The following is a 57,671-nucleotide window of genomic DNA, read 5'->3' as shown; positions in this document are numbered from 1 at the left end:
CGTCACGGTGATTACGATGGCAGCGATGGCTGTTAGCCTGTTCAAAGGACTGACTTCCATTCAGCCGCAGTACAGTGATCTGCTGAGTGGCCTTGCCGCGAGCAGGATGCAGTTTTTTTGGAAGCTGAGACTGCCTCATGCCCTGCCTTCCCTCTTTGCCGGTCTGAAGATCAACATGTCGACCAGTATTATCGGGGCCATTGTGGGTGAATTTTTCATCGCCTCCCAAGGGCTGGGGTACTTGCTCTCGGATCAGATTCGACTGGCGAACATGCCTTTGGCCTGGTCCTGCATTGTCATCGCAGCCGCGCTCGGCATTGTGTTGTATGAAGCAGTTGTCCTGGCAGAAAAACGACTCATTCCGTGGAATCGTGCACGCACAGATCACTAACATACATCAGGGTATCAACCATCCATAGATCGTAATACCTGATAGAGGTTGTTCAAAAAGTCCACGGTACTGAAAAGCAGACTTTTTGAACACGGACTGATGCTTGATAAATCGTATATAAACAGGGGGTTGTTCTGTACATGTACAAAACGTTGAAGCCGGGTTTGCTGGTATTGGTCCTGTTGGTTGTTACGATGTTGGGCGCATGTTCTACGAAGTCCGAGCCGGCGGCTGAGCCTGTTGCTGCGAGTTCAGGAGGGGCGGGCGAAGCAGATCAACCCTTAACCAAAGTGAAAATTCAACTGAAATGGGTGCCGCAGGCGCAATTTGCCGGGATTTATGCAGCGAAGGAGAAAGGTTTTTTTGCAGATGAAGGCATTGATGCCGAGATTATTCCAGGTGGGCCGGATATCGTGATTGAGCAGCAGGTAGTCAATGGTGCGGCCGATGTGGGGATCACGGGTGTAGACAGTTTGCTGGTCAGCCGGGATAACGGTCTGCCGCTTGTCTCGCTTGCCCAGATCTCACAGAAGAGCAGTTATCGCTTGATTGCCAAGAAGTCCCTAGGTATTACTGATCCCGCTGAGATGAAAGGTAAGAAGGTCAGTACCTGGTTTGGCAGTCAGCAGTTTCAGGTGCTCGCGTTCATGGAGAAGAATGGCCTGGATCCGAAGAAGGATATTGAACTGGTGAAGCAGGGGTTCACGATGGATCAGTTTTTCAACGATCAGGTAGATGTGGCGACGGCAACGATCTATAACGAATATCACGTGGTGCTGGAAAGTGGAATGAAAGAATCCGATCTGGATGTGTTCAACATTGAAGATGCCGGTGTTGGCATGCTGGAGGACACTCTGATTGCCAAAAAGGATTGGGTAGACAGCAACCGTGAGCTTGCGGTCAAAGTGACCCGTGCCATTTTGAAAGGCTGGAACTACGCCATTGATCAACAGGATGAGACGGTGGATATCGTGATGAGTAATGTGACGGATGGCAGTACGACTCGTGAGCATCAGGTCACGATGCTGGAAGAGATTGCGAAGCTGATTCGCCCGGAAGGATTTACGGAGCAGCAGGTCGGTAGCTTTGTGGATGAGTCATTTACCCGGACTGCGGATATTGCACTGAATTATGGTTTGATCAAAAAAGCGGCCAACCTGGATGAAGCGCTGGAGAAAAGCATCTATGAAGAAGCGGTGAAATAAGCGTGGACGAACATTTACACGAGAACGAAGAGTGCAGAACCAATCTGAGGAAGCGAAGCGTGCGCCTTTATCCCCGGATTTTTCCTTAAGGAAAAATGAATCTAGAAAATCTGGGGATAACAGCGATCGGAAGATGGTACTGCAATCGGAGTGGGCATGTGTAAAGCATATTGGATCAGCTTATAGAAGGAGGATGACGAATGAGTTCTGTAGATCAGCAGCCTCAGCCGCTTGGCAGTACGAAGGAAGAATGGCTGGAGAAGGATCGCAAATACGTATGGCATCACATCTCGCCTCATAACGATCATCCGATGATTGCAGTGAGTGGGGAGGGCAGTTGGATCACCGATCAGGATGGTACGCGTTATCTGGATGCGATGTCTGGACTGTGGTGTGTGAATGTGGGGCACGGCCGTGAGGAGATTGCGCGGAATGCCTACGAACAGATGAAAGCACTCGCTTATGTACCGATGACGCAGAGTCACGAACCGGCAATTTTGCTGGCGGAGAAGCTGAATGAATGGCTTGAGGGGGAGTATCGAATATTCTTCTCCAACTCAGGTTCAGATGCGAATGAGGTGGCTTTCAAAATAGCCCGTCAGTATCACCATCAGAATGGTGAACCTACTCGTCACAAATTCATCTCCCGTCACCGTGCCTATCACGGTAACTCCATGGGCGCGCTGGGCGCCACTGGGCAAGCTGCCCGCAAGATCAAATACGAGCCACTCGGCGTAGGTTTCTCTCATGTTCCACCACCGTATTGTTACCGCTGTCCGTTTGGACGAAAAAAGGATGGATGCGGACTCGAATGTGCAACCATCTATGAAGAGGTGATTCGTTGGGAAGGTCCTGAGACGGTTGCCGCAGTAATTATGGAGCCGGTGATCACAGGGGGCGGCATGATTGTACCCCCACCGGATTATATGCGTACCGTGCAAGAGATCTGTCAGCGCTATGGCGTGCTGCTCATTGTAGATGAGGTAATCTGCGGTTTTGGCCGATCTGGGCAGAAGTTTGGTCATCAGAACTATGGCGTACAGCCAGATATTGTGACGATGGCAAAAGGCATGACCAGTGCGTATTCGCCGCTATCAGCAACGGCGGTGCGAGCCGATCTGTACGACACGTTCCGGGAACCCGGACCGGATGCCCACTTTCGCCATGTGAATACATTTGGCGGGAATCCGGTATCCTGCCGGGTGGCACTGGCGAATCTGGAGATTCTGGAACGAGAGAATCTGGTCAGCCGGGCGGAAGAACTGGGATACCTGCTTCGTGAGAAGCTGGAACCTTTGCTGGAGCTGTCCATTGTGGGGGATATCCGTTCATTCGGATTCGCCTTTGGCATTGAATTGATTGAAGCAGATGGTTCTCCTGCGGAGGCGGATAAAGTAATGAAGGTACTCGCCAGCTGTAAAAGGGACGGCATTCTGATTGGCAAGAACGGCGATACCGTGCCGGGGTTTGCAAACATTTTGACGATCTCCCCACCTTTTGTCACCACCGAGGATGAGTTGGATCTGATCGCTGGAAGTTTGCTCGTTGCACTCCGTAGTCTGGACGCAGGTTAGTTGCCATACACAGGTACGACAGACGTTTACGGTTTAGCAAACGAGCTGGAAATTTTCATATCATTACGCGATAAATAAGCGCAAGGAGGCGAGGGAGGATGCAGACCACAACAGGCAAAGTCATTAATCAGCTTCGGCTGAATGAGCGAATTGAGCAGTTGTCACAGATTGGCCGAATCGCGGAGACGGGTGTCTGCCGACTTGCCCTGACCCCGGAAGATATGGATGGCATCATACAGGTTCGTCTCTGGATGGAAAAGGCCGGTCTGACGACTCGACTTGATGCCTTCGGCAATCTGATTGGTCGTCTCGAAGGTGCGGATCAGGCGCTGCCGATCCTCATGATTGGTTCCCATATCGACTCTCAGCCTTACGGCGGTCGATATGATGGAGCAATTGGTGTGCTCGGTGCACTCGAAGCGGTCCAATGCCTGATCGAAAATGGCATTCAGCCCCGTATGCCGATTGAGGTGATTGCCTTTTGCGATGAAGAGGGTTCCCGTTTTAACAAAGGCCTGTTTGGCTCACGTGGCATAACCGGTAACTTGGAAGAGGGTGAACTGGAGCGGCAGGATAAAAACGGAGTGACCCGCCGGGAGGCGCTGGAAGCCTTCGGCTGTTCTCCTTCGGATTTTGAAGAAGCGATCTATCCGCCAGGTTCAATAGGCAGTTATCTGGAGCTGCACATTGAGCAGGGGCCGGTGCTGGAAGCGATGAATGCACCAGTAGGTCTGGTGACGGGCATCTCGGGTCCGTTGTGGCTTACGGTGACGATGAAAGGCATGGCGGGTCATGCCGGCTCCGTTCCGATGGGGATGAGGCATGATGCTTTGGTAGGCAGCGCCAAAGTCATTGCGGCTTTTGACGATATGGTGAGAGAAGACCCGGAAGCTCCAACCGTAGGTACGGTGGGTAGTCTGAGGGTGTTTCCAGACTCGCGTAACATCATCCCGGAGGAAGTCAGCTTCACCGTTGATTTGCGAGATATGGAGATGGAGCGCAGGAACCAGCTTGAAGCCCGATTGATGAACATTTTGGATGATGTGAGTTTCCGATATGGTCTAACCTACTCGCTGACAGAGGATACGAATAGTGAGCCGCGGTATTGTGCAGAGCCAATCAAGTCGGTGATTCGTTCATCTGCGGAAGAGATCGGGGTTACTTTGCCAGAACTGATGAGTGGTCCGTTCCATGATGCATTGGCCCTTTCGCTTGTGTGTGATTATGGCATGATCTTTGTCCGCAGCAAAGACGGCATCAGTCATCATCCCAGCGAATATTCCTCCCCGGAGGATATTGGACTCGGAACGGAAGTATTGTATCGCACCATTCGGAGGATGTGCAGTGGAATGAACCAACCAATCATTTTACCCGAGGAGGCGTTGTGACGTTATGGGCAAAATCAGCATCGGATTAATCCAGGCTTCTCATGAGATTGAAGGTTCGGCTCCCGTTGAAGTGCACAAAGAAGCTGCGGTTCAGAAGCACATTGCGCTGGTCCGTGAAGCTGCTGCAAGAGGCGCCAAGATCATCGGGTTGCAGGAAGTATTCTATGGCCCGTACTTTTGCACAGAGCAGAATCCCAAATGGTATGCATCCGCTGAACCGGTGCCGGAAGGGCCAACGACCAGACGTTTTCAGGAACTGGCGAAGGAGCTTGCGGTGGTGATTATTTTACCTGTGTATGAGGTGGAGGGCATTGCTTCGTATTACAATACGGCAGCCGTCATTGATGCGGATGGTTCATATCTGGGCAAATATCGCAAACATCATATTCCGCATGTGGAGGCGGGTGAGGGCACAAATGGGTTCTGGGAAAAGTATTATTTCAAACCAGGTAACCTCGGGTTTCCGGTATTTGATACGGCCTACGCCAGAGTCGGCGTGTACATCTGTTATGATCGTCATTTTCCGGAAGGGGCACGATTGCTTGGACTGGCGGGGGCTGAAATAGTGTTCAATCCGTCCGCTACGGTTGCGGGTACATCGGAATATCTGTGGAAACTGGAACAGCCTGCTCACGCGGTAGCTAACGGCTATTATGTTGCAGCTATTAACCGGGTTGGCGTGGAAGCGCCGTGGAATATGGGTGAATTTTATGGACAGTCGTACTTGGTGGACCCGCGAGGCAGAATGGTAGCGATCGGCAGCAGAGATCAGGATGAGGTTGTTATTGGCGAGATGGATACGGAGATGATTCGTGAGGTGCGTAATGTGTGGCAGTTCTACCGCGATCGCAGGCCGGAAACGTACGAACATCTGGTTAGTCTGTAAAAGTAGCTGGAAGCTGCGCGGATCAAACTTCAGGAGGTGCATGACATTGATGAACAGCTCAGGAACAACGTTATCCGATTATGGATGGGAGAGTCGGTTTGCCGAGATGAAACCCGCCATGACAGGCAAGGAAGCGATGGAGGAATCAAACCGCTGTCTGTACTGTTACGATGCACCTTGTATCAAAGCCTGTCCAACCGACATCAACATTCCTTCTTTTATTAGCAAAATATCAACAGGGCACCTGAAAGGTTCGGCCCGCACCATCATGGATGCGAATCCGGTTGGAGCCAGCTGCGCACGTGTCTGTCCCACAGGGGAATTGTGTGAAGGTGCATGTGTGCTAAACGAATCGTCAAAGCCGATTCGGATTGGTGACTTGCAGCGTTATGCCACCGACTGGGCGCGGGCGAAGAATGAGACGTTATTCCAGGCAGCCCCTGCTAATGGGAGAACCGTTGCTGTTGTGGGAGCGGGGCCAGCCGGACTGTCGGCGGCACGTGAACTGGGGCGTGCAGGTTACGAGGTGACGATCTACGAGGCCAAACCCAAAGGCGGCGGGCTGAATACGTACGGCATCGTATCCTTCCGTTTGCCCGAATCGGTTGCGCTATGGGAAGTGGAGCAGGTGGAGGCGCTTGGTGTACAGATCCGTTATGGGGTGCGCATTGGTGTAGATATGCCCGCTACGCAGTTGCTTGAGCAGCATGAAGCGGTCATTCTGGCCTGTGGCATGGGTGCTGTACCTATGCTGGGCATTGAAGGGGAGACATTGGAAGGTGTCTACGATGCGATTGAACTGGTGGAGTCTACCAAGCAGGGTGTTCCACCCGCGCTGAATGGTCTGAAGGTCGCCGTTATTGGCGCGGGTAATACGGCGGTAGATGCAGCAACCTGTTCGGTACGTCTTGGTGCCGAGCGGGTGCAGATGTTATATCGGCGTGGGGAAAGCCAGATGACGGCGTATGCGTTTGAATATACTTTTGCCAAGCAGGAGGGTGTGGAGTTCCGCTGGTTTACCATGCCGCAGCGTATCATTGGAGACGAGAACGGTCGGGTTCAGGCTGTGGAATGCGTGAAAATGGAGTTGATTACTCCGCCTGGTGGTGGGCGTGCGTTGCCCGTGCCTGTGGAGGGATCGGAGTTCATGATTGAATGTGATACGGTCATCCGGGCGATTGGACAGCATCGTTTATTACCATTAATCGAAACATTTGGGCTTCGTCACCACTGGGGTGTCGTTGAGATCGAGCCGCATACGTACCGTACCTCACACCCTCAGATCTATGCGGCAGGAGATGTTATTTTTGGTCAGGGCCAGGGTGAGGCGATGGTTGTCTCGGCTGCACAGCAAGGTAAGCTGGCTGCCGCCGCAGTCATGAAGGCATTGCCTGGACAGGTGGAAGAGACTGCGTGAGCAGCGAGGAAGACAAGGGGAAGTGGAGAGTACAAGGAAAGCGTGGAAGGAGAGGCGTAAGGGACTGCTAGAGTGTTGAAGGTGTAGATCCGAGCGAGAGGTCTGGTGTGGTGTCCCTGACACGCTAACGAACCCTACACACCTTATAGTGGCAATTATGGAGGATTGGAAAATCTAACGAATCTCACACGTCTTATTTTGATAAAAATCGTTGAAATGAAGCCGAAATGAGCTGATACAGCAAAATAAGGCTGCTACGATTCGTAAGATTTTGAATTCACCGCATAGGGACGGAATAAGAGGTCTACGGTTCGTTAGAATTTAGGTGTTATCCAGAAACACCATTACTACGCAGAGATCCTGAGCATGACCAAATATTCCAGTGTAACTATATAAGTTGAACTAATCATTTACACGATAACGGAGAGGACAGAAAAAACCTGAAAAAGCAAAGCGTTCGCCTTTATCCCCGGATTTTCCCTTTCGGAAAAGGGAATCAAAAAAATCTGGGGATAACAGCGATTGGAAGGTTATTCTGTCATCGTAGTGTCAGTGTAAATAATCTTTAGTTCAACTTATATAGTAAGTTCAAACAACACCAAGGAGGGATCGTTATGGCTGACTTATCCATTAATCTGGCAGGTATTCGATCACCCAATCCATTCTGGCTGGCTTCTGCACCACCGACCAATACGGGGTATCAGGTTCAGCGTGCGTTCGAGGCGGGCTGGGGTGGCGCGGTGTGGAAGACGCTGGGTGAGCCAATTATCAATACATCCTCCCGTTTCGCTGCGGTCCATTTTGGTGGGCAACGGGTGGCGGGGTTTAACAATATAGAATTGATATCGGACCGTCCGCTGGAAGTAAATCTGCGGGAGATTGCCGAGACCAAGAAACGATTCCCGGATCGCGCGGTTGTCGCTTCACTGATGGTGGAACCTACGCGGGAGAAGTGGCATGAGATTGTGAAAAAGGTGGAAGCCGTCGGCGTCGATGGCCTAGAGCTGAACTTTGGCTGCCCGCATGGCATGGCCGAACGAGGTATGGGAGCTGCCTCTGGTCAGCAGCCGGACCTGGTTGAACTCCAGACGATGTGGGTGAAGGAAGTGGCGACTACACCGGTGATTGTGAAGCTCACGCCAAATATCACGGATATTACGGCGACAGCCCGGGCAGCTGTACGAGGTGGCGCGGATGCGATCTCCCTGATCAATACGATTAACTCCCTGGCAGGTGTGGATCTGGATTCGTGGAACACCGTGCCCCATGTGAGCGGCAAAGGAGCGCATGGTGGATACTGTGGCCCAGCGGTGAAGCCAATTGCACTGAATATGGTTGCCGAGTGTGCGCGTAATCCGGAGGTGGGTGTGCCGATCTCGGGTATTGGTGGAATCTCGGACTGGCGGGATACCGCAGAGTTTCTGCTCATGGGTGCTACAGGGGTTCAGATATGTACCGCAGCGATGCATCATGGATTCCGTATTGTGGAGGACATGATTGATGGGCTGAACGATTATTTGGACGAAAAGGGTCTGAGCAGCGTTGCAGAACTGGTAGGTCAGACGGTTCCGCGTTACTCGGATTGGGGCAATCTCGATCTGAACTACAAAGTGGTCGCCCGCATCAACCGCGATGTCTGCATCAATTGCAACAAATGCCATATTGCTTGTGAGGACACCTCGCATCAGTGTATTGATATGTTGACCGACCCGTCCGGCTCCTATCTGGAAGTGGTCGAAGAGGACTGTGTTGGCTGTAATCTGTGTTCGATTGTTTGCCCGGTGGATGGGGCGATTGATATGGTTGAACTTGTGCCAGAGCAGGAACCTGTAACCTGGAATGAACGTCAGTCTGCGATTGCGATGCTGCAATCCGTTAGAGATCAGTCAACCAAGGAGGCGATATCATGAGTACCCGCAAATTGATTCGTAATGGTGTGTTGGTCACAGCGTCGGATACCTTTGAAGCAGATATTTTGATCGAAAAGGGTAAAATCACACAGATTGGCATCGGACTGGTGCCAGACGAACGAATGGAGGTTGTAGATGCAGCGGGCTGTTACGTCATTCCGGGCGGGATCGACCCGCATACGCATCTGGATATGCCCTTCGGTGGGACGGTAACGGCGGATGATTTTGCGACGGGAACGGTAGCAGCAGCCTTTGGCGGTACAACCGCGATCATTGATTTCTGTCTGACACAAAAAGGCCGTCCATTAATCGAATCCCTCCAGGAGTGGCATGCCAAAGCCGAGGGTAAAGCCGCCATCGACTACGGTTTCCATCTCATGATTGGCGAGATGAATGATCAGGTGCTGGAAGAGCTGCCGCAGATCATTGAAGAAGAGGGTGTGTCATCCTTCAAGGTGTTCATGGCGTATAAAAACCAGTTTCAGGCGGATGACGGGATTCTCTTCCAGACGTTGCAAAAGGCAAAAGAGTACGGCGCACTCGTCATGGTTCATGCCGAGAACGGGGATGTCATTGACCTGCTGGTTCGACAGGCGCTCGCCGAAGGGCGCACGGAACCAATTCATCATGCCTTAACACGCCCATCCATGCTGGAGGGAGAAGCGACAGGCCGGGCGGCCCGTCTGGCTGCACTTGCGGATTCACAGTTGTATGTGGTGCACGTGACCTGTGCGGAAGCAGTGGAGCAGATCGCGCGTATGCGTGAAATGGGATACCGAATCTGGGGGGAGACCTGTCCTCAGTATTTGACGTTGGATCAGTCGATCATGGATCAGCCGGACTTTGAGGGTGCAAAGTATGTTTGGTCACCACCACTCCGGGAAGTAGCGCATCAGGAAGTACTGTGGAATGCATTGAAAAGTGGTCAGCTGCAGACGATTGGCTCCGATCATTGCTCGTTTAATTTCAAAGGGCAGAAGGACTTGGGCAAGGATGATTTTAGCAAAATTCCGAACGGAGGGCCGGTCATCGAAGATCGCCTAAGCATTCTGTATTCGGAAGGTGTAGTCAAGGGGCGGATCACGCTCAATCAGTGGGTCGATCTATGTTCGACAAGAGCGAGCAAGTTATTTGGATTATTCCCGCAGAAAGGGACTCTGGCTGTAGGGACAGATGCGGATATCGTTATTTTTGACCCATCAGTAAACAGGGTGATCTCGGCAGATACGCATCATATGAACGTGGATTACAGTGCATTTGAAGGTATGCAGGTACAGGGATGTCCGATGACGGTGTTGTGCCGCGGGGAGTATGTCATTCGAGATCGGCAGTATGCCGGAACAGCAGGGGCAGGCCAATATGTGAAGCGCAACAAGTATGATGCAGGCGCACCTATACCGATGAAACAGCCTGTGACGGCAGTGAATGGAGGGAGAAGCTGATGTCGGATCATGATGTGTTTGAGGCCGAGAGGATCGCCATAGAGCGAATGGTTGCACAGGGTTATCGGATCTATGCGGTACGGGAACATCTGGAGGGTGCTCACGTCATATGGGGGCACCCGGATCTTCCCGAAGAGAAACAAGAGCAATACGTGGGCACGGCGTCTGGACGGAAGTGGTTCAGTCACATCCTGATTCGCCAGCTTCAGGAACAACGGGGAGCGTAGACCATGCTGAAGCTTTTCATGCGATCGGGCCGTGTACGTACTCATAGGCATAGAGTGCAAGTTCGATCGCTACCCGCTTCTCTGGGAGGATATAGTCTTCTCCCAAAAGGACTTCGATTTTGTCCAACCGGTGATACAGCGTCTGTCTGACGATATATAGAGCGGTGGCCGTCTCTTGCTTGGAGCAGCACAGGACCAAATATTGCTTGAGGGTCCGCAGCAACTGACCTCCTTTCTCGACATCGTAACGAATGAGCGGCCCCAGGTATTCTTCGATAAAATCATCTAGATTACCACTCTGCTTCATACTGGCAATGATGCGATAACAATGAAGATTACTGTAAAAGGGCTGCTGCATCTCGCCGATGTCCTTCTGGATTCGCAGTGTCTCCTTCGCGGATTCCAGACTATCCTTGAGACGGGAGAGGTCTGTGCAGTTATGACCGATACCGATCAGGCCTGAGAAGAGGCAGTGGGTCTGTTCCTGTTCGTGCTGCTGCAGCTGTTCGATGCAGCGCCAGAGACTGCTTTTGCGCTGAGATCCAGGTAGTGGGTCGAGAATGATAAGAATGATCTGGTGATTTAGAACGGTGCTGTAGAGGGTGAAATTCTCCCGAGCGAACACGGAACGGGCTACGATGTTACGTTGGATCAATAATTTCTGAAGTCTGAGGCTGTCTGTGTATGCAGGGTTACTGTCGAATAAGATAATCGTGGCTTTGCTCGTTGCGAGAAGGGGATTAACGGTGGATACATATTCATGGATTTCCTTCGTGGAGTGATGTCCGTTAAGCCAGTCAATGACCCACATATCTTCTTTGTAGCGACGTTTCTCTTCCATGTATTTGGTTCGCATCCAGTCCTGGGCAATCGCGGCCGCGCAACGTTCCAGTGCCTGAATGATGAATTCATCTGAGGGTTTGATCGGTATATTTGAATCGTGATCCGGCAGTTTTTGGTGCATGAGTACAAGATCCGCAAAGGTGTAGTCTAACGCCCGAACAGGCATGCTGAACGCATGTAATGTGTTATCCGACAGCCGCATTAAATTCGGAATATCCTCTCCCGCCAAATGTCCCCGCTGCAAAAACCAATCCTGCCGACGAGTCTCCAGCTGCTCTGGAGGGCAGTAGGGAGCGGCACTTGCTTCCCCTTCAAGTGGATATAACGCCACGGCACATCCGGTTGTTCGTGACAATAATCGAAGCAGAGGTTGTACACCATCTCCATTCAGAAGAAGTTGGTTAAATGAGGTGGTGAGACTATCGAGTTCGGCAATCATCCGCTGATGACTGCGAATCAGGGTGAAATGCAGATCTTGCGTAATATCAATATAACGGACTTGTTCGTGGAACCAGATCAACGGGAAATCCGCTGCGACTGCAATTTCCTTCATGGCACCAAGCTGCGACTTGGTGTGATTCCCCAGTTCCATGCAGAGACCGGCAGCCCCACGTGCAATTAACTGACGCAGAAAAGACAGACCTTGCTGCTCACCTTCCTGCCAGCCAATGCCTGTCGTCAGCACCAATTCCCCGCCATTGAGCAAGTCCCCTACTTCAGGAACCTCCATGATATGAACCCAGCGAACATACCGCTCCAGTGCGCGTTCACTAGCAAGGACTTCTGCCTTGCGAAACACGGGACGTTTTAACATGTCTCTGACTTGAATATGAAGCGTTGTCTCCCCCACACAACCACCATCCTTCCCCAATCACATGTGATCTATCTGGAGTCTGGAATCCGTCAACTTGCATAATTAATCCATATTATAAGTCGATTTACAGACGATGAGCTGAAATCTGACGTTCATTTGTTTCAAATGACAATCGAGACTATTCTTTTTGTGATTTTGATTAAAATGAAGGGTTTCTATGTCAGTCTATGTGACGTAATTTCGACTCAAATAAAAAAGCCCCTTAGCATCACATCGGAATTCAATCATTCCAATATGCGCTAAGGGGCGAGAAGCTAATATTATAGTCTACATTTAAGTTGTACTCGAACCGTTACATGAGTACAATCAACGACTTCTTAATCTTCGATTCTTTTCTTTTTAAATTTCATCAGGAACTCATACACAATCGGTACGATAACCAGCGTGAGCAGCGTGGAGCTGATCAGACCGCCGATTACAGTGATTCCGAGTCCTTTGGAGATGATACCCGCACTCTCTTCGAGACCCGTTACCAGCGGCAACAGGGCACCAATGGTCGCGAGAGCGGTCATCAGGATTGGACGCAGACGAGTTGCACCGGCTTCCAGCAAGGCTTCACGGGTAGGCATACCCTCTTTTTCCTTGTGAATAACACGGTCGATCAACACGATAGCGTTGGTGACCACGATACCGATGAGCATCAGTCCACCCATCATGGCGGAGACGTCGAGCGTACCACCAGCGATGAACAGACCTACCATAATACCAATGACCGTAAATGGCAGGGAGAACAGGATTGCGAATGGTGCCAATCCGCCGCCGAATGTAACAACGAGCACGAAGTATACAATGGCGATGGCCGCCAGCATGGCGAGACCCAGTTGAGTAAAGGTATCATTAATCTGTTCGGTTGTACCGCCGAACTTCACTTCAACGCCATCAGGCAGATCCAGCTTGTCGATCTCAGCCTGTAGGTTACTCGAAGCTTTCGTTACATCCGAAGCCAGGATGTTGGCTGTGACTTGTACAACAACTTTACCATCAATTTGCATGATGGAGTTCGGGGACGTACCTTCTTCCACTTTGGCAACATCTTTGATTGGTACTTCGATGCCAAGCGGTGAAGTGACGGTTTCATCCTCAATCTCTTTAATGCTACTGAATGTTTTGTTGTCTGTCTCTACATATACTTTGTACGTTTTGTTATCGATATCGACTTCCGTAAGCACAGGACGTTCCCGTGCCGGGCTCAGCGTCATCGCCAGTTGACCTGCAGTCAGGCCCAGGGAACTCAATTTCTCCTGATCCGCCACGAGCGTATACTGCCCGTAGGTGTCAGCAAGTGTTGTATCTGCTTTTTCAAAATTATCCTTATCCGCTTCAACCAGTTTCAGAATTTCATCCGATACAGGTTTAAGTTGCTCTACATTATCGCCATAGATGGAGAGGCTCAGGCCGCTACCACCCAGACCGCCGGACATGTCGAGCTCATTCCAGGTACCTACGGTAACTTCTTTCTTCAGACCTTCTACAAGCTGTTCTTTCACTTGAGTAAAGTCTTTCGTATCTTCGTTATATTCGATATAGAATAGAGCCGAGTTTCCGCCACCGCCACCCATACTGCTCAGTGGGTTCGTGCCGCCGATGGAATATTGCATTTTCTCCAGACCTGGTTGTTCCAGCAACCACTTCTCGGCAACAAGTGCTTCTTTTTCGACATCTTCACGCAAAGCTCCGGTTTGTGGGCTGTACGTAATAGTCACGTATTTATCCTGTTGTTCTGGCAAGAAGCTTGCACCGATGAACGGGTACAGGAACAAACTGCCGACCAGCAGGATCACTGCAATACTGACTGTGATGAGTTTGTGTGAAAGGGTCCAGTTCAGCAGGCGTTTGTAACCTTCCGCCATTTTGCCTGGTTTTTCTTCGTGATTCTGTTTGTTCTTCAACCCTCCACGGAACAGGGTGTGCGCAAGCATCGGCACAATGGTAATGGCAACGATCAGGGATGCCAGCAAAGCGAATACCATGGTCAGTGCAAATGGCGTGAATAACTCACCGACCATACCGCTTACCAATGCCAGTGGCAGGAATACAGCAATCGTTACGATGGTGGAAGAAAGAATTGGAATGAACATCTCGCGCGTTGCTTCACGAACCAGTTCACGGCCTTTCAGTTTCTCACCTTTGAGTGTTAATCTGCGGTAGATGTTCTCGATAACAACGATGGAGTCATCGACAACCCGTCCGATGGCAACTGTCATCGCACCCAGCGTCATCATGTTCAAAGTAATATCCATCATATTGAGAGCAGTCAATGCCATGAGCAAGGAGAGCGGGATCGAGATAATGGAGATAATGGTTGAACGAATATTACGCAGGAAGAGCAGGATGATCAGGATGGCAAACAAGGCGCCAAAAACGGCTTTGCCCAACATCGTGTTCACCGAGTCCTGAATCGGCTTACCTTGGTCAAGCAATACAGTCAAATCAGCATTTTTGAACTGCGATTGCAACTCTTCCGCTTTATCTTTGACTGCGTTAACGACATCAACCGTGTTGGCATCGTTGGATTTTACAATGGAAATACCAATCGATTCCTTGCCGTCTGTCCGGGAAATGGATTCCGCTTGACCGATGACTTCGATCTTGGCAATTTCACTTAATTTCACTGTCGGGATACCAGCTGCGTTGGCAGCACCTGAAGGGCTACCCACACTGGCATTACCACCAGCGGCTTGGTCCGTTCCTTGTGAAGCACTTGGAGCGGTACCTTGACCTGCTTCACCAGTTGGTGCTCCAGAGCCTTGTGGGGATGCGTTTGAACCATTGCCTGTGGAAGCACCGGCACCGCCGGGTACAACTGGAATGGCAAGGTTTTTCAGATCATCGATGTCGATGATGTTTCCATCTACAACAACGGCTTTCTGGGATTTATCCAGTTCAAACAGTCCAAGGGGCACACGAATGGATGAACCTTGAACGATGCCGTTTACCGTATCTTCCGTTAGGCCCAGCTCGGCCATTGTGGCTTGGTCAAACTTCAATTGAACTTCTTTCACATATTGACCGGACACCTGAACCTGAGCTACACCGTCAATGTCTTCGAGTGCAGGCTGAATATCCGATTCAACCAGTCGTGTCAATTGTTCCAGGTCACCGCCGTCCTTGTCGGACAGGCTCAGAGATACAACCGGGAAAGAGTTAATGCTGAACTTGGAAATGGTCGGCTTCTGCACACTGTCAGGCAGTTGAACTTCATTCAGTGCCTCACGAACGGTTGCAGTTGCGTTGGTCAGATCTGTTCCATAATCAAATTCGAGTGTGATCGATGCTGCGTTCTCCATGGAAGTGGAAGTAACTGTCTTCACGCCATCTACATTACGTAGTTTTACTTCCAGCGGCTTCGTGACATCTTCAACAATTCCCTCCGGTGCAGCCCCCGGATCAATGGCAGTGACATTCAGAAACGGTACGTTGATGTTCGGGATTGTCTCTTGTTTCATCGTCAATCCGCTGTACAAACCTGCGAAAGAGATGATAATCGTCAGAATCCAAATCGCAAACTTGTTGTTCAGTGAAAAATTAATAATACCTTTCATACGATGGTTTCTTCTCCTCTCTGTTTCTCCTGTTTATGTGTGTGACGAGTCAGCCTGGATGAACCGGCTATACATGGCATCCAGAATATGCTGAAGCTCGGAGTGCAAAGGTTTAATGGCAGTTACGTTCTCCAGATTGTGCATCATACCCAGAATAATGGCACGCCGCGGCGTGAATTCCATCATCTCCTGCCGGAGAATGGCAATGGTCTCAAGTACATCATTCTTCGGTTGCCCAGCAGGCAATTCGGAGGCAGCAATATCCTGCATTTGCTTGATAATATGAATAGGATGCCGCATCACCGTGGAATCCGGATGGGGTTCGGTAATCCAGGCAGGCCAGTCCTCCAAAGGAATCAAAGGCAAAGGTCGCTGCTTAAGGAATCCGTGCGCTGCATAGTCCATCATTTGCAGTAAATTTGTTGCCATTTTGGTAACAGTAAGGGACGGCATCTCTGTAAACCAGATCTTGACGTAGGAAAGGAATAGCCCCTGTGTCAGCAAAATAAGGTCAATCGTATAAGGTTCAATCTCCGATCCGTACTGCTCCTCCAGCTTATCCTTAAACCAATGTAAGGTACGGACTTCCAGATCTCTTTGCAGCGGATGGCATTGTTCCTTGCGTTGCTGTTCATCATCCATCATCATGCTGCGCATCTGTACTCGCAAAAATTCCTTGAGCTCGGCAACATGGATGAGCAGTGTCTCGATCTGCTTGTGCAGACGTTCACGCGAGGTAAGGCTGGTTTCATGCTCAATCTGTGTCATCTCGTCCATGAGCGTGTACATGCAGTACTCCAGAGTACTGGCTTCTAATTCCTCTTTGGATTTGAACATGATGTAGAGACTGCCCTTGGACATCCCGCATAATTCTGCAATCTCTTGCATGGATGTTGCAGCACTGCCTTTGGATGAGAATAACTTGAGTGCTGTAGTAATGATGAGCTTTTTCTTCTCATTCATCTCATGTATAGGGTTCATTAACGATACATTCACCTCATCAGGGAACTTGTGAGTTCTTGAATTGACTTTAAGGTCAAAATAAGTATAAACGATCTGGTTAAAGGAATTCAAATGGGAGTAAATTGGAAAATGTATATGGGGAAAAGTGGCTGATCAAAGGGAAGGAGAGACGGCAAGTAACAAGGTGCAGCCTGTATGTACGATAGGGATAAGGTATCAAGAACGTTTAAGTTAGTTTCCTCCAGTGAAGGCGTACAAGGCGAGTATAATAATGGCGACTAGAGCGATGAGATAGAAAATGGCCATGCCGATCAGAAGGGTATACCCTGTATAAGAGCCCATGCGTGCCAATAACTTTTTCATGATTACGACATCCTTTCTTACGTGGCAGAGTATAGAGAGGTTTCCTATTTATATCATATCCCAAAAAGACGACTTCCTGATCGAAGTCGTCTAATTTATATTGCTGAATATATTAAATTTATAATGGAAGCTAAGAATTACACGATAACAGCGATCGGAAAGTGGTACTGCAATCGGAGTTTAAAGTGTATCTTCAGTTGTTCCATTATGTGATCAGTTTCAGACCAACGGCTGCCACCAAAATCATCGCGATAAACAGGATACGCTTCGCTTCTTTCCGTTCACCGAACAGGAACATGCCTGTTAACGTACTGCCGACCGTTCCGATCCCCGTCCACACGGCATACGCTGTGCCCATGGGAATGGACGTCATGGCATAGGACAACAGCGAGAAGCTGAACACAAACGACACCAGCATAAGTACGATGTATGGCCATCCTTTCTTGGTGGAAGCACCATTAATACCGATTACGCCGAAAATTTCACATATCCCTGCACCTACAATTGCCATCCAAGCCATTATACTGCACCTCCTTTGGCTTCTTGCTGATCCGTAACCAGCTTCAGTCCGATTACGCCGCAGAGCAGCAGCCCGATGAGCAATACTTTGGCCAAGCGGAACGGCTCACCGAACAGTACCATTTCCGTAAGGACGGTACCCGCCGTACCAATTCCCGTAAAGACGGCATACACCGTACCCACAGGCAGCCTTTTGGAAGCGGCAATGATCAGTCCAAAGCTGATCACGATGGCAATCCCTGTTAAAGTCCACTCCCAGGCATTCGAGGCATGTTTCAGCCCGCTTACCCAGACAATCTCAATAATTCCACCGATAAATACATATAACCAGTTGCGGTTCATGTTGTTAAATCTCCTTCCGGCACAACGCTGTGTGCCTCTTCGTTCAAATGATGAATGCCATGCCAAAAGACAGGCCAGGCTGCTTCCAACCGTCTCTTGTACCGACGGGAACTTCCATAGATAATCTCCACGGTAATACCGTCGAGGAACGTCATAAATGCAATGGCGGCTTGTTCCGCGGGTAGGGGCGGTATATCTTCATTACGCATTGCCCTTTGCAGCAGACGAGTCAGAGCACGTTCCATGCCATCGATAAACGGATACACCTGATCCATCACTTCGCTATACAGAGAAAGTGGTGGGTAAAAACAATTGCGCAACATCAAACGAGCCGAAGCATGGGCATTGTATTCTTGTTCGAACCAGATCAACAAGCCTTTCAGCCTCTGCTCCAATGGCAGATCCGCATGATCACGGAAATATTCCAGTGTGTGCCGTTTTACCTCGTGAAATGCAAAGGCCAGAGTGTGCAAAAACAAGTCATCCTTGCAGCTGAAATGTGCATATATGGACGGTTTTTTAATCCCGACTTCATCAGCAATAGCTCTCAGAGAAGCCCCCTCATAGCCATCTCTCGCAAAATGGAACAGGGCAGCATCCCGAATGGATTGTGCAGTCATTCAATCACCTTCCTAACGGTCGTTAGGTAATTATATTTTCACACTTCACATTGCCTGTCAAGATGAAAATATCCGCCTGCACAGTAGAGTACAGGCGGATATAACAGGTATGAATGTGGTTTTTGATCAAAAGGTCGTAAGACCCAGAATCAGTTGCAGCTTATATAGGATACCTTTCAAAAACGTAGTCTTCTCCTGAAACTCATCTAGGTTTAGCGTAAACTCCGCATCATCATTATTCCAAATACGCTCGAAATAATTCGCGATATCAAGCGTGAACTTATTGTCTGGAGGAGCAGCAATCCATAAATCATTCTCCAAATTGTAGTCATTCATGTTTCGGGGTGTGAAATTAGTTGAACCCCCGAGGACAATATGATCTCCGGTTGCTTTGGCAAGATAGATCATCTTGGTATGGTATTGCTCCTTGGTGGTGTTATACCAGCGGATCTGAATTTTACCGTCGGATTTATCATGCAATTCAGCAGCGACAGGACGGTTTGGAATGCCGATCTTTTCCTGACCAAAGGCATTTTCATTTGGATCCAGTACAAGCCGGATCTCGGTTCCTCGTTTTGCGGATTCCAGCAGGGCTTCCAATACTTTCGGAGAGGCCACATAGAACATGCCCATCCATAAGGTGTCACCTTTGCCAGCCTGATTGATCTCATGGAGTACAGCGTCATTCACTTTGCCTTCAGTTAAATAACGGATTCGCAAATCTCCCGTGTTTGAATCCGTGGAAGGAGCTGTGTAGGCAGGAACCTGGCCTCCGCCTGAGATGTCGAGAACAGCTTGCTCTGACTGAAGAATATCGCCAATGATTGGACCTGTTACTTCAAATGCAATATTTGAGTGGTAGGCACTCGCATCATGAATATTGCCAGAAGAGACAATCGCCTTCTTCTCACTAACAACAACTTTGCGATGATTGGCTTTCACATTGAGCAGCTTGAGATAAGAACGTACAGTTACATCTGGACCATCCGTCGCCATCAGGTTTTTGATCCAGCCATCTCCGGATTGGCCGAACCATTGGAAGAAGGTCCGCCAGACCGCAGAGTATACTGGAGTTGAATCACGCAAAGGGTCCACATCCGTGATGACCACATGAATGCCTGCTTGTTTCATTTGTTCCAGTAAAGGATTGGGTGCTGAGTTATAGTTGGTATTTACTTCATCTGTAATGAACCAGATATCCATATCAGGATGCTGATTTTTTTTGGCGACCAGAGCCTCGGTGAATTCAGTACTCACGGGAGGAAAGTTCTGTCCCTTGTGCTGATAATTATTGAACAGGAACATATCCACCAGGACAAACTGCTCTGCTTCCTCCACAATTTGCATCATGCGCTGGAAAATCTGCTGTTCGTGCTCCATCTGTCCGTCGGAGGAAGGATAAGTGAGGTCGTGCAGGAAATCGACTTGATCCACACGATACTCCGGACTTTCGTAGGAAATGCCCGCTGGTAATGGTTTGTAGGTTTGATAGAGCATGACGGCGATGAGCCATAGGACCAATAGGACGATTCCTGTTTGTATGTATGGAAATTTGCCGCGTGAAGACTTGCGGTCTGATGTATGGCGGCGTAATGAGACCAACGGTGGACTCCCCCTTCTGTACTTGCTGACTTCTATTACCACACGGATGATAACGTTGACGCAGGAGAACCCGCTAGCATAACGAATGTAGCGGTAAAATGCATATGGCAAAATTGGCAGGATGCAATCGACAGGTGTCTGAGCGTTGTGTATAATGAGTGTATTATTTTTGTAGAATGTTGGGGTTTTCATATGCCTGACAAGGACGGGGAACCAATGATATAACCTGTGAAATCTGGACATTTAGGAAAGAAAGTGGGTAATAAGGTGTATTCCATCAAACAAGTCGCTGCCATGCTCGGTATCCCGACGGTGACGCTCCGGGCTTGGGAGAATCGGTATAGTGCGGTCACCCCTGAGCGGACGGAATCGGGTTATCGAATGTATACCGAAGAGAATGTTGCGGATCTGCGCTGGTTGAAAGAACAGGTTGAGCTACATCAGACCAATATTTCGGAAGCGGTACGGATGCTGAAAGTAAACAAATTAAATCCGCCCGAAGCTATACCCACGCCGATCATGGCTCCGGTGCCTACGATGGAAGAAGCCTACGCACGCATGGCAGATCAGATCTATGATTCGCTCTACAACTTTCAGGGTGAACGTGCCAATGGTTTGATTGATTTTGGTTTCACCATGTATGGGTATGACTCGATGTTCTATCATGTGTTGGTGCCCATTCTGGTTCGGGTTGGAGATGCATGGGAGCAAGGCAGGGCTTCGGTGGCTCAGGAACACTTCATGACACAGCTGATATCACAGCGGTTTTATCAGTTTTTCCATCTGTTCCCGATCTATCCGCATCTGCCCAAAGTTCTGGCGTTGTGTCCGGAAGGGGAGCATCATCAGGTCGGGTTGCTGCTGTTCTCTCTCTTTATGCGCAAAAATGGAGCGGAAGTACTATATCTCGGTGCCAACACGCCAGAGGAAGGCATCTTCCCGATTATCCGGGAGCAGAAGATCAAGTTGGTCTGCCTGTCGATCACAAGTCCAGGACTTCTTGAAAAATGTGATCAACTTATAGAGCGAATTAAAAACGAGTTTCCACATATTCGCTTTGTACTTGGAGGTAAAGGCTATGAGCGTGCAGAGCATGCGCGTTATCCGCAATGGATTATGCCGGAGAGTTCTGCGGACTGGCAGTCATGGATGGAGCGTGAATATCTCTCCGATCGATCACCTGGTGCGCGGTTCGGACAGGCCAATAATTAAACATAATCTCAAATGATATGAATAGGTTAGTGTATAAAGGACATCCTTTGACGAAAGTGATCAAAGGGTGTTTTTTGTGTTTATAAATGGATTACCAGCTATTTTGACCAACGGGTCATTTTTTGGTTTACAAGGTCGTATAATATTTGTATTATATTTGTATAATGTTTTTGCTAGTTACCGCTTAAAGTGTTCTTGGGAGGTTTAATAATAGGTTAGGGGCTAGAGAACTATAGGAATTCCCTACATAGAAAGGTGAGTGGCATGATACCGAATCAACAACGCAAACGTGCAGCTGTCATTGGCGCAGGACCGGGTGGACTTGCAGCAGCGATGTTATTGTCCGGTCAGGGGTACGAGGTAGATGTGTATGAGAAACAGCCAGTCATCGGGGGGCGTTCTGCCAGATTGGAACTGGGTGAATATCGATTCGACCGCGGTGCTACATTTTTGATGATGCCACAGCTGATCGAAGAGATGTTCGATGTGGTGGGACGCAAATTATCCGATTATGTGGATATGAAAGAGCTAACCCCACTGTACGCACTGAACTTTGGTGACAAGGTGTTCACGCCTTCTCGTAATCGGGAAGATACAGCTGCACAGATTAAGGAATTGTTTCCGGGCAATGAGGACAATTACCTTCGGTTCATGCAAGAAGAAGAAGTGAAGTTTGGCAAAGTCATGCCTCTGCTCCGTCGTCCTTTTGGCAAGTTGACTGACTATCTGCGCAAGGATGCGGTAACAGCTCTACCTAAGCTTGATGTCCACAATACAGTCTATGGAATCTTGTCCCGCTATTTTACAGACGAGCGTCTGCGCTGGGCATTTACATTTCAATCCAAATATCTTGGAATGTCTGCCTGGGATTGTCCGGGCACATTTACCATACTATCGTTTATTGAGCATCACTACGGATTGTTCCACCCCATTGGCGGCGTGAATCGGATCTTCCAAGCCATGGCCGATGTCGTGGAAGAACACGGAGGACGCATACATACTTCCACCCCGGTGAAACAGGTCATCGTTCGCAACGGTCGTGCAGAAGGTGTGTTGCTTGAGAACGGTGAACGCATCGAAGCAGACCATGTGGTTGTGAACGCCGACTTTGCACATGCGGTGAACCATCTGTTTGAACCAGGCGTGCTTAAGAAATATACCCCGGAGAAAATGAAACGCAAAAAGTATTCCTGCTCTACAGCAATGCTGTATCTGGGCGTGGATGGTGATGTGGACCTGCCGCATCACTCGATCTATTTTCCCGAGGACTACCGGTTAAACGTCGACGAGATTACAAAGCACAAAATGCTGTCTGCCGATCCATCTCTATATATTCATAACCCTTCCAGACTTGATTCGACGCTGGCACCGGAAGGGAAATCTGCTTTATATGTTCTTATGCCTACGCCTAACCTTACCGCAGATATTGATTGGGAGGCAGAACGGGAGAATGTGCAGGAGGCCATGATGAAACGCATGGAAGGCATTCCTGAGTTGGCAGACATACGCAGCCGTATTGAAGAATGTATGCTGTTCACTCCACTCGATTGGGAGACTGAACTGGATGTGTATCGGGGAGCAACGTTTAATATGGCACATAATTTGGGTCAGATGATGTATCTGCGTCCCCATAACCAGTTTGAAGAGTTGAAAAGTGTATGGCTGGTAGGCGGCGGAACACATCCGGGCAGCGGGTTGCCCACGATCTTCGAATCGGCACGGATCAGTGTCAGACTGATTCAGGAAGAGGACGCACGCACACGTTCCAAGCCATCCTCGTACGTGAAGACGGCAGAAGCCGGAGGGCATTCATGAAGCGGGCCGCTATTGTAGGGGCAGGGATTGGTGGACTTACTTCTGCACTGTTATTGAACCGTCAGGGATGGGATGTCACCGTGTATGAACGGGGTTCTCGCGTTGGCGGACGCATTGGATATGAGCAGGAAGGTGAGTATCGGATCGATCAGGGGCCGACGATTGTGCTGCTGCCGGAGATGTTGCTTGGCATCATGGAGGAGGCAGGCGTAGATCGTTCGAAGATTGAGTTACTTCGCTGTGATCCGTTATACAGAGTGCATTACCACAGTGGTCGTGTCATGACCAAGATGACCTCACGTGAAGAGCAGACGGCGGAGATTGAGCGTTTGTTCCCGGGAGAGAGCCGGGGATTCACACGATTCATGCAAGATATGGACACGTTGTTCCCGGCAGGCCGGGCAGCGTTTCTGGAAAGGGCTTTTCCGCGCAAAAGGGATTTCTTCACCCCTTCGCTCATGTCACTCATGGGCAGATTGCGTGCCCACAAAAGTGTCCGGAAAGCGGTAGGCGATTATTTTGAGCACGAGGAATTGCTCGATGCATACTCTCTGCAAAGCTTATACATTGGTGGATCACCGTTTGGGACGCCAGGTATCTATTCCCTTTTACCTTACGCAGAGCATGAATATGGCATCTGGATGGTCAAAGGTGGATATGCAGCATTGCCGGCCATTCTGGAACAGGAACTGATATCACGTGGTGGACGTGTCGTGCTGAATTCGGAAGTGACTGGACTCAAGATTAAAAATGGTGTGTGTGAAGGTATAGAAACGGCAGCAGGCGCAGAAAATGTGGATGCAGTGATCTACAATGGCGATTTCCCCCATCTATCAGGTTTGCTTGGACAATCACCAGAGGTAGCACGTAAAAGAAAACCGTATCGTCCCTCTTCCGGATGTGTATTGCTCTATGTGGGCGTGGACAAAACCTGGGAAGATGCAACGACGCACCAGTTCTTCCTGCCACCGAGTCTTGAAGGCAGTCTGCAGGAAGTGTTCAATCAGCGACGTATTCCGGCAAAGTCCTCATTTTACGTATTTAATCCGGTCGCATTGGATGAAACTGCAGCACCTCAAGGACAGAGTGTATTATATTTCCTCATTCCCGTACCAGATGCCGAAGGTGTCGACTGGGATCAGGAGAGCGAAGCATTGGCAGAACGGGTACTGGAAGAAGCGGAGCAACGTGGATTCCCGGGACTTCGTGCAGCGATTAAGTGGAAAAAGGTGCGTACACCCGCTGACGCAGAGCGAGACGGGCTCTATGGGGGCGGTAGCTTTGGTATAGCACCTGTATTGTTCCAGTCCGGTGTATACCGACCGCAACCAAAACCATTTCCCAATATACAGGGATTATATGCCGCAGGAGCATCTGTACATCCAGGTGGCGGAGTGCCGATTGTAATGCAGAGTGCACGGATGGCCGCCAATCAACTCATGAAGGAGATGGGAACATGAATGAAGCGATTTTGAGCAGGTGTGAAGAGTTGATGCAAAAGGGTTCTTCCTCTTTTTATCAGGCCTTTAGAGGGCTGCCTAGTCCACGTCGGGAAGCGGTATATGTCATTTATGCCTTCTGCCGCATGATTGATGACAGTGTAGACGAGCCGGAACATTCGCCCTATACGATTCATGAAATCCATGATTTGTTTGATCAGTTGGACGACGCGGAAGGACATTTTATCTGGCCAGCACTGAGATGGTTGTTCAGCAGTTTCCCTCATCTGGATAAGGGACCATTCTTCCGTCAGATGGAAGGGCAGCTCACGGATCTTAAAGTGACACATTATACAACGATGCAGGAACTGGAGCATTATTGTTATCTGGTGGCCGGAACCGTAGGCGAGATGTTGTTGCCTGTATTGCGGGATGATAATGGCGCAGAAGTAGCCGTGAACGGGATTGCTTTGGGTAAAGGGATGCAGATCGTTAATATTATTCGGGATGTTGGTGAAGATCGGGCCAGAGTGCGCCGGTATGTTCCGCTGGAGATCATGGAGAAGCATGGTTACACCGAGCAGGACTTTGAAGACGGAGTCGTGGACGAACGTTTTATTGCCATTGTTCATGAACTAAAAGCTGCAGCATTGAACTGGTTCCGTATTGGCATGGATCGTCTGGATACGTACCCAACGGAAAGTGCATTTTCCATCGAGCTGGCAGCAGCCTTTTACTCCACCATTCTACACGCCGTTGAACGCAACGACTATGACGTATATACCAAGCGGGCATATGTTAGCGATGAATTGAAACTGGAGATGCTGGGTGCGATTGTGAAACGTTACCCGATGCTGGCCTATCAAGCCTCCCGAACGGCGGTATCCTGATGATCCAGTGGCTTTACTGGGCGTGGTATGTCATTGGAGCAACCTTGATGCTAACGATCGGCGTGCCTGACGTATTATCCTTTTCGAATGGTTTATTTCTAATCTTCTACGCATTGTATGTGCTGGATCTAATCTATCAAGGGCGTAATCGGACAGGTCTGTCCGACCAGTCAGTCATCTGGCTGAAACCTGGACTCTGGATATCCTCTGTGATCATCTGGCTTGGAGGTATGGGCGTAGAGTGGGTAGGAGTGCATACGCACTGGCCTTTTGGTGAGTATGCTTACTCAGACTTCTTTGGGATTCATATGTTCAGTGTACCAGTTACGCTGGGTTTCGCCTGGATCGCAGTGGTTGGTAACTCGGCGCTGTTAAGTGGTGGTGGTTCAACATGGACTGGCAAACTGCTTCGAGCAGTGAAGACCGGGTTCTGGGCAATTGTACTCGACCTAGTACTCGATCCTGTTGCGCATGCGAGAGGATTCTGGGAGTGGCAGGCTCCAGGTGGTTTCTACGGTGTTCCGTGGACCAATTACATAAGCTGGTTTATCATGGGTGCATTCCTGTCCCTCTTCCTTCCGGCCATGCCTAATGACCGTAGCTCATTGCTGCGTGCAAAATGGCTGTATCAGCTGTTTATTCTTCTGTTCGGCCTGCTTGCCCTAAAGGAAGGGATTACAGGCAGCTTTATCATCGCCATTGCTGGGGTGTTTCTTGCCGAAGGGAGCTGGCTCTATGATTCGCGCCGTAAAATCAAAACCGTTTAATTATATTTTTGCCTTATACAATCACTATTATCTGCTACGTCGGCGCTTCCGCTCCTTCACGCTCACAGGGTCACTGGACCCGCAGGTGGACATCAGGGACAACTCCCCGATTGATCCGACTCGTCCGGTGATCTACTTCATGAACCACAGTTCCTGGTGGGATGGTCTGCTGCTTTATCATGCGGCTAGGCAGACATCGCGAGGAGATCATTATGTGATGATGGAGGAGCAACAGCTTCAGCAATATGCTTTTTTTCGGAAATTGGGTGCGTATTCGATCAATAAGGAGAGTGCGTCCGGTATTCGGACCTCTCTACAGTACACCAGTGAATTATTGGATTCAGGTAAAAGGGTCTGGATTTTTCCCCAAGGAGAAATATTGCATCAGGAGGCCAGACCAATTCAGTTCCGTCCAGGCATCGGATTGTTGCTTCGTCGTTCTCCGAATGCCATTGCTGTACCGGTAACCTTGTGCCATGGGATGGTCCAGCATGATTTACCGGAAATATCGATGCAGGCGGGCCCGGCTGTGATGGAAGACTGGAAGGCGTTGAAGAGTGAAGAGATTGCCGCCAGACTCGGCCATGTGCTGGAACAGCAGTTAGACGATCATAGATCAGAGCTTATACGGATGGGGCAGGGAAGTTTGCCAAATGCGATTCCACTGATTCGTCATGTACGTTCGACAAGTGAAAAATACGATGCGGCACGAAAGCGGGTGAACCGTTAGCATGAATGCATCTGAAATCTTCTGGATTGTGCTTACCTGCATATTGGGCATACAGTTGCTGTTCGCTCTATGGAACGTCTCCTGTCTGCCCAAAGTGCGTTCATTCCGAGCAGACCGAATACAACCACCAGACCTGCTGGTCTCGGTGCTGATTCCAGCCAGAAATGAAAGACTACATATCGAAGGATGTCTGGAAAGTGTGCTCGCGAGCGATACATCAGGATTCCAGATGGAAGTATTGGTGCTGGATGATCGCTCTGAAGATGAGACAGCGGCCATGGTACAAGCGATTGCAGATCGCGATGCACGTGTGCGTTTGCTGCATGGCATTGATCTTCCCGAAGGCTGGATGGGGAAATCCCATGCGTGTCACAGGCTGGCTCAGGAGGCCGAGGGAGAATGGTATATGTTCGTGGATGCGGATGTGCGTCTGGAGCCAAGTGCCATTCGGCAGACTCTCGCGGCAGGATGTGAGCAGAGCGGGGGTCTGGTAACGGGTTTTCCTTATCAGGTAACAAAGACATGGATGGAAAAGCTTGTCGTACCGATGATGGTCTTCACCATCATCAGTCATCTGCCCATTTTTATGATACGCAGATCATCCAGTCCGATGTTTGTGGCCGCTACGGGGGCTTTTTTGCTGATTCATCGCTCCAGTTACGAAGCATCCGGCGGTCATGCTGCCATTCAGGCGCATCTGGTGGATGATATGAGTCTCGCCAAAGCAGTCAAGCGTGCAGGTCATCCGGTGATGCTGACCGACGTGCATGACGTAACGAATACCCGCATGTATCAGAACGGTGCAGAAGTATGGAACGGATATAAGAAAAACATGTACGAAGGTATGGGGCGCAAAGACGTGCTGCTGCTTGGCACGATGTTAATGTATACACTGATGTATATTGTGCCCCCGCTAGGCTTGATTTTTGGACTCCTTATGGGCAGTTCGATGTCCATTCTGTATGGACTGTTGGGAACATTATTAGGTGTGGCTGTGAAAAGAGTAGCGGATCATACTGGCGGACAACCGTGGTGGCTTGCCCTTCTGCAACCGGTCAGCATGGCCTGTGTCATTGCCATCGGACTTGCTTCCTGGCAGGCAGGCCGCTCCGGCAAGGGGTATGTATGGAAAGGTAGGCGGTACAGTTGAGAGGTAACGTCATTATTATCGGAGCAGGATTCGGAGGTCTGTCGTGTGCGATACGACTGGCTTCACAAGGTGTGCAGGTGACCATTCTGGAACGGCAGCAACACGTAGGTGGCAAGCTGCAGCAGATTGAGCGGGACGGGTATCATTTTGACCGTGGACCGAGCACGATCACGATGCCATCGACCTTTCGTTCAGTCTTCGACCATGCTGGAGTAGCAATGGAAGATTACGTACAGTTATATGAGTTAGAGCCGCGCACGCGTAATATATTTGCAGATGGCACAGTGGTAGATTTGTCAGGTAATCGCGGGTGGATGAAGGAGCAGATCGCTGCGTACAGTCCGGAGGATGCAGCTCGTTATGATGCGTTTATGGATGAATCTGCCGCGCTATATGCGGAAGCCAATCGTCATTTTCTGGGTAAGTTGCTGCTGTCTCCTTCTGACAAATACAATCTTCAGATGCTGCGCAGCCTGCTCCGCGTGAGGCCAACGGTGAAGCTGGATAAGTTGCTGCGCTCGTATTTCCAACATCCGCATACGCTGGCTATGTTCGGACGGTACGCGACCTATGTGGGCTCATCGCCGTATCAGTCTCCTTCCATTTTTGCCATGATGGGTCATGTGGAAGCAGAAGTGGGCATCTACGGGGTCAAAGGTGGAACCTATCAACTGATCGAAGGAATGACTCGGCTGGCACAGGAAAAAGGCGTACAAATTATTACAGGCACAGAAGTCCGGCAGTTTGTTGTCCGAGATGGTAAAGTGGCTGGCGTGGATACGGATCAAGGTTTCCGCGAAGCCGATCAGGTGGTTGCCAATGGCGATGTGCTTAGCGTGAATCGCTTGCTGCTCGCACCGGAACATCGGAAAGAGATGAGCGATGCCCGCATACGGAAATATGAGCCATCAATCTCGGGATTTGTGACACTTGCGGGTGTGCGAAGACAATATGATGCATTGCTGCACCATACGGTTTTCTTCCCGGAACGGTATGAACTGGAGTTTGACCATATTTTCCGTGACCGTAAAATGCCTGTCGATCCCACGATCTACATCTGTTACTCCGGTTATTCGGAAGCAGGCATGGCCCCGGCGGGAGCCAGTAATCTATTCATTCTGGTCAATGCCCCCTACTTGTCGGATTCATGGAATTGGGAGCAGCAGACGGAACGTTACGGTGCGTTTGTGCTGGAACAATTGGCAGGACGGGGAATCACCGGGTTGAACCAATCCGATGTGCTGATCCGGTACACACCGCGAGATATCGAACGGGATACCTTGGCGCATCAAGGGTCGATCTATGGCATCTCGTCCAACTCTGTGAAGCAGACCTTCATGCGACCGGGCAATCGAAGTAAAGATGTACAAGGACTCTGGTATGTGGGCGGAACAACGCATCCCGGCGGCGGAACCCCGATTGTGACATTGTCCGGACAGCTTGTTGGTGAGCAATTGGCATCGGAAATTTTGAGATAAGTTTGTTGTGCAGATGATGGAGTGAAATGTGTTCTGTTGATCCATGTGCGTGTGCATCGTCTCTGCTAACCAGCTTTGAAGGTGCGACGGATAATCCGTGCTTTTGAGTAGGTATAAAATAGTGGTGCTCCGAGATTTAAGTGAGACATTTGGTGTCGGGGCATCCTTTCAATAGATGGTTTGGAACGTTATACTGGATAGAGTTAAACTGCTGAGCTGCAATGCTTATAGGATTAATGTTTTTGTCTTTTGTAAAAGACGTATATACATAGAAGTAAGGAACGGGCAGGTTATCCTGTCGATCCGCACGATTCTCACATAGGAGGTCTCATCATGAATGAACAAGAGCGAGCCGGCGAACGGCTGCTTCCCGAAGTGGCTACGGGAGAACGGAAGCTAGAGCACGTGCGCCTCTGTCTTGAGGAGAATGTGGCAGGAGAAGGGGTAACCAGTGGTATGGAGCGGTATGCGTTTCGCCATCACCCACTGCCGGAGCTGGATTTTGAAGAGGTGCATCTGGAGACTTCGTTTATTGGCAAAAAAGTACGCACACCTTTGCTCATCAGTTCGATGACGGGTGGAAGCAAAACAACGGGCGCCATCAATGAGCGCCTCGCACGAGTAGCAAACGCCAGAGGCTGGGCGCTCGGCGTAGGTTCGATCCGGGCTGCCGTGGAACAGCCGGAACTGGCGAGTACCTTCGATGTCCGCCGTTGGGCACCGGACATCCCGGTCATTGCCAACCTGGGCGCGGTGCAGTTGAACTATGGTTTCACAACAGCTGATTTCCAGCGTGCCGTAGATATTGCGGGAGCGGACATGCTCGTGCTTCATCTGAACACGTTGCAGGAGGTTTTTCAGCCGGAAGGTAACACCAACTTTAGCGGATTATTTCAGCGGATTGAGAACTTGTGTCGTGAGTTAGACGTACCTGTTGGCGTAAAAGAAGTAGGTTTTGGCATCGATGGCGTGACGGCTCAACGCTTATATGAAGCGGGTGTCGCGTTCATAGATGTAGCCGGAGCAGGGGGCACAAGCTGGGTGCAGGTAGAGAAGTACCGCAACAATAACCCGGTACGCCGGGCAGCAGCTGAAGCTTTTGCCGACTGGGGCATTCCCACAGCAGAGTGTATTCAGGAAGTACGAGCGCTGAATCCTACTGGTGCCCTGATTGGCAGCGGTGGACTGTACACTGGCGTGGATGCGGCCAAAGCCCTCGCGCTCGGTGCGGATCTCGCTGGTTTTGGTCGATCTCTGCTCGAATCCGCAGTAGCTTCCGATGATGCGCTGAATGAGCGGTTGGAACAGGTCGAATTCGAGTTGCGTACCGTCATGTTCGGCATTGGTGCAGGGCGGATTGATGATTTGAAGCAGACGTCACGTCTGGTGGAGCGGCGTTAGGCCGGGGTTGAAATGAAGATGATATAAACTTCATTAGGAGTTATTTAACTATCTATTTTGAGTCTACTCATATTGCTTGCTATATAATCTGGAACAAAAATAGTGTAGAGGATACTTCATTAAGAAGTATCCTCTACACTATTTATAATATTAAAATTGTCGGGCACTGATATTCATATCCATTTTATGACCTGTTGAACTATAGATATAAACTTTGACGTTTGTTGTGCCTATGACACCTATTCTTGTTGTTTTTTGAGTCCCTTTCTTGATTGGAATATCAATTGGGGAAAGATTGCCCACAGTAAGTTTGGCATAAATAGTATCCGTACTATTGTTTTGAATCCAAACATCGGCATCTTCTCCATTGTCAGGAACCAATGTGAATGATTTTTCGTACGCATTGTAACTGCTGTAATTGAATGGTCTGATAAGCTGTACATCCATTGGATTGATAATCGAATCCTCAGTGTTCTCCATAGTGATCGGAGAAGTAGTAAGAGCATCTTGCACTCTATCCTCTAAATCAACAGCACTAGCTGGATGTACAGAAAGTAATATGGACAAAGCTACGCCTGCACCTAAAATTATGTTGAATAACAATGTAATTTCCTCCTTATTCAGTGTTATGTAATAATGTTTCAATTACTTACATAATCGTGTTGTCGAATTATTACATACATTCCTCTTTCACGGTGATATTCTCATTGGTTACAGTAACGTAGGAATTGCCGGACAAGTATTCCGTATAACCGCAAACCGTTTTGTTATAGGTTTTTCCGCGACTGTCCGTGAACACCAAGGAGACGACCCCCTCCCCGGAAAGTTTCAGCTGCGGGGCGAATTTCACGTTTGCTCCGCTGGGAATATCCTTATCAAATACGTAGGTGGAGCCACTCTCATTGTTGTTTAACGAGTTGTCGCCTTGGACTAGGCTAGCCTGAATATGGGTGAGGTCATAGTCGGACTGATTGTGGATCGTGATCCTTAAGTGGCGAAAGGGATCCATTGCATTCAGAAAGCTCATAAAAGCGACGATGGCGATTCCGAGTATGATAACAGACAAGATAATAATTTTCTTTTTGGAGAATCGGCGACGTGTGTTCAATATGATCCACTCCTTTCCTATGAGGTATAAACGATGAGAAGAGATCAAAAGTTTTGATTAAAATGGATAAATATGAAAATTGAAGTTCGAATCGTCAGAATAACTTCATGCGCTTAATAGGAGAAAAGGATACAATAAGATACTAGTAGTGCAAAAAGGGCTGCACAGAGATCATACATAATCAAGATCACTCGAAATAAGGAGGGGAAAAAGTTGAAACTTTCTCCAATGAATCAGGAAGATTATGCGAGTTTTCGCATTCGATCGATTAAGGATTTTGCACAGGAAAAAGTAGAAGTGGGCACCTGGGCTGAGGAAGAGGCACAGCAACTGGCGGAGGAATCTTATGAACGTTATCTGCCAGAAGGCTTGAACACACCCGGAGCGTATCTCTACAATCTGGTGCATCCTGTGGACGGCAATGTAGGGTATATCTGGTTTAATATCACGGATAATCGTCGCGGGAAAGATGCTTTTTTGCTGGATATTGTGGTTGAAGAAGCGCACCGTGGTAAGGGATACGGAACAGAGACGATGCAGGCGCTTGAACAGACGGCCTTGAGTCTTGGCGTGGATCGCATTGGTTTGCATGTGTTTGGACATAATGTGCGGGCGAGCAGCCTATATCGGAAGATGGGATATGAGGTAACGGATCTGACGATGTATAAGGAAATCAAAGGGTAAACCTAATAGCGGATAATCTAGGCCAAACTTAAGATCTGCGCAAAACGAATTATCCGCATTAACTGGGGATTTCGGGAAGCGGAAGGGACTCTGGTCGAATTGGCGAAGTTCCTTGATGCCTTGAGGTTTGTCATATATAATGTATAGGATTATCCATACCGAACAAGTAATCAATGAGGAGTTGTCATATACATGGCTTTGAAAGCTGGAATCGTGGGTCTGCCTAACGTTGGTAAATCTACATTGTTTAATGCAATTACACAAGCAGGTGCCGAATCGGCAAACTATCCGTTCTGTACAATTGACCCTAACGTGGGGATCGTTGAAGTACCCGATGAGCGTTTGGACAAACTGACAGAACTCGTTGTACCTAAGAAAACAGTACCAACGGCGTTTGAGTTTGTAGATATCGCTGGTCTTGTTCGCGGTGCGAGCAAAGGCGAAGGTCTCGGTAACAAGTTCCTTGCCCACATTCGTGAGGTAGATGCGATTGTACACGTGGTACGTTGCTTTATAGATGAGAACATTACACACGTCGATGGCAAAATTGACCCGGTAAGCGACATCCAGACAATCAATCTGGAGCTGATCCTGGCCGATATCGAGAGTGTTGAGAAGAAAATCGATCGCTCCAAGAAAAACATGAAGGGCGGCAACAAGACTGCCTCTCAAGAAGTAGAAGTATTGGAGAGAGTGAAGGCTGTTCTGTACGATGACAAGCCGGCACGCAGCATGGAACTTACGGATGATGAGCTTCTGATCGTGCGCGATCTGCACTTGCTTACCCTGAAGCCTGTTCTGTACGCAGCCAATGTAGCTGAGGACGAAATCGGCGACGTGGCGAACAATGCATACGTGCAAAAAGTAAGAGAATTCGCAGCTGCTGAGAACGCAGAAGTGGTGCCAATCAGTGCGAAGGTTGAAGAAGAAATCTCCGAGCTGGAAGGCGAAGATAAACAAATGTTCCTGGAAGAACTCGGTATCGAGGATTCCGGTCTGAACCTGTTGATCAAAGCGGCTTACAAATTGCTCGGTCTGTACACATACTTCACAGCAGGTGTACAGGAAGTTCGTGCGTGGACAATCCGCAAAGGTACCAAAGCGCCTGGCGCAGCGGGTGTCATTCACACTGACTTCGAACGTGGATTCATCCGTGCAGAAGTGGTTTCCTACGACGATCTGGTTGCAGCGGGTTCCATGAACGGTGCCAAAGAGCGTGGACAACTTCGTCTTGAGGGTAAAGAGTACGTTGTAAATGACGGCGACGTTATGCACTTCCGTTTCAACGTATAAGTTGTTACACCTTTATATGTAGATTCAATAACATGACCCTGCGACCTTCTCGTGAAGTTCGTGGGGTCTTTGACTTAGAGTTTTGCAGATGAGGAACAAGAAAAACCACCGGGATTAGGTTGGTTGCCTTGCAATCCGGTGGTTTTTCATTCGTTTGATTGAAATTCGCCGTGGTCGCCCACCGGCCTTTGTTAGAGAAGTCACGATGTTAGCGCATCGTGGCTTTTGTTTATTTTACATTTCGGAACAACATCGAACAACAATTTCATTTTGTATTTCGCAGCACCAAAAATTAGTTCATCCGCATGCGGAACAGTTACTATTCAGAACCATAAGAATATGCTATAATTAAGAGTCGTATACCACGTTAAAATTCGCGCTGTAACAGATGAGTTTAAGCGAGTTTCATACAGGGTACGCGATTTCTTGATTTCACTTTAAAAGTAAAGGATTTGATGACGTTGTAGCGATGTTATACGTCGATCATATAGGAATGTGAATACATGCTGCGGTCAGGGGATTCGGTGAGAATCCTGTGCGTTGTGGAATATAGATTATAGATGTTATGGATAATGAAACCGAAATAATTATTAAAAACGATATTTGCATGGACAAAATAATGTGTGAGGTGACTATACATGTTGGATAAATTACAGGCGTTAGCCGACCGTTATGACAAGTTGAGCGAGCTTTTGTGTGACCCGGATGTGGCAAGTGACAACAAAAAGTTGCGGGAATACTCCAAAGAACAATCCGATCTGCAACCAACTTATGAAGCGTACAATGAATACAAACAGGTAAGTCAGGATCTCGAAGCTGCAAAGGAAATGCAGGGGGAGAAACTGGATGATGAGATGCGCGAAATGGTCAAAATGGAAATTGACGAACTGAGCACTCGCCAGAAGGAATTGGACGAATTGATTCGTGTACTCATGCTGCCAAAAGATCCGAATGACGACAAAAACGTTATTGTTGAGATTCGCGGAGCAGCTGGTGGAGATGAGGCAGCGTTGTTTGCAGCAGATCTGTATCGGATGTACACACGTTATGCAGATGCACAAGGCTGGCGTGTAGAGCTGATGGACGTTAACACAAATGATCTCGGTGGATTCAAAGAGGTTGTTTTCCTGATCAACGGACGTGGGGCATACAGCAAAATGAAATACGAAAGTGGCGCACACCGTGTGCAGCGTATTCCAACAACTGAATCCGGCGGACGTATTCATACATCAACTTCAACGGTTGCGGTTATGCCTGAAGCCGAAGATTTTGATATTGAAATTCATGACAAAGACATCCGTGTGGATACGTTCTGTTCCAGTGGTGCCGGTGGACAATCGGTTAATACCACGAAATCCGCAGTACGGGTAACACACGTTCCAACGGGAATCGTGGCGACATGTCAGGATGGAAAATCACAGAACTCCAACAAGGAAAAAGCGTTGCAGGTTCTGCGTACACGTATTTTCGATATGAAACGTATGGAAGAGGAAGCGAAGATCTCTGTTGAGCGGAAAAGTAAAGTGGGAACGGGCGACCGTAGTGAGCGCATTCGTACGTACAACTTCCCGCAAAGCCGTGTGACGGATCACCGTATCGGTCTGACGATGCACAAACTGGATCAGATCATGAACGGGGAGATTGAAGATATCTTGTCTGCACTGACAATTGCTCAGCAGACCGAGTTGATGGATAGAGGAGAATAATCTGTGACCCGCGCGCAGTTTGTCATGACGCCGGAACAGAGCTGTCGGGAAGCCTTCGTGGAGGCTTCCTCTTTTTTGGAGAAGTGCGGCGTGTACGAGCCGCAAAACAATGCCCGGCTGCTGTTGAAACATGTACTCGGCGTTTATGGCGCCGCGTATTACATGATGCAGCCGGAGCCTTTTCCCAGCGAGCATCGCAGCCGCTGGGAGGACGCCGTCACGCGCAAGGCTGCGGGTGAGCCGGCGCAATACATTATCGGCAGCCAGGAATTCTATGGGCTGCCGTTCGAGGTCACGCCGGCCGTGCTGATTCCACGGCCGGAGACCGAGCTGTTGGTCGAGGCTGTGCTGCGCGAAGCCGACCGCGTGTTTCCCGACGGCGCTCCGCTCGCCGTCGATATCGGCACGGGCAGTGGCGCCATCGCGGTGACGATGGCTTCACTGCGCCCGCGCTGGCAGGTCGGCGCCGGGGATCTCTCGGCGGCTGCCCTGCAAGTGGCCGCGCGGAACGCGGCCGCGAACGGCGTACAGATCGACTTCCGTGAAGGCGATCTTCTGGCCCCGTTCGCCGGGGCACGGGTGGACATCCTGGTGTCCAACCCGCCCTACATCCCGGCGGCAGATATCGCCGGGTTACAGCAAGAGGTGCGCGATCATGAGCCGCGCATGGCATTGGACGGCGGTCCGGACGGGCTTGCACCGTACCGTATCATGCTGGAGCAGTTGGCGCTGTTGCCTGCGCCGCCGCAGATCATTGGTTTTGAGCTGGGCCAAGGGCAGGCTCGCGACATCGCAGCTCTGCTTGAATCGGCGGGACATTGGCCGGAAATTATCATTGTACCGGACCTTGCCGGAATCGAGCGGCATGTCCTGGGTGTTCGTACTTCGGAACAGGTGACGAAAATGTAAGGTTCCGCGGGTTTTCTTTTTGCCGTGAAATCCTCTACAATGAGATATACCGAAGATTTCTGAATGCTTGGGGGAACATAATTACATGCTGCACAAATTTAAAAAGATAGACTATTCTATTGTCTTTATACTCGTTATTCTGATGGGTATCAGTATTTTGTCGATTTACAGTACAACGTTTGGTCGTCCAAGATGGGAATCCTACCCTCAAAAGGCAGGGATTTTCTATATTATAGGTTTCATCGTATTCTTCGGAATGTCCATGATTAACTATAAAGTGATCATCAAAAACTATTTATATATCTACGGTGTGGGCTTACTGCTACTCGTTATCGTTAACTTTTTCGGTGTTACGTATTATGGAGCCCAAGGCTGGTTATCCATATTTGGCCTGAGTTTGCAACCTGCGGAATTATTTAAGCTGTGTTTAATCGTTTTCCTGTCTGCTCTGCTTGCGAGAAAGAAAAACAGACCCTTATTCTTCGGGCGTGATGTCATTCCGATCGCACTGTGCGTTTTGCCTCCTTTGTTGTTGGTTCTGCTTCAAAATGACTTGGGGAATGCTTTGAGTTATGTAGTCATTCTTGTCGGTCTGTTGTGGATTGGCAATGTGAAATTCAGCCATGCACTGATTGGTTTCGTGATTGCTGTTGCTGCTTTTATTGGTGGAACACAGGCCTATATTCATTATCATGATGAAGTTGCCAATTTCCTCAAAGATATTGGACGTGCTCACTGGGCTGAGCGGTTTGACCCTTGGCTCGTGCCAGAACAGACATCCAGAGATGTATTGTGGCAGACCTATAATGCCAAGTTAGCCATCGGTTCCGGAGGAATCAGTGGTAAGGGGTATCTCGAAGGTACGACAATCCAGTCCAATCGAGTACCGCTCGCATATGCGGATTCCATCTTTGTGCAGATTGGTGAAGAATTCGGTTTTGTTGGAGCATCGGTATTGTTACTGCTCTACTTTATTCTGATTCACAGGCTGGTGTTGATCGCACTGGAGTGCAAAGATCGGGCTGGGCCGTACCTGATTGTAGGTATTATTTCGATGCTGCTCTATCAGATTTTTGTTAATATTGGTCCGTTTATCGGTCTGATGCCATTAACAGGGATCACACTTCCATTTATCAGTTTCGGCGGTACCTCTCTTGTGCTCAACATGCTTAGTATGGGTGTTGTCATGAGTATTAAAGTTCATACGGAAGAAAATGAAGATATCCTGGGTTCGTCAGAACAACTCAGTATCACTGAGATGGTCATGAAGTTGTTCAGACGGAAGCCGTCGCAGCAAGAGCAATAACTCTCGTGAACAGAACGTAAGATATATGTGTATAAGCGTAAATAACGATATAACTATTAAACCCTGGAACAGACCAACCCAAGTTACATTGGGGTGGACGTTTTGGGGTTTTTAATGTTTTTACGGTGTAATTCAGGCAATTGAATAGTTCACTTTTTAACCTGAAGCCATCTAGATTTCCATTTTATTATCCAATTATATACAATGGTAATATTGAGTTCAATTGGAAATGATAGAATGCTAGATTTCAGGGGGATGGACGGCGTCATGTTGAGAATGCTGAAGAAGATGGACGGTGTGATTCTTTTTGTAATGCTGTTGCTCATGATTATTAGTGTATTTGCGATTTATAGCGGAACGCAGACAGATGCCAAATTGGCGAATCATCATGTCAAAACGATTTATTTTTATGTGGCCGGGTTCATTGCGGTGCTTGTGATCGGGCTTGTGAATTACAAGTTATACGTGAAATATGCGTTTTATTTGTATGGCTTGGGAATTATATTGCTGATCCTGGCTAATGTCCTGGGCAGTTCGATCAATAATGCTAACGGCTGGCTGAAGCTGGGCGAAAACTTTTCTTTTCAACCGGCAGAACTGTTCAAGATGATTCTGATTCTATTTCTCGCCCATTTGATCGTGAAGAGACAACGAGGCACACTGAAATTTTGGAGAGATATTGTGCCGATTGGCTGCTGGGCGTTTATTCCGTTTGCCCTTGTTATGGCTCAGAATGATTTGGGAAATGCGCTGGGGTATGTGGTGATTCTGGCTGCGGTATTCTGGATCGGAAATATGAGGCTGAAGCACGCATTGATTGCACTGGCGATTGTGGGAGTGGCGTTCTTTGGCTTTGTTAAAGCCTATACCTTCTACCATGATGAAGTATTTACTTTTCTTGAAAAGATAAAACGTGAGCATTGGGCAGAGCGTATTGATCCCTGGCTTGTACCGGAAAAGGCTACCTCAAAGGCTTCTTGGCATACGAAAAATGCAGGTTTAGCCATTGGTTCAGGGGGCATCATCGGCAAAGGTTATCTGCAAGGAACATCCGTTCAGAGTGGACGAGTCCCCTATACGTATTCTGATTCCATTTTTGTTGTGATCGCAGAGGAGTTTGGGTTTGTCGGTGCATCCGTACTGATTCTGTTGTACTTTATCCTGATCCACCGCATGGTGCTGATTGCTCTGGCATGCAGAGATCGCGCGGGACCCGTCATCATTGTAGGTATTATCGGAATGTTGTTGTATCAGGTGTTTGAGAACGTGGGGGCGTTCCTCGGACTGATGCCACTCACAGGTATTACGTTACCGTTCATCAGTTACGGCGGTACCTCTTTGCTTATTAATATGGCTTGTATTGGGGTGGTCATGAGCATTAAGTTGTACGGGCAAGAAGAGGAGGATGAACTTCTGATGGGGGAGCAGCAACCCCGGTTATCGGAACGTTTATGGAATATGCTCAAGAAAGAAAAAAGTGCTGTGTAACTGTTGAGTCGGTGTAGGTGAAAAGTAAAGCGGTGGGACGTATAACGTGATCGTTCGTAGGAATAAAGAGGTTGATTTGCCCTGTAACCAGGTGCGGATCAGCCTTTTTAACATGATGGGTGAGAAAGTGTGAATGAGAGATGAAAGAAGCAATGCATAGGTGTCTTCGAGCCAACTGTAGGCTGAGGCGCACCTGAAAGAGTTGGGAATAGAGTGTCGGCATGGTGTGGAGCTTCAGGTGCCAGCTGTTAGGAGTTAAGAGTTAGGTGGTGTTAGGAGCTAACGAACCACACACGTCTTATTCGGGGATTTGAAGTGTCTGGAGAAAACTAAGGAATCTGAGACACGTTATATCAGCATAAACAGCCTTTTGTAGCGTGTTGATCAGATAACTTTGGGGAATAACGTGCCTCATGTTCCTTACAATTTCAAAAGAAGACCTGAAGGGCAAATAAGACGTCCTCGGTTCCTTAGAGCATCGACTGGTCATTCGCGAGAGTTATTCGCCTAGGGTCGCCAGTACACTCTTCAAGGCTTCTTGGACGCTGTATTTTGTCATCGTATAACTTGCCTGGTTTTGAACAAACATTCTAGTAGTACGTGTTCAAAAAGTTGGGTTTTCAGTACCGAGAAGATGGGATGAGGCTTTTTGAACAACCTCTAGTAGATTTTTTACAAATGCTAGGTTTACTTCCGTCTCTACCGGGCATACTGATAGACATGAGAGAGTTGCAGGTAGCGTGATCAGAGAGCCGAGGGGGAGAACGGAATGAGCAGACGAATTGTAAAGCAAATTGGACTTATTATTGTATGTCTTATGATGATTATCATGATGTGGGAAGGTCAGAAAACGGATGCAGCTGTGGCGGCCACAGCAATTCCAGAACAATCGATTCGCTTGCGTATTCTAGCAAACTCGGATGCACCGGGAGATCAATTGGTGAAACGCGAGATTCGGGATGCTGTCGTTGCTCAGATGGGCGAGTGGGTAGCCGAACTGGAGAATCCGCAAAGTCTGGATGAAGCGCGCAAGGTTATTCGTGACCATTTGTCCGAGATTGAGAATAGAGTAGGAGAAGAGTTGGCCAGTCGCGGTTTAAATTATGAGTATCAGGTGGAGCTGGGTTCCGTTCCGTTCCCGACCAAGCTGTATGGGGGTACCGTCTATCCTGCCGGAGATTATGAAGCGGTTCGGATCACGCTGGGGGAAGGCAAAGGTCAGAACTGGTGGTGTGTGTTGTTCCCGCCGTTGTGCTTCATTGATGCAGGGACCGGGGATGCACTGGCGAAACCTTCAACCGTATCAGCCGCAGCGGCTGAACCAGGAGATGTAGAGGCATCTGTGCAGGGAGACACACCGGAAGCGAGATTCTTTCTGTGGGATATGGCTGTGAAACTATGGAGTTGGGTGACTGGTTTGTTCGCATAACAACGTATTTATAATACAGTAGAGGGCGACTTCGATTCAGGGAGCTGCCCTTTTAATATGAATTAGTGGTGAAATTCCGAGCGAAGTATGAAGGGCATCCGAGTTGGGACAGGTATGTTATAATTACTTATAGTGCGTGTTCAAAAAGTCTGGTTTTCAGTACCAAGAAGATGGAATGAAGCTAGAAATGGAGTAGCGGAGCGTAGGTAAACTATGTGAGCAACCAAAATGGTTCCTTCGGAAACATACTTCGTAAGCCTCCCGCTTATTTCGGCTGAATTTCATATTCGACGTTGATGATGCTGCTAGGCATCTATCGTAATCAAAAGCGTACTTTTTGAACAACCTCTTATATTGAATATGGATATGAACTAACCTACTTGAAGTTTAGGAATGATGATATATGAGCAGAGAAAACGAACCAGTGCAACACACCTCTGAGATGAGGGATGGTAGAGAAGAACGTGATATGAAAGCTCCGGGAGAGCTGGTCACCGAGATGTGGGATGTACGTGTCTTGGTGAGCGCTGAGAACGATCACGGATTGGGTAATATTGAATTATTGGATGTGAAAAAGGGGAGCGCCGATCAACAGGCGCTCGCCGACTTGCAGGCTGCCGCAGCCTGCATTCGTCAAGGTCAGACGGTGGCCTTTCCGACCGAGACGGTCTATGGCTTGGGTGCAGATGCACGTAGCACAGCAGCCGTGGAGGCTGTATTTGTCGCCAAAGGCCGACCTTCCGACAATCCACTGATTGTGCATATCGCGCACCGTGACCAGTTGGATGCGCTGGTCACGGAAGTGAATGAAACGGCGGAAGCGCTGATGGCGGCCTTCTGGCCGGGACCACTGACGCTGGTGCTGCCGGTTAGGCCGGGGGCGGTGTCCCCACGTGTCACCGCCGGTCTGGACACGGTGGCCGTGCGCATGCCGGACCATCCGGTGGCCTTGCAGTTGATCGCGGCGGCGGCATGCCCTGTGGCTGCGCCAAGCGCCAACCGCTCCGGGCGGCCAAGCCCGACACTCGCAGCCCATGTGCGCGAGGATCTGGATGGCCGCATCGGCGGCATTGTGGACGGCGGCCCCACCGGGGTGGGCGTCGAGTCCACGGTTGTGCAGGTCGGTGACGACGGTACCGTCACCATCCTGCGCCCTGGCGGCATTACGGCGGAACAACTGTCCGCCGTTGCCGCCCGTGTCGCCACGGACCCCGCGCTACTCGCGGAGGGGGCCGATGGCGTGGGCAGCCCGGCGCCGCGCTCGCCGGGCATGAAGTACACGCACTACGCACCCGCAGGGGCGCTGTGCGTGGTGGAGGGGCCGCCCGCAGCGGTGGCGGTCTGGATCAGCGCCGCCCTCGCAGAGGCGGCGCAGCGCGGAGAGCGCACCGCTGTGCTGGCGTTCGCCGAGCACGCGGAGCAGTACCGCGCTGATGCCGTGTTCTCGCTGGGTGACGCCAGCGAGCTGGAAGAAGCAGCGCGTCGGCTATATGCCGCGCTGCGCAGCTGCGATGAGCAAGGCGCCACATATATTGTGGCTGAAGCCTGCTCACGCGAAGGGCTGGGAGCAGCCGTCATGAATCGGCTGCTCAAGGCTGCGGGGAACCAACTCATACAAGTTGGCAACCAGCAACCCTCATAACCTCTCCTGATCATACAGTCAGGAGAGCTACGTACTGTTTTTCAAAACAATCAATAAACCACCATATCCACTTTCACGCCAATCTAGCTTTATGCACCATGGATATCGAGTAGATCCGTCGCCGTTTGCCTTTCATCGGTCATGTTTAGGTTCTTGTCCGCATATCGTGTACAAGAACCTTTACGTGACTTGGGGGTATGGGGATGTGGGATGTGTCTGCCCATGTAGGGCAGTTGGTAACCATTTTGATCATGGCTGTTGCGCTTGGCCTCGATGCGTTTTCACTCGGGATCGGAATTGGCATGAAGGGCATTCGGCTGCGGGATGTATTGCGAATCAGTACAGTAACGGCGTTATTTCATATCATCATGCCGCTCATCGGCATGTATATGGGCAAATACGTCAGCTCCCTGCTCGGTGACATTACGACGTATGCGGCAGGTGGATTGCTTGTTTTGCTGGGTGGTCATATGATTCTGAATGCATTCCGCGAAGGAGATACCAAGCTGGTGGACCACCGTTCCTTGCTCGGCGTTGTTTTGTTCTCCCTCAGCGTAAGTGTGGATTCATTCTCCGTTGGCGTTTCCTTAGGGATGTTTAGCAGTGATCTGATCTTAACTGTACTTGCTTTCGGTGTTTGTGGCGGGGTGATGTCGGTTATGGGTCTGCTATTAGGCCGTCGGGTGAGCCAGAATCTCGGGGATTACGGCGAAGCCATTGGTGGCGCAATCTTGCTTGCGTTTGGACTTTTGTTTATATTTTAGAATAAAACTTGAGATATCATATCATTCGCATCATATGTAAAATGGGGAGGCTAACACAATGAAACATATTTTATTCGTATGTACAGGAAATACGTGCCGCAGCCCCATGGCAGAGGGGCTTTTGCGAAAACTGGCATCGGAGCGTGGCATTCAGGTAGAGGTTCGCTCCGCAGGTGTGGCAGCAACGTCGGGTATGCCGATCTCCCGACATGCTGAAGCGGTTTTGAGAGATCATAACGTTGAAGGTCCACCTCATTCCACACAGCTTAGCTCTAACCTGGTAGGTTGGGCCGATCTGGTTCTTACATTAACACGGAGTCATAAGCAGCATGTCATGCAGGTTTTTCCCGATTCAGTCCACAAAACCTATACATTGAAAGAATATGTGGAGGATGATGAACAGGTATTAAGTGATGTTCAGGAGTTGGACAGCCTGTTTGCAACGCTTGAGATGAAACGTGCCCTTGGCCAAGAGATCCTGGCATCGGAGCGTGAGCGAGCCATTGAGATTAGACAACGAATTCCAAGTTTCGACATCTCCGATCCGTTTGGGGGAAGTCGTGATGATTACAATATAGCTGCAGCTGAGATTCGGACGGCATTGGACCGGCTTTTGGATAAGCTGGGATAATTCTGATCCTGCGAGGCAGGTTATACAAATAGGACACGTGATGTAAATTAACCGTTGATTTTAGTCGCGGGTTGTTTTATGATGAAGGGGAAAACAGGGATCCGGTGTAACTGGCGACGAAGTGGGCATAACCACGATGGAGCACCGGAACAAACGGCCGGTCGCCTGGGCAAAAGAGCAAGTCTGCGTTACCCGCAGACTGCTCTTTTTTTCGTCTTTCATCTGATTATTCGCTATAATAGTACCTGAGATGCCGTGCAAGAATACGAAGGACAGCCAAGAGACAGCGGGCATGATTTTATCGGGAGGCGATAATAGGATGACTATAGAGTTAGATTCGGAACAACCCGGATTGCAGGAACAGACCGCGTCTATTCTGCATGAACTGGCGCTTGCCGGACAGCTTGGGCCTGGACAGATCGTTGTGATCGGTACAAGCACAAGTGAAGTCGCAGGCGCTCGGATTGGTACGAGTGGTGCCATTGAAGTGGCGCAGCAGCTTCTTGCGGGTATACGCGAGGTGCAGGAGGAATTCGGTTTTGACACGGTATTCCAATGTTGTGAGCATCTGAACCGTGCGCTGGTAATGGAACGTTCTGTGCTTACTCGTCTTGGATTGACCGAGGTTGGTGCTATACCCGTGCCCAAGGCCGGAGGTTCAATGGCATCCGCAGCATATCGTTCGCTGACCGATCCATGTCTGGCTGAACATGTGCAGGCCCATGCGGGACTGGACATTGGGGAGACGATGATTGGGATGCATCTCCGGCATGTAGCCGTACCCTATCGTACAGCGCTCCGCTATGTTGGAGATGCTCGTGTAACCACAGCGTTGACCCGTCCGAAGTTGATTGGCGGCGAACGCGCGGTGTATCGTATGGAAGAACAACCAGATTCGACATTATGTGACTGATATCTTCAACCAATATAAAGCTAAATTAGACTTTACACGAAAACGGAGAGTGCAACACCAATCTGAAGAAGCGAAGCGTTCGCCTTTATCCCCGGATTTTCCCCTTATTATAAGGGATTTCAGAAAAATCCGGGGATAACAGCGATCGGAAGATGGTGATGCAATCGAAGTCAGGAGTGTAACCACTGTAGTTTCGCTTTATAACTTCACTTATAACTGGGAGGAATTTAATCATGGAACAATTGCGCAAGAATGACCCGGCAGTACTGGAAGCGATGAATCTTGAACTGAAACGTCAACAGAACAACATCGAACTGATCGCATCCGAGAACATCGTAAGTGAAGCAGTAATCGAAGCAATGGGATCTGTTCTGACCAACAAGTACGCTGAAGGATATCCAGGTAAACGTTACTATGGCGGTTGTGAGCATGTGGACATCGTTGAAGACATCGCGCGTGATCGTGCAAAAGAATTGTTCGGAGCAGAACACGTGAATGTTCAACCTCACTCCGGTGCACAAGCGAACATGGCAGTTTATCTTGCAGCGTTGAAACCTGGTGATACTGTACTTGGTATGAACCTTGCCCATGGTGGACACCTCACACACGGTAGCCCGGTTAACGCATCTGGTTTGCTGTACAACTTTGTAGCATACGGCGTACAGGAAGATACATTCCTGATTGATTATGATGAAGTACGCAAAGCGGCTTTCAAACACCGTCCTCGTCTGATCGTTGCAGGTGCAAGTGCATATCCGCGTACCATTGATTTTGAAAAGCTGGCTTCCATCGCCAATGATGTAGGCGCTTTGTTCATGGTGGACATGGCTCACATCGCAGGACTGGTTGCTGCTGGTTTGCATCCAAACCCGGTTCCACATGCGCATTTCGTTACAACAACTACACACAAAACGCTGCGTGGACCTCGTGGTGGTATGATTCTGTGCCGCAAAGCATGGGCAGCAGCGATTGATAAAGCCGTATTCCCTGGTTCCCAAGGTGGACCTCTGATGCACGTGATCGCTTCCAAAGCGGTAGCATTCGGTGAAGCTTTGCAACCATCTTTCAAAACGTATGCAGAGAATGTCGTGAAAAACGCACAGGTTCTGGCTGAAACACTGATCGCTGAAGGATTGAACATTGTATCCGGTGGTACAGATAACCACTTGATGCTGATCGACACACGCAGTGTGAACATCACAGGTAAGGAAGCTGAGCATGTGCTTGACTCCATCGGTATTACCGTGAACAAAAATGCAATTCCATTCGACCCTACAAGCCCGTTTGTAACGAGTGGTATTCGAATTGGTACACCTGCTGCAACTTCCCGTGGCATGAACGAAGAAGCTATGGTAGCGATCGGTAAGATCATCGCTAAAACGCTGAAAAATCCAAAAGATACGGCGAAGCTGGATGAAGCTCGTGCAGAAGTGACTGCACTGACAGACCAATTCCCGCTCTATACAGATCTTAAATACTAAAAAAACTTTGCTCATGCTGTTTGTATTTGAGTGTTCTTAATGTACACACGCAGACGGAGCAAACCGAAAGAACCTGAAGAAGCGTAGCGCTCGCCTTTATCACTGGATTTTACCCCTTATTAAAGTGGTTCAAAAAAATCCTGGGATAACAGCGATCGGAAGGTCATTCGGTTTGCGGAGCATCATCAGTGTTTACACGTTTTTGAACATACTCAACGACATAACAGCATGAGCAAAACAGGACCGGATGGATCATTTTCCGGTCCTGTTTTTTATAGGATTCGGTAATCTGTAATGATTGGGTGCCCTTTGATGGTGTAATTCGTTGTTGGTGATGATATAATATACAGGATTTATCGAGCCCATGAATGGTGGCTAGGTATATTTGGAAATGCTGAACATGAAGAACTTACCGGAGGGACAAATTAGATGGGAAAATTAGTAATATGTGATCACCCTTTGATTCAACACAAACTGACGTTTATACGCGACATGCGTACGAATACGAAAGATTTTCGTGAATTGGTGGATGAAGTAGCAACGTTGATGGCTTATGAGATTACAAGAGATGTTGAACTGGAAACGATTGATGTACAGACACCTGTAGCTGCAACACAAGGTAAAGTCATCTCTGGACGTATGCTCGGACTGGTGCCGATTCTGCGCGCAGGACTCGGAATGCTGGATGGCGTTGTGAAATTGTTGCCAGCAGCAAAAGTTGGACATGTTGGTCTGTTCCGTGACCCGGAAACACTGCAACCGGTAGAATACTACACCAAACTGCCTACAGACGTAACAGAGCGTCAATTGATTGTAATTGATCCGATGCTGGCAACTGGTGGTTCGGCAATTGCAGCTATTGACGTGCTCAAAAAACGTGGCTGTACCCAAATCAAAATGATGAATCTGGTTGCAGCACCGGAAGGCGTAAAAGCTGTGCAAGATGCACATCCCGATGTGGACATCTATGTAGCAGCATTGGACGACCGTCTGGATGATCATGGTTATATCGTTCCAGGGCTTGGAGATGCAGGAGACCGTCTATACGGCACTAAATAAGCATATTGCATGCGGAGTAGAAAAGGGGCTTTGCTCGAATGTCCAACAAAATTAAAGTCATGACGATCTTCGGGGTGCGTCCGGAAGCCATCAAGATGGCTCCGCTTATTTTGGAATTGCAGAAACACCCTGAGTCTATTGAATCTATTGTTTGCGTAACTGCGCAGCATCGCCAGATGTTGGATCAGGTACTTGAAGTTTTCGACATTCATCCCGATTATGATCTGGATGTAATGAAAGACCGTCAGACATTGAATGAAATTACAATTCGTGTGCTTGGCGGTCTGGAGCCAGTGTTAGCTGAAGCTAAGCCGGATATTGTACTGGTTCACGGGGATACATTAACTACCTTCGTAGCGAGCTATGCAGCATTCTTGCAACAGATTCAGGTAGGACATGTGGAAGCGGGGCTGCGGACGTGGAACAAGCTGTCTCCATATCCGGAAGAGATGAACCGTCAGCTGACGGGAGTACTGGCTGATCTACACTTTGCGCCTACGGATTGGTCTTCTTCCAATCTTGCCAAAGAAAATAAATCGGAGTCTAGTACGTACGTCACAGGCAACACGGTAACAGATGTGTTTCAATATACTGTACGGGAGGACTACACACACCCGGTACTTGATTGGGCCCAAGGCAAACGCCTTGTGCTGATGACAGCTCATCGCCGTGAATCTCAAGGCGAGCCTCACCGCAACATTTTCCAGGCCGTCAAACGGATTGCCGACGAATTCGAAGATATTGCCATCGTGTACCCGGTGCATCCAAGTCCTGCTGTGAAGGAGCCGGCTCACGCGATCTTGGGGAATCATCCCCGTATTCAATTAATTGATCCACTAGACGTGGTGGATTTGCATAACTTTTACCCGCACACTCACTTGATTTTGACCGATTCAGGCGGTTTGCAGGAAGAAGCACCTTCGTTTGGTGTGCCTGTGCTCGTATTGCGCGATACAACAGAACGCCCGGAAGGTATTGAAGCCGGAACGCTGGAATTGGTAGGTACCGAAGAGGAACGTGTGTATGAACGGACCAAAGCTCTGCTTACAGACAAAACCCTGTATGCAAGCATGAGCCAGGCTGCCAATCCATACGGTGATGGACATGCTTCGGAAAGAATTGTCAATGCGATTTTGCATCATTTCGGTGTAAATAGTGAGCGTCCGGAATCATTTCACAGAAAATTCAAAAAATAATACATTTTTTCTGACGGATTTATAAAGGGCAAGCATACAGTTAAACTGTACGGTTTACGCGGGTTTATGGGCTTTGAGGGTCTGTATTCCCGTCGTTTTCCCCTTTAAAACGCTAAAATCATTCAATTGACAAAGGCTCTCATCATTCAGTAAAATTAACTGGGATTGCAAGGGTGGCGTGGAAAATGGCCGATTCGAACAAACCAAATTCATCCCGTAACCATGACGATAATGTATGGAAAGCGATGGGACTCGTGACAGCTTTTGGGATCGAGATTGCCATTCTCGCTGTTGCCGGATATTACGCTGGCTCCTGGTTGGACAAGACCATCGGAGGTAACGGAATATGGATCGCCGTAAGCGTTCTCTTTTTTCTTGCGGCAGGCGGTGTAAGCATCTACTTTATCGCGAAAAAAATCATGGGGGAAAGTGATGAGTGAACTAACCAGATACCGCAGATCGATGACTGTTTTCGTCATGTACTTTCTTATGATTTGTTTTCTCGCAGCGGCCTTTATGCCACGTGTGGAGACAATTGCTTTGGGACTGGCCCTGGGTACAGGAGTTAGCTGGATCAATGCATTTTACCTGGGCTACAAAGTAAGGAAAATGTCTGATGATGCGGCAGAAGGTAACTTGAAGCGTGTCAACTTGGGATTTTTGACAAGAGCGGCATTCGCTGTGCTCGGTATATTCATATCGATGCGCTTTCCGCAGTACTTCAATACATATGCGGTTGCAGGCGGTCTCGTCATTGCACAATATTCCTTATTGATTATAGGGATTGTCTATTCCCGCAGAGCAGAATGATGTTAAGGGCTGCAGCTTTCAAGTCGAGAAAGGGGTGAGAAAAATATGCATGAAGCTCCAATTATTATGCTTGGCGGATTTCGACTGGATCTATCGGTTCTGTTGATGCTGGTAGTTACAGGTGCAATTGTTTTTATTTTTGCTGTACTGGCAACACGGAGATTATCCGTTGAAAATCCCGGCAAGCTGCAAAATTTTATGGAGTGGGCAGTAGAATTCGTCCGCAATCTGATTTCCAGCACAATGGATATGAAGAAAGGTAAACATTTTATCTCTCTCGCTCTTTCCATGATTATGTTCATTTTTGTAGGAAACATGCTCGGCCTTCCGCTCGTGGCTGTATCTGAGGTAACAGATGTTAATCAGGCACAGGTATTCGGTAAGCCGATTGTTACAGCGGTGGAGGCGTTTGAAAAAGCGCATGCCAAGGACCCTGAAGCACACCCACACGTTGAACTGGCCTGGTGGAAATCACCAACAGCCGACTTGTCTGTAACGATGGGACTAGCTCTTGTAGCGTTCCTTGTATCTCATGGACTTGGATTGTTCCGTAACACAAAAGGATATCTCCAGCATTACTTCAAGCCATTCGCCTTGTTCTTGCCAATCAACTTGATTGAGACGGCATCCAAGCTGTTGACACACGGTATGCGTCTATTCGCGAATATCTTCGCGGGTGAGGTACTGATCGCAACGATCCTGAAACTGACCACATTCAAAGTGTTTGGTGCTATTGCAGCGATTCCGCTACTTATGGTGTGGCAAGGCTTTAGTATCTTTATCGGCGCGATCCAGGCATTTGTGTTTGTTATCTTGATGATGGTGTACATTTCACAGAGCATCGAGACGCATGACGAGCATTAAGTTTCAAGCCCTACGAAGATTTCTTCACCAGGCTGAACAATAAAAAATTCGATTTATCATTTTAAGGAGGATATACAAATGGGAGCAATGGCATTAATCGCAGCAGCAATTGTTGCAGGACTGGGCGCGTTTGGCGCAGGTATTGGTAACGGTATGGTAATCAGCAAAACGGTGGAAGGTATTGCCCGTCAACCGGAAGCAAAATCCACTCTTCAAACAACAATGTTTATCGGTGTAGGTTTGATCGAGGTATTGCCGATCATCGGTGTGGTACTCGCGTTCATGTTCTACGGTATGGCTTAATCAAATTTTAAAGGTTTGGCGGGGAAGGCCATAGCCATCCGCGCCTTCTTTTTAGGTAATGTCCGTTCTAACGGATGACGTTTCAAGGATACCTCCAGGAAGGAGTGAACAGATTGAGTTTCATATGGGAAAATACGCTTCTTGCGATTGTTGCATTTGCAATTTTATATTGGCTGCTTAGCCGTTATGCCTTCGGGCCTTTGTTCTCCATTATGGAAAAACGTCGTGAACTCGTGATGACGCAGATGAATGAGGCTGCACAGACTCGGGAACAGGCCATTGCCTATGTGGAGGAACAAAAACAAGCTCTTGAACAAGCACGTCAAGATGCTTACGACATCATTGAACAGTCCAAACAAACAGGTGGCAAACAAGCTGAATCGATTTTGGCTGATGCAAAAGCTGAAGCTAATCGTCTGAAAGACGATGCAGTACGCGAAATCGAGAGCGAGAAGAACAAAGCAGTCGCAGCACTTCGCAGCGAACTGGGTACAGCTTCCGTTCAGATTGCATCCAAGTTGATCAAAAAAGAAGTTGAGAACGGTCCTGCACAAGAAGAGCTTGTGAACCAATACCTCAATGAGGTAGGAGGCCGACAATGAGCCGCGATACGATAGTTGCCAAGCGTTATGCGAAAGCATTGTTCGAAGTTGCTCTTCAGCAACAGCAGGTGCTTGAGGTTGAACAGGAACTGGTTGCAGTAGTCAGTGCATTGACCGGAGATGCAGATATCGAGAAGTTTATCGTATCCCCTAACATTTCTGATGAAGCAAAGCAGAACGTAATTCACTCAAGTCTTGATGGCAAGGTATCCGATTCAGTCCTTCGTACAGTCTTGTTGTTGATTGAGCGCGGACGCGTTGAATTGCTGGGAGACTTGCTGAATGATTATCGGAAGATCCAAGGTGAGTCGCTGGGCATCGCTGATGCGCGTGTCTACTCGACTTATGCGTTGAATGATGAAGAAAAAGAAGCGGTAGCCCGTGAATTCGGTGGCCGTGTGAATAAAAAGATTCGTATCGAGAACATTGTTGATCCGACTCTGCTGGGCGGATTGAAAGTCGCCATTGGCGATACGATCTATGACGGCAGCTTGGCTGGCAAGCTCGAACGTCTTGAGCAGTCTTTTAACAGACGAGTACAGTAGATTGGGGTGAGGACACTTGAGTATCAAACCAGAAGAAATCAGTACATTAATTAAGAGCCAAATCGAACAATACAAGACCGATATCGATGTAGTCGAAGTCGGAACGGTAATCGAGGTTGGTGATGGTATCGCTCGTGTTTACGGACTTGAGAACGTCATGTCCAACGAGTTGGTTGAATTCCCAAGCGGTGTTATGGGACTCGCCATGAACGTCGAAGAAAGCAATGTCGGTGTCGTTATCCTGGGACCTTACTACGATATTCGTGAAGGTGACCAAGTGAAACGTACTGGTCAAATCATGCAAGTGCCTGTAGGCGAAGCATTGATTGGACGCGTTGTGAACCCGCTCGGTATTCCTGTAGATGGCAAAGGGCCAATCGCTACAACGGAATTCCGTCCGGTTGAAGGTAAAGCACCAGGCGTAATGGATCGTAAATCGGTTCATGAGCCGATGCAAACAGGGATCAAAGCCATTGATGCAATGGTTCCAATCGGTCGTGGACAACGTGAGTTGATCATCGGTGACCGTCAAACAGGTAAAACATCCATCGCGATTGATGCGATCCTGAACCAAAAAGGTAGCGGCATGAAGTGTATCTATGTGGCTATTGGTCAGAAACAGTCTACGGTTGCTCAAGTTGTGGAAACTCTTCGTCGTAAAGGCGCAATGGAGTACACAATCGTTGTAACTGCAGCAGCTTCCGATCCATCACCACTCTTGTACATCGCACCGTATTCCGGTTGTTCGATGGGGGAGTACTTCATGTACAAAGGCGAGCACGTTCTGGTTATCTATGATGACTTGACCAAACAAGCCTCTGCATATCGTGAGCTTTCCTTGTTGCTTCGTCGTCCACCGGGCCGTGAGGCTTATCCGGGTGACGTCTTCTACCTGCACTCCCGTTTGCTGGAGCGTGCTGCGAAGCTGAATGATGAACTTGGTGGTGGTTCTTTAACCGCACTTCCGTTTATTGAAACACAAGCTTCCGACGTATCTGCATACATCCCAACGAACGTAATCTCCATCACGGACGGACAAATCTTCCTGGAAGCTGACTTGTTCAATGCTGGACAACGTCCGGCCATCAACGTAGGTATTTCCGTATCCCGTGTCGGTGGTTCTGCTCAGATCAAAGCGATGAAAAAGGTTGCAGGTTCCCTGCGTCTCGACCTCGCTCAATATCGTGAGCTTCAAGCGTTCTCCCAGTTTGGTTCCGATCTGGATAAAGCGACTCAGGCCCGCCTGAATCGTGGTGCGCGTATGATGGAAATCCTGAAGCAAGGTGTTAACCAGCCTCTGCCTGTAGAACAACAGGTTGTCAGCTTGTACACTGCGGTTAAAGGATTCCTGGATGAGATTCCAACAGGTGATGTTACTCGTTTCGAGCGTGAGTTCCTCGCGTTCATGGAGAGTAGCCATCCGGAGATTCTTGCATCCATCCGTGATACTAAAGAATTGACTGCAGACAACGAAAATGCACTGAAAGGTGCAATTGAGAAGTTCAGAAAGAGCTTTGCTGTCTCTGTCTAAATAAATGATTGCAGGTGCGGAGTTGTCTAACCGATTCCGCATGTCTGCATGTAATACTTTGACTCTGTCAAAAAAGATGATGCTTACGATGTAGTTTTGACTTTGTCAAAACTAGTGGTGATGCTTACGAAGTAACTTTGACTCTGTCAAAGTTTTGAGGTGGTGAAATCATGGCAAAAGGCATGCGCGAAATTAAGCGGCAAATTAAAAGCGTACAAAGCACCAAGCAGATCACCAAAGCAATGGAGATGGTAGCTGCTGCAAAACTGCGTAAAGCGCAGGAAAAAGCGGAAGCAGCCCGTCCTTATTCGGAGAAACTGAAAGAAGTTGTAGCTAGTATTGCATCAAGCACGCAAGGTATACAGCATCCGATGCTGGAGAGCCGTCCGGTCAAAAAGACAGCTTACCTGATCATTACATCGGACCGTGGTCTTGCAGGTGGATACAATGCGAACGTTTTGCGTCAGGTTAATCAGACGCTCAAAGAACGCCACAACTCCCAAGATGACTACGAATTGTTCGTCATTGGACGTAAAGGACGCGATTACTTCAGACGTCGTGAAATTGCGATGGCATCCACAACAACGGATCTGTCGGATTCGCCTTCATTTGCAGACATCAAATCCATCGCACACGAAGCTGTTCATGGGTTTGAACTGGCTGAATTTGATGAATTGTACATTTGTTATAACCGCTTTGTGAATGCGTTGACCCAGATTCCTACGGTAGAAAAACTTCTTCCGATGGAAACACCTGAGGTAACTGCTGCGGAAGGACCAACGGCAAGCTACGAATACGAGCCGTCTGCTGAAGCTGTACTGGAGGTTCTGCTTCCGCGTTACGCGGAAACGCTGATCTATGGTGCACTTCTGAACGGTAAGGCAAGTGAGCTCGGCGCGAAAATGACGGCAATGGGTAATGCAACCAAAAATGCATCCAAACTCATTAACGACTTGTCATTGACATACAACCGTGCCCGTCAAGCGGCGATTACGCAGGAGATTACGGAAATTGTGGCAGGTGCCAACGCAGCACAAGGCTAACCGTTTTTTTATTAATGAAGGCTTGCAGAGCAAAGATAAACGAACGGTACATTATTTTTGCAAAAGTAGCAGGCTTGTAGGAGGGGAACGTTAAGATGAACAAAGGACGCGTTGTGAGCATCATGGGTCCGGTTGTTGACGTCGAGTTTGATCGCGGCGGTCTGCCGGAAATCCTCAATGCCATTACGATCACTACAGTAAGTGAGAGCGGCGTTAGTGTAAACCTTACACTCGAAGCTTCGAAACATCTGGGTGACAACCGAGTACGTTGTATTGCGATGTCCTCCACGGATGGACTTGTTCGTGGTATGGAAGCTTTAGATACAGGAGCACCAATCTCTGTACCCGTCGGAGAAGCAACACTGGGTCGTGTATTTAACGTACTCGGCGAAGCAATTGATACTGGCGGTGCCGTAGCTGCTGAGCACAAGAACCCGATTCACCGTTCAGCACCTGCATTTGATGAACTGACTACCCAAGCAGAAATGCTGGAGACAGGAATCAAAGTTATCGACTTGCTTGCTCCTTACGCTAAAGGTGGTAAAATCGGTCTCTTCGGTGGTGCCGGTGTAGGTAAGACGGTAACCATTCAGGAATTGATCAACAACATCGCACAAGAGCACGGCGGTATCTCCGTATTTGCGGGTGTTGGTGAGCGTACACGTGAAGGTAATGACTTGTATCACGAGATGAGTGATTCCGGCGTTATCAACAAAACAGCAATGGTCTTCGGACAAATGAACGAGCCTCCAGGCGCACGTCTTCGTGTAGCCCTCACAGGTCTGACGATGGCGGAATACTTCCGTGATGAAGAAGGCCGTGACGTGTTGCTCTTTATCGATAATATCTTCCGTTTCACCCAAGCGGGTTCAGAAGTATCTGCCTTGCTTGGACGTATGCCTTCCGCGGTAGGTTACCAACCTACGCTGGCAACAGAAATGGGTCAACTGCAAGAACGTATCACATCAACGAAAAAAGGTTCTGTAACATCCATCCAGGCCATCTACGTGCCTGCGGATGACTACACTGACCCGGCTCCTGCAACGACGTTTGCCCACTTGGATGCAACGACGAACTTGGAGCGTAAAATTTCCGAGATGGGTATCTACCCTGCGGTAGATCCACTGGCTTCCAGCTCCCGGATCTTGTCCCCTGAAGTTGTAGGTGAAGAACACTACAGCGTAGCTCAAGGCGTTAAACGTATCTTGGCACGTTACAATGAATTGCAAGATATCATTGCAATCCTGGGTATGGACGAGCTGAGTGAAGAAGATAGAGCGCTTGTATACCGTGCTCGTAAAATCCAACGTTTCTTGTCCCAGCCTTTCCACGTTGCTGAAGCATTTAACGGTATTCCGGGTAAATACGTTCCAGTTAAAGAAACGGTGCGCAGCTTTAAAGAGATTCTCGAAGGTAAGTATGATGATCTTCCGGAAGCAGCTTTCCTCTTTGTTGGTACAATTGAAGAGGCAGTGGAGAAAGCCAAAACACTGGTTTAGTCTGAATCCAGGATTGTCCTTATGAAGCGGGCTATCCTTCGGATATTTCAGGAGGGATGGAATTGAGCACCTTTTTGTTGGAAATCGTAACACCCGAGCGTTTGGTCTATTCAGAACAGGTGAATAGCATTACGGCTCGTGGTATTGAAGGGGAACTGGGCATTCTGCCAGGTCATATTCCTATGGTTACACCTTTGCAGATTGCACCAATCTATATCCATAACGGAAAAGAAAATAAACGAGTTGCTATCGGTGGCGGATTTATCGAAGTTCGTAAAGATAAGGTTGTTGTACTCGCAGAGAGTGCTGAATTCCCGGAAAGCATTGATGTGGATCGTGCGCGTGCGGCGAAAGAGCGGGCAGAACGTCGGCTTGCAAGCCAAAGCAATCAGGACCACTTTGATCACCGTCGTGCAGAGATTGCGCTGCAAAAAGCGGTTAACCGGATTAATGTGTTCGGCAAATAAACGATTCTTGGAAGCCTGGCGGCTTAGTCTGCCGGGCTTTTTTGAGTTTGTTTGATAGAATTGTTTTATCGAATATATCAAAATGGTTGACCACAGATCCATCCTATCCCTTCAGTAAACAGAAGTATTTTAAGCAAAATATTCACCGATTATGAGGATTTGAATAGAATGTAGGACTAAAGTAGTGGGCGCATTTACCACTAAGAGAACCATTTTTTTCATGAGTATATTTAAATTATTTCCGAGGAAATGACAGAATCGATATCGAAATAGCGCTCTTTTATGTCGTTTTAGACACAAAATCCCGGCATTTTAAAATTAAAATATTTTAGAAGTGGAAATCAATGTAATTGACAATGTATGATGAAAGAGCCTATATTCCATAGAGTCAGCAGAAGCAGGAAGCTGCGTAGTAGATTCCATAGTCATGCACAGCCGCATTGTTGCTGCTCGGTGATTGGGCATCAGGAGATTCCTGCCTGGCAGGAGTAAATCTGACAGTACGCTCAGTATGTTGTGCTTAAGACATTCCGGTATACTAACAAGTTATGGGTGCCGGGCATATGATATGCTGATCGCTGCAACAAATGTGGAGGTAAAGAATATATGGATACTGATCTGACGAATCAGGTGAACCAGGCGCTAAGCACCAATGGCTTGGTCTCAATCATCGTCTCCCTGTTATGCATAGCGTTGTCTTGGTGGGCTTTAACAAATCTCAAACTGGATTTAATCATCAGGCAACCACGAGGTGCTCAGGGAAGACTGTTGCATTTGTTGCTCGCCATCATTTTGGGGCATGCCGTTGCTGGCTTTGTCATTGACTACTTGTCCTGGACTCAAATGTTGCGTAATTTGTTTTAATGTTGAGATGGTTGGTTAATCATCTGTTAGGTTCTTCAAGCTGCTCATTGTCGAATAACATCGATTAATTGTGTTAACAATTAGAGTATGAGTTGTCGGTAAAGAAATTAAGAAAAAAATGTGACGTAAAATTGGATGAATTTGAGATGTTTTATGTAAAAATGCTTGTATCGTACAATTCAACAATGTTATGATGGAAGTTAGGGAATTCACAATTGTTCACTTATTTTGTAGTTATAAACGGGATATCCGGCTCATGTCGGCTAATAACCATCCCACTCTGTCAGTTCTGATGCTCTGCTGGCTTGTAAAACACAGATTTTACATGCTGAATAGCAAGATGCACGGCACATGGTATCATTGATATGGATTATAAAAAACCAATTCTTTTCTGAACAGACATCTGTGGCAATATGCCAGAATATGTCGAAATTCCACACACAGCAACAGTCCTTTTTACACACAGTGGGGCTTACGTATTCCGGAATGAAGAAAAGGGAATAAAAGCGCGGAGGGAACCATGATGAGCAAATTTATCGTCCGC

General features: G+C 48.6%; 54 protein-coding genes and 1 riboswitch (2 of these 55 cut by a window edge). Of the genes, 44 read left to right on the top strand and 10 right to left on the bottom strand.

What is annotated here, in order from left to right:
* The 9 genes from BS614_RS00445 to BS614_RS00405 all read left to right on the top strand — a co-directional run.
* Positions 1 to 391, top strand: the end of a protein-coding gene (locus tag BS614_RS00445; protein ID WP_244898240.1) for an ABC transporter permease. It extends 548 nt beyond the left edge of the window; the window shows 391 of its 939 coding nt (coding positions 549–939); its start codon lies off the left edge, out of view; its stop codon occupies positions 389 to 391.
* A 140-nt stretch (positions 392 to 531) separates the two neighbouring features.
* Positions 532 to 1,596: an ABC transporter substrate-binding protein gene (locus BS614_RS00440; RefSeq protein ID WP_074092554.1), complete on the top strand. Its 1,065-nt coding sequence runs from the start codon at positions 532 to 534 to the stop codon at positions 1,594 to 1,596.
* A 200-nt stretch (positions 1,597 to 1,796) separates the two neighbouring features.
* Positions 1,797 to 3,170 (top strand): aspartate aminotransferase family protein, encoded by a 1,374-nt coding sequence (locus tag BS614_RS00435; RefSeq protein WP_074092553.1) that lies wholly within the window; start codon positions 1,797 to 1,799, stop codon positions 3,168 to 3,170.
* 98 nt (positions 3,171 to 3,268) lie between these two features.
* On the top strand, positions 3,269 to 4,558 hold the full coding sequence (locus BS614_RS00430; protein ID WP_074092552.1) for a M20 family metallo-hydrolase: 1,290 nt from the start codon (positions 3,269 to 3,271) through the stop codon (positions 4,556 to 4,558).
* Between the two features lie 4 nt (positions 4,559 to 4,562).
* Entirely contained in the window at positions 4,563 to 5,444 is an 882-nt protein-coding gene (locus BS614_RS00425; protein ID WP_074092551.1) for a nitrilase-related carbon-nitrogen hydrolase, read from the top strand.
* A 49-nt stretch (positions 5,445 to 5,493) separates the two neighbouring features.
* Positions 5,494 to 6,861, top strand: coding sequence for an NAD(P)-dependent oxidoreductase (locus tag BS614_RS00420; protein ID WP_074092550.1), 1,368 nt, complete (start codon positions 5,494 to 5,496; stop codon positions 6,859 to 6,861).
* A 614-nt stretch (positions 6,862 to 7,475) separates the two neighbouring features.
* Complete coding sequence (gene preA, locus BS614_RS00415) at positions 7,476 to 8,771, top strand: NAD-dependent dihydropyrimidine dehydrogenase subunit PreA (protein WP_074092549.1); 1,296 nt, start codon at positions 7,476 to 7,478, stop codon at positions 8,769 to 8,771.
* Positions 8,768 to 10,213, top strand: coding sequence for a dihydropyrimidinase (gene hydA / locus BS614_RS00410; protein ID WP_074092548.1), 1,446 nt, complete (start codon positions 8,768 to 8,770; stop codon positions 10,211 to 10,213). Before preA ends, hydA begins: the two co-directional genes overlap by 4 nt.
* Positions 10,213 to 10,440: a hypothetical protein gene (locus BS614_RS00405; protein ID WP_062836929.1), complete on the top strand. Its 228-nt coding sequence runs from the start codon at positions 10,213 to 10,215 to the stop codon at positions 10,438 to 10,440. The genes hydA and BS614_RS00405 overlap by 1 nt, the downstream gene beginning before the upstream one ends.
* A gap of 16 nt (positions 10,441 to 10,456) precedes the next feature.
* Here the strand turns inward: BS614_RS00405 and BS614_RS00400 are convergent, their stop codons facing one another.
* The 8 genes from BS614_RS00400 to BS614_RS00370 form a co-directional block, all read right to left on the bottom strand.
* Positions 10,457 to 12,133, bottom strand: a complete 1,677-nt coding sequence (locus tag BS614_RS00400; protein ID WP_244898238.1) for a PucR family transcriptional regulator — start codon at positions 12,131 to 12,133, stop codon at positions 10,457 to 10,459.
* 341 nt (positions 12,134 to 12,474) lie between these two features.
* Positions 12,475 to 15,699, bottom strand: a complete 3,225-nt coding sequence (locus tag BS614_RS00395; protein ID WP_074092547.1) for an efflux RND transporter permease subunit — start codon at positions 15,697 to 15,699, stop codon at positions 12,475 to 12,477.
* Positions 15,700 to 15,732: 33 nt separating this feature from the next.
* Positions 15,733 to 16,680 (bottom strand): TetR/AcrR family transcriptional regulator, encoded by a 948-nt coding sequence (locus BS614_RS00390; RefSeq protein WP_074092546.1) that lies wholly within the window; start codon positions 16,678 to 16,680, stop codon positions 15,733 to 15,735.
* A 213-nt stretch (positions 16,681 to 16,893) separates the two neighbouring features.
* Positions 16,894 to 17,025 (bottom strand): hypothetical protein, encoded by a 132-nt coding sequence (locus tag BS614_RS32305; RefSeq protein WP_280523080.1) that lies wholly within the window; start codon positions 17,023 to 17,025, stop codon positions 16,894 to 16,896.
* Positions 17,026 to 17,230: 205 nt separating this feature from the next.
* Entirely contained in the window at positions 17,231 to 17,545 is a 315-nt protein-coding gene (locus BS614_RS00385) for a DMT family transporter (protein ID WP_017691901.1), read from the bottom strand.
* Positions 17,545 to 17,886: a DMT family transporter gene (locus BS614_RS00380; protein ID WP_017691902.1), complete on the bottom strand. Its 342-nt coding sequence runs from the start codon at positions 17,884 to 17,886 to the stop codon at positions 17,545 to 17,547. Before BS614_RS00380 ends, BS614_RS00385 begins: the two co-directional genes overlap by 1 nt.
* A complete protein-coding gene (locus BS614_RS00375; RefSeq protein WP_074092545.1) occupies positions 17,883 to 18,506 on the bottom strand; it encodes a TetR/AcrR family transcriptional regulator in 624 nt (207 codons plus the stop codon). Before BS614_RS00375 ends, BS614_RS00380 begins: the two co-directional genes overlap by 4 nt.
* Before the next feature lie 126 nt (positions 18,507 to 18,632).
* Complete coding sequence (locus BS614_RS00370) at positions 18,633 to 20,108, bottom strand: phospholipase D family protein (protein WP_074092544.1); 1,476 nt, start codon at positions 20,106 to 20,108, stop codon at positions 18,633 to 18,635.
* Positions 20,109 to 20,375: 267 nt separating this feature from the next.
* Between BS614_RS00370 and BS614_RS00365 the strand changes: the two genes are divergently transcribed.
* The 9 genes from BS614_RS00365 (at position 20,376) to fni (ending at position 30,990) form a co-directional block, all read left to right on the top strand.
* Positions 20,376 to 21,320 (top strand): MerR family transcriptional regulator, encoded by a 945-nt coding sequence (locus BS614_RS00365; protein ID WP_074092543.1) that lies wholly within the window; start codon positions 20,376 to 20,378, stop codon positions 21,318 to 21,320.
* A 264-nt stretch (positions 21,321 to 21,584) separates the two neighbouring features.
* Positions 21,585 to 23,135 (top strand): phytoene desaturase family protein, encoded by a 1,551-nt coding sequence (locus BS614_RS00360; RefSeq protein ID WP_074092542.1) that lies wholly within the window; start codon positions 21,585 to 21,587, stop codon positions 23,133 to 23,135.
* Entirely contained in the window at positions 23,132 to 24,595 is a 1,464-nt protein-coding gene (locus tag BS614_RS00355; RefSeq protein WP_074092541.1) for a phytoene desaturase family protein, read from the top strand. The genes BS614_RS00360 and BS614_RS00355 overlap by 4 nt, the downstream gene beginning before the upstream one ends.
* Positions 24,592 to 25,464 carry a phytoene/squalene synthase family protein gene (locus BS614_RS00350; RefSeq protein WP_074092540.1) on the top strand — a complete coding sequence of 291 codons (873 nt, stop codon included), beginning with the start codon at positions 24,592 to 24,594 and terminating at the stop codon, positions 25,462 to 25,464. Before BS614_RS00355 ends, BS614_RS00350 begins: the two co-directional genes overlap by 4 nt.
* Positions 25,464 to 26,231, top strand: coding sequence for a carotenoid biosynthesis protein (locus BS614_RS00345; protein ID WP_074092539.1), 768 nt, complete (start codon positions 25,464 to 25,466; stop codon positions 26,229 to 26,231). Before BS614_RS00350 ends, BS614_RS00345 begins: the two co-directional genes overlap by 1 nt.
* Positions 26,200 to 26,961 carry a lysophospholipid acyltransferase family protein gene (locus BS614_RS00340; RefSeq protein WP_074092538.1) on the top strand — a complete coding sequence of 254 codons (762 nt, stop codon included), beginning with the start codon at positions 26,200 to 26,202 and terminating at the stop codon, positions 26,959 to 26,961. Before BS614_RS00345 ends, BS614_RS00340 begins: the two co-directional genes overlap by 32 nt.
* Position 26,962: 1 nt before the next feature.
* Positions 26,963 to 28,111, top strand: coding sequence for a glycosyltransferase family 2 protein (locus BS614_RS00335; RefSeq protein ID WP_074092537.1), 1,149 nt, complete (start codon positions 26,963 to 26,965; stop codon positions 28,109 to 28,111).
* On the top strand, positions 28,108 to 29,589 hold the full coding sequence (locus BS614_RS00330; protein WP_074092536.1) for a phytoene desaturase family protein: 1,482 nt from the start codon (positions 28,108 to 28,110) through the stop codon (positions 29,587 to 29,589). Before BS614_RS00335 ends, BS614_RS00330 begins: the two co-directional genes overlap by 4 nt.
* A gap of 333 nt (positions 29,590 to 29,922) precedes the next feature.
* Positions 29,923 to 30,990: a type 2 isopentenyl-diphosphate Delta-isomerase gene (fni, locus tag BS614_RS00325; RefSeq protein ID WP_074092535.1), complete on the top strand. Its 1,068-nt coding sequence runs from the start codon at positions 29,923 to 29,925 to the stop codon at positions 30,988 to 30,990.
* Positions 30,991 to 31,140: 150 nt separating this feature from the next.
* Here the strand turns inward: fni and BS614_RS00320 are convergent, their stop codons facing one another.
* Positions 31,141 to 31,593, bottom strand: a complete 453-nt coding sequence (locus BS614_RS00320) for a hypothetical protein (RefSeq protein ID WP_074092534.1) — start codon at positions 31,591 to 31,593, stop codon at positions 31,141 to 31,143.
* A 70-nt stretch (positions 31,594 to 31,663) separates the two neighbouring features.
* On the bottom strand, positions 31,664 to 32,098 hold the full coding sequence (locus BS614_RS00315) for a hypothetical protein (protein WP_074092533.1): 435 nt from the start codon (positions 32,096 to 32,098) through the stop codon (positions 31,664 to 31,666).
* A 213-nt stretch (positions 32,099 to 32,311) separates the two neighbouring features.
* Here BS614_RS00315 and BS614_RS00310 point away from each other — a divergent pair, with 213 nt between their 5' ends.
* The 26 genes from BS614_RS00310 to murA all read left to right on the top strand — a co-directional run.
* Positions 32,312 to 32,782, top strand: a complete 471-nt coding sequence (locus BS614_RS00310) for a GNAT family N-acetyltransferase (protein ID WP_244898237.1) — start codon at positions 32,312 to 32,314, stop codon at positions 32,780 to 32,782.
* A gap of 192 nt (positions 32,783 to 32,974) precedes the next feature.
* Positions 32,975 to 34,075, top strand: a complete 1,101-nt coding sequence (gene ychF / locus BS614_RS00305; RefSeq protein ID WP_074092532.1) for a redox-regulated ATPase YchF — start codon at positions 32,975 to 32,977, stop codon at positions 34,073 to 34,075.
* A 638-nt stretch (positions 34,076 to 34,713) separates the two neighbouring features.
* The gene (prfA, locus tag BS614_RS00300; RefSeq protein ID WP_017691918.1) at positions 34,714 to 35,781 is read left to right on the top strand and encodes a peptide chain release factor 1; all 1,068 of its coding nucleotides are present in this window, start codon (positions 34,714 to 34,716) and stop codon (positions 35,779 to 35,781) included.
* A gap of 24 nt (positions 35,782 to 35,805) precedes the next feature.
* Positions 35,806 to 36,690 carry a peptide chain release factor N(5)-glutamine methyltransferase gene (prmC, locus tag BS614_RS00295; RefSeq protein WP_084174845.1) on the top strand — a complete coding sequence of 295 codons (885 nt, stop codon included), beginning with the start codon at positions 35,806 to 35,808 and terminating at the stop codon, positions 36,688 to 36,690.
* Between the two features lie 85 nt (positions 36,691 to 36,775).
* Positions 36,776 to 37,996: an FtsW/RodA/SpoVE family cell cycle protein gene (locus BS614_RS00290; RefSeq protein ID WP_074092530.1), complete on the top strand. Its 1,221-nt coding sequence runs from the start codon at positions 36,776 to 36,778 to the stop codon at positions 37,994 to 37,996.
* Positions 37,997 to 38,263: 267 nt separating this feature from the next.
* The gene (locus tag BS614_RS00285; protein WP_074092529.1) at positions 38,264 to 39,484 is read left to right on the top strand and encodes an FtsW/RodA/SpoVE family cell cycle protein; all 1,221 of its coding nucleotides are present in this window, start codon (positions 38,264 to 38,266) and stop codon (positions 39,482 to 39,484) included.
* A gap of 769 nt (positions 39,485 to 40,253) precedes the next feature.
* The gene (gene spoIIR / locus BS614_RS00280; RefSeq protein ID WP_074092528.1) at positions 40,254 to 40,913 is read left to right on the top strand and encodes a stage II sporulation protein R; all 660 of its coding nucleotides are present in this window, start codon (positions 40,254 to 40,256) and stop codon (positions 40,911 to 40,913) included.
* A 469-nt stretch (positions 40,914 to 41,382) separates the two neighbouring features.
* Entirely contained in the window at positions 41,383 to 42,555 is a 1,173-nt protein-coding gene (locus tag BS614_RS00275) for an L-threonylcarbamoyladenylate synthase (RefSeq protein WP_244898236.1), read from the top strand.
* Between the two features lie 203 nt (positions 42,556 to 42,758).
* Positions 42,759 to 43,319: a manganese efflux pump MntP gene (locus BS614_RS00270; protein ID WP_074092526.1), complete on the top strand. Its 561-nt coding sequence runs from the start codon at positions 42,759 to 42,761 to the stop codon at positions 43,317 to 43,319.
* Between the two features lie 58 nt (positions 43,320 to 43,377).
* Positions 43,378 to 43,950: a low molecular weight protein arginine phosphatase gene (locus BS614_RS00265; protein WP_036612575.1), complete on the top strand. Its 573-nt coding sequence runs from the start codon at positions 43,378 to 43,380 to the stop codon at positions 43,948 to 43,950.
* 96 nt (positions 43,951 to 44,046) lie between these two features.
* Positions 44,047 to 44,128, top strand: a riboswitch (ZMP/ZTP riboswitch).
* Positions 44,129 to 44,269: 141 nt separating this feature from the next.
* Entirely contained in the window at positions 44,270 to 44,863 is a 594-nt protein-coding gene (locus BS614_RS00260) for a TIGR01440 family protein (protein ID WP_074092525.1), read from the top strand.
* Positions 44,864 to 45,096: 233 nt separating this feature from the next.
* Complete coding sequence (locus BS614_RS00255) at positions 45,097 to 46,344, top strand: serine hydroxymethyltransferase (RefSeq protein ID WP_164783303.1); 1,248 nt, start codon at positions 45,097 to 45,099, stop codon at positions 46,342 to 46,344.
* Positions 46,345 to 46,773: 429 nt separating this feature from the next.
* Complete coding sequence (gene upp / locus BS614_RS00250; protein WP_017691929.1) at positions 46,774 to 47,403, top strand: uracil phosphoribosyltransferase; 630 nt, start codon at positions 46,774 to 46,776, stop codon at positions 47,401 to 47,403.
* 38 nt (positions 47,404 to 47,441) lie between these two features.
* Entirely contained in the window at positions 47,442 to 48,599 is a 1,158-nt protein-coding gene (gene wecB / locus BS614_RS00245) for a non-hydrolyzing UDP-N-acetylglucosamine 2-epimerase (RefSeq protein ID WP_036667768.1), read from the top strand.
* Between the two features lie 185 nt (positions 48,600 to 48,784).
* Complete coding sequence (locus BS614_RS00240) at positions 48,785 to 49,039, top strand: AtpZ/AtpI family protein (protein ID WP_017691931.1); 255 nt, start codon at positions 48,785 to 48,787, stop codon at positions 49,037 to 49,039.
* Positions 49,032 to 49,409 (top strand): ATP synthase subunit I, encoded by a 378-nt coding sequence (locus BS614_RS00235; protein WP_017691932.1) that lies wholly within the window; start codon positions 49,032 to 49,034, stop codon positions 49,407 to 49,409. Before BS614_RS00240 ends, BS614_RS00235 begins: the two co-directional genes overlap by 8 nt.
* A 45-nt stretch (positions 49,410 to 49,454) precedes the next feature.
* Complete coding sequence (atpB, locus tag BS614_RS00230; protein WP_017691933.1) at positions 49,455 to 50,273, top strand: F0F1 ATP synthase subunit A; 819 nt, start codon at positions 49,455 to 49,457, stop codon at positions 50,271 to 50,273.
* 78 nt (positions 50,274 to 50,351) lie between these two features.
* The gene (gene atpE / locus BS614_RS00225) at positions 50,352 to 50,576 is read left to right on the top strand and encodes a F0F1 ATP synthase subunit C (protein ID WP_017691934.1); all 225 of its coding nucleotides are present in this window, start codon (positions 50,352 to 50,354) and stop codon (positions 50,574 to 50,576) included.
* Positions 50,577 to 50,689: 113 nt separating this feature from the next.
* The gene (gene atpF, locus BS614_RS00220) at positions 50,690 to 51,178 is read left to right on the top strand and encodes a F0F1 ATP synthase subunit B (RefSeq protein ID WP_036612568.1); all 489 of its coding nucleotides are present in this window, start codon (positions 50,690 to 50,692) and stop codon (positions 51,176 to 51,178) included.
* Positions 51,175 to 51,723 (top strand): F0F1 ATP synthase subunit delta, encoded by a 549-nt coding sequence (locus tag BS614_RS00215; RefSeq protein WP_036612565.1) that lies wholly within the window; start codon positions 51,175 to 51,177, stop codon positions 51,721 to 51,723. Before atpF ends, BS614_RS00215 begins: the two co-directional genes overlap by 4 nt.
* Before the next feature lie 16 nt (positions 51,724 to 51,739).
* A complete protein-coding gene (atpA, locus tag BS614_RS00210; protein WP_047840700.1) occupies positions 51,740 to 53,254 on the top strand; it encodes a F0F1 ATP synthase subunit alpha in 1,515 nt (504 codons plus the stop codon).
* 170 nt (positions 53,255 to 53,424) lie between these two features.
* A complete protein-coding gene (gene atpG / locus BS614_RS00205; protein ID WP_036612560.1) occupies positions 53,425 to 54,297 on the top strand; it encodes an ATP synthase F1 subunit gamma in 873 nt (290 codons plus the stop codon).
* Positions 54,298 to 54,392: 95 nt separating this feature from the next.
* Positions 54,393 to 55,796: a F0F1 ATP synthase subunit beta gene (gene atpD / locus BS614_RS00200; protein ID WP_047840699.1), complete on the top strand. Its 1,404-nt coding sequence runs from the start codon at positions 54,393 to 54,395 to the stop codon at positions 55,794 to 55,796.
* Between the two features lie 62 nt (positions 55,797 to 55,858).
* On the top strand, positions 55,859 to 56,263 hold the full coding sequence (locus BS614_RS00195) for a F0F1 ATP synthase subunit epsilon (protein WP_036612555.1): 405 nt from the start codon (positions 55,859 to 55,861) through the stop codon (positions 56,261 to 56,263).
* A gap of 606 nt (positions 56,264 to 56,869) precedes the next feature.
* Positions 56,870 to 57,127, top strand: coding sequence for a DUF1146 family protein (locus BS614_RS00190; protein ID WP_017691941.1), 258 nt, complete (start codon positions 56,870 to 56,872; stop codon positions 57,125 to 57,127).
* A gap of 523 nt (positions 57,128 to 57,650) precedes the next feature.
* On the top strand, positions 57,651 to 57,671 hold the 5' portion of the coding sequence (gene murA / locus BS614_RS00185; RefSeq protein ID WP_082762960.1) for a UDP-N-acetylglucosamine 1-carboxyvinyltransferase. It continues 1,326 nt past the right edge of the window; 21 of the gene's 1,347 nt are visible here — the first part of the coding sequence; it begins with the start codon at positions 57,651 to 57,653; its stop codon lies off the right edge, out of view.

The sequence above is a fragment of the Paenibacillus xylanexedens genome (assembly GCF_001908275.1).
Classification (GTDB): Bacteria; Bacillota; Bacilli; order Paenibacillales; family Paenibacillaceae; genus Paenibacillus; species Paenibacillus xylanexedens_A.
Note: the sequence above shows the minus strand (reverse complement) of the source record. Positions and strands in the feature narration are given on the sequence as shown.

What these genes read in the sequence shown, in the direction of transcription:
- atpG (WP_036612560.1), top strand. Translation starts at nt 53,425, where the DNA reads ATGGCAAAAGGCATGCGCGAAATTAAGCGGCAAATTAAAAGCGTACAA.
- BS614_RS00420 (WP_074092550.1), top strand. Translation starts at nt 5,494, where the DNA reads ATGAACAGCTCAGGAACAACGTTATCCGATTATGGATGGGAGAGTCGG.
- BS614_RS00255 (WP_164783303.1), top strand. Translation starts at nt 45,097, where the DNA reads ATGGAACAATTGCGCAAGAATGACCCGGCAGTACTGGAAGCGATGAAT.
- BS614_RS00435 (WP_074092553.1), top strand. Translation starts at nt 1,797, where the DNA reads ATGAGTTCTGTAGATCAGCAGCCTCAGCCGCTTGGCAGTACGAAGGAA.
- wecB (WP_036667768.1), top strand. Translation starts at nt 47,442, where the DNA reads ATGTCCAACAAAATTAAAGTCATGACGATCTTCGGGGTGCGTCCGGAA.
- prmC (WP_084174845.1), top strand. Translation starts at nt 35,806, where the DNA reads ATGACGCCGGAACAGAGCTGTCGGGAAGCCTTCGTGGAGGCTTCCTCT.
- BS614_RS00335 (WP_074092537.1), top strand. Translation starts at nt 26,963, where the DNA reads ATGAATGCATCTGAAATCTTCTGGATTGTGCTTACCTGCATATTGGGC.
- fni (WP_074092535.1), top strand. Translation starts at nt 29,923, where the DNA reads ATGAATGAACAAGAGCGAGCCGGCGAACGGCTGCTTCCCGAAGTGGCT.
- BS614_RS00430 (WP_074092552.1), top strand. Translation starts at nt 3,269, where the DNA reads ATGCAGACCACAACAGGCAAAGTCATTAATCAGCTTCGGCTGAATGAG.
- BS614_RS00215 (WP_036612565.1), top strand. Translation starts at nt 51,175, where the DNA reads ATGAGCCGCGATACGATAGTTGCCAAGCGTTATGCGAAAGCATTGTTC.
- BS614_RS00275 (WP_244898236.1), top strand. Translation starts at nt 41,383, where the DNA reads ATGAAAGCTCCGGGAGAGCTGGTCACCGAGATGTGGGATGTACGTGTC.
- atpB (WP_017691933.1), top strand. Translation starts at nt 49,455, where the DNA reads ATGCATGAAGCTCCAATTATTATGCTTGGCGGATTTCGACTGGATCTA.
- BS614_RS00260 (WP_074092525.1), top strand. Translation starts at nt 44,270, where the DNA reads ATGACTATAGAGTTAGATTCGGAACAACCCGGATTGCAGGAACAGACC.
- BS614_RS00340 (WP_074092538.1), top strand. Translation starts at nt 26,200, where the DNA reads ATGATTCGCGCCGTAAAATCAAAACCGTTTAATTATATTTTTGCCTTA.
- BS614_RS00425 (WP_074092551.1), top strand. Translation starts at nt 4,563, where the DNA reads ATGGGCAAAATCAGCATCGGATTAATCCAGGCTTCTCATGAGATTGAA.
- atpE (WP_017691934.1), top strand. Translation starts at nt 50,352, where the DNA reads ATGGGAGCAATGGCATTAATCGCAGCAGCAATTGTTGCAGGACTGGGC.
- BS614_RS00355 (WP_074092541.1), top strand. Translation starts at nt 23,132, where the DNA reads ATGAAGCGGGCCGCTATTGTAGGGGCAGGGATTGGTGGACTTACTTCT.
- BS614_RS00345 (WP_074092539.1), top strand. Translation starts at nt 25,464, where the DNA reads ATGATCCAGTGGCTTTACTGGGCGTGGTATGTCATTGGAGCAACCTTG.
- BS614_RS00375 (WP_074092545.1), bottom strand. Translation starts at nt 18,506, where the DNA reads ATGACTGCACAATCCATTCGGGATGCTGCCCTGTTCCATTTTGCGAGA.
- BS614_RS00270 (WP_074092526.1), top strand. Translation starts at nt 42,759, where the DNA reads ATGTGGGATGTGTCTGCCCATGTAGGGCAGTTGGTAACCATTTTGATC.
- spoIIR (WP_074092528.1), top strand. Translation starts at nt 40,254, where the DNA reads ATGAGCAGACGAATTGTAAAGCAAATTGGACTTATTATTGTATGTCTT.
- BS614_RS00395 (WP_074092547.1), bottom strand. Translation starts at nt 15,699, where the DNA reads ATGAAAGGTATTATTAATTTTTCACTGAACAACAAGTTTGCGATTTGG.
- prfA (WP_017691918.1), top strand. Translation starts at nt 34,714, where the DNA reads ATGTTGGATAAATTACAGGCGTTAGCCGACCGTTATGACAAGTTGAGC.
- BS614_RS00390 (WP_074092546.1), bottom strand. Translation starts at nt 16,680, where the DNA reads ATGAACCCTATACATGAGATGAATGAGAAGAAAAAGCTCATCATTACT.
- BS614_RS00265 (WP_036612575.1), top strand. Translation starts at nt 43,378, where the DNA reads ATGAAACATATTTTATTCGTATGTACAGGAAATACGTGCCGCAGCCCC.
- hydA (WP_074092548.1), top strand. Translation starts at nt 8,768, where the DNA reads ATGAGTACCCGCAAATTGATTCGTAATGGTGTGTTGGTCACAGCGTCG.
- BS614_RS00360 (WP_074092542.1), top strand. Translation starts at nt 21,585, where the DNA reads ATGATACCGAATCAACAACGCAAACGTGCAGCTGTCATTGGCGCAGGA.
- BS614_RS00235 (WP_017691932.1), top strand. Translation starts at nt 49,032, where the DNA reads ATGAGTGAACTAACCAGATACCGCAGATCGATGACTGTTTTCGTCATG.
- BS614_RS00385 (WP_017691901.1), bottom strand. Translation starts at nt 17,545, where the DNA reads ATGGCTTGGATGGCAATTGTAGGTGCAGGGATATGTGAAATTTTCGGC.
- BS614_RS00290 (WP_074092530.1), top strand. Translation starts at nt 36,776, where the DNA reads ATGCTGCACAAATTTAAAAAGATAGACTATTCTATTGTCTTTATACTC.
- BS614_RS00240 (WP_017691931.1), top strand. Translation starts at nt 48,785, where the DNA reads ATGGCCGATTCGAACAAACCAAATTCATCCCGTAACCATGACGATAAT.
- BS614_RS00285 (WP_074092529.1), top strand. Translation starts at nt 38,264, where the DNA reads ATGTTGAGAATGCTGAAGAAGATGGACGGTGTGATTCTTTTTGTAATG.
- BS614_RS00190 (WP_017691941.1), top strand. Translation starts at nt 56,870, where the DNA reads ATGGATACTGATCTGACGAATCAGGTGAACCAGGCGCTAAGCACCAAT.
- preA (WP_074092549.1), top strand. Translation starts at nt 7,476, where the DNA reads ATGGCTGACTTATCCATTAATCTGGCAGGTATTCGATCACCCAATCCA.
- upp (WP_017691929.1), top strand. Translation starts at nt 46,774, where the DNA reads ATGGGAAAATTAGTAATATGTGATCACCCTTTGATTCAACACAAACTG.
- atpD (WP_047840699.1), top strand. Translation starts at nt 54,393, where the DNA reads ATGAACAAAGGACGCGTTGTGAGCATCATGGGTCCGGTTGTTGACGTC.
- BS614_RS32305 (WP_280523080.1), bottom strand. Translation starts at nt 17,025, where the DNA reads ATGAAAAAGTTATTGGCACGCATGGGCTCTTATACAGGGTATACCCTT.
- ychF (WP_074092532.1), top strand. Translation starts at nt 32,975, where the DNA reads ATGGCTTTGAAAGCTGGAATCGTGGGTCTGCCTAACGTTGGTAAATCT.
- BS614_RS00405 (WP_062836929.1), top strand. Translation starts at nt 10,213, where the DNA reads ATGTCGGATCATGATGTGTTTGAGGCCGAGAGGATCGCCATAGAGCGA.
- BS614_RS00350 (WP_074092540.1), top strand. Translation starts at nt 24,592, where the DNA reads ATGAATGAAGCGATTTTGAGCAGGTGTGAAGAGTTGATGCAAAAGGGT.
- BS614_RS00440 (WP_074092554.1), top strand. Translation starts at nt 532, where the DNA reads ATGTACAAAACGTTGAAGCCGGGTTTGCTGGTATTGGTCCTGTTGGTT.
- BS614_RS00380 (WP_017691902.1), bottom strand. Translation starts at nt 17,886, where the DNA reads ATGAACCGCAACTGGTTATATGTATTTATCGGTGGAATTATTGAGATT.